The sequence below is a fragment of the Bacillus sp. TH25 genome (assembly GCF_016650935.1).
Classification (GTDB): domain Bacteria; phylum Bacillota; class Bacilli; order Bacillales; family Bacillaceae_G; genus Bacillus_A; species Bacillus_A mycoides.
Genome location: NZ_JAEKEU010000020.1, coordinates 1 through 46491, shown reverse-complemented (window position 1 = coordinate 46491; position 46491 = coordinate 1). Strand labels below are relative to the sequence as shown.

Sequence of the window (46491 nt, the reverse complement as noted above, 5' to 3'; positions counted from 1 at the left end):
TAGCTAAACAAAACAAAGAAGAGCAGGATTGCTAAATGAAGAATCCTACTCCCCGTTTTGTTTAGTCGCTTTAAGACTTAAACTAAAACGAAGGTAGGGAGAATTGATGGACGAGAGGATTATTCGTTATTTCTTCAGCGACATATAGCGTAGTTAGTTTTTTCGTAAACTAACTGAAAGCTACATGTGAGCTCGTAGTTAGTTTACAACACCAAAGGACTACTAACTACGGAAAGAAGGAATAACGATGAGGAACATCCAAAGTCGACAAATTATTAAAGAAGTTTTTATGGTTTTAATCGGTTCATTTATATTAGCAGCAGCGCTATATCACATTCACTTAATATGTACACCTTGTTTCTTTATTTCTGTATCCAAATGTCTACTATACTTTTCCACGAAGCTAAGTATACTATCAAATTCTTCCTCGGTTACTTGATCAAACACAACTTTATCCCGTTCTTCAAACTCTTTGTGCAGATCCTCATGTATTTTATAAATTACTTTCCCTTGTTCAGTAAGCCTAAAATAGATTTCTTTCTTATTATCCGACTTCTGATAACTTTCGATAAGGCCTTTTTTTATAAGTTTTTTAGTTATTCTACTTATGGCACCGCGAGTCATATAAAAGGACTCCGCAAGTTTTGTCACGTTAGAATCTACATTTTTTTCAATGTATTCGATACAATGTACTTCAGAAGAATTATAACCCTTAAGACTGTCTTCCATCTTATCCTTATTAAGCCAAACAATCTTATTATATAAGTCCCTGAAACCCACTATGACCTTTTCTTCTTTATTCATGTCCTGTCCTCCTCCCCGTTGGTGCATTAACAATATTATATTTATTTTTTGTTTCTATTCCAACTCTAATTAAAAAAGAGAGTCAAAAGCATGTTAAGCACCAAGAAACTCAATGTCACTTGAACAAGACTTTGTCTACAATCTGAAACACTTATCTCTTTTCATTCTATCTCCATCAACCGTTTCGCCTCAAAATACAACACTTGAATAAATTTCTTCGTATTAATTCGTATATGGCCAGAAGTTGCTACTTCATCCTTTGTCATTTCTGTCATTCGTTTTCTAACTGTTAACGCTTAGTGTTTATTTTGCTGGATTTGCTTTAGGTGTATTTTTTATTGGATGGTTATCAGATATAATTGGTCGTCGCCCAGCAATGTTATTTGGAATTGTAGTATATGGCGCTGGAAGTTTCTTATGCTATATTGCAAATTCTATTGAATTTTTATTGTTTAGTCGTTTTATTCAAGCATTTGGAGCAAGTGCTGGTTCAGTTGTGACACAAACGATTCTTCGTGAAAGTGTAGAGGGGCATAAACGTCATGTTATGTTTGCTCAAATTTCGGCAGTCATTGCTTTTACACCAGCGATAGGTCCACTAATTGGGGGCTTTCTTGATCAAATGTTTGGATTTAAAATAGTATTTTTAAGTTTAGTTGTTATGAGTGTTGGGATTTTGTTATATACGTTCGTTTCACTTCCGGAAACAAAAACGGACGCAATAACGGGTAAAATAAATGTATTTTCTGTATTAAAACGGTTGATTACAAATCCGAAAGTAGTAACATATGGGTTATTAATTGGAGGAGCGAATGGTGTTTTATTTAGCTATTATGCGGAAGCGCCGTTTATCTTTATTGAATACTTTCAGTTATCACCTAGTATGTACGGGTTTCTAGGAATTGTTGTCGCTTCCGCTTCTATTATTGGAGCGAAAGTTTCAAAGCGGTTACTTGCTACTTATAAACCAGAGAAAATTATATATATCGGTTCTCTTGTAATGGCAGGGGGAGCTATCCTCTTAACTGTTATTACTTTATTTGGATCAAATCCAAACATAATATATATGATTGGATTTTTAGTAGCGATGTTTATATTGCTATTAGGAATTGGGGTAGCATTACCTAACTGTTTAAGTTTAGCATTAGTAGATTTTCAAGATGTCATTGGTACAGCTGGAGCATTATTTAGCTTAGGGTACTATGTAATTGTAACGATGACAATTTTGGGAATGAGTCAGCTGCATACGGGCTCGTTAATAGTGATGCCACTTTATTTTCTTGTTATTGTAGTTATAATGATGGTGTTTACTAAGGTGTTTATTTTTGGTAAGAAAACTTCAAAATCGATTTAAATATGAAATCGTAAAAGAGTCTCATTTTTTAATGAGACTCTTTTATATTTTATGAACATAACTATAGGTATGAATATGTAATTAATATTAAAATATAACAAAGTTGTATAGTTATAGTTATTGGGGAGGGTGAAACTATGTTAATGAACCTAGTATGCGCTCTACTAATCATTTCCGGACTTATTATAGTTGTAAGAAAAAATTTCATTTTAAATCATTATCTATGTAATTTAATTACATTCTTTTGTGCTTATATGACATCACCTACCTACGTATTAGAGCAACTTTCATTAACAAAAACAATGTTTATACTATGTTTGTTGTTTATAACTTTTGTTCTTGTATACTCACATTTCGATATTAGAGGGCTAACTTTTAATGATTATACAGTATTTAATCTGCCTTCTAGACGAGTGAATATATTAGTGAAAGAAGGGCTTACTGAAGCGGACATAGAATTTACTTTGAATAAAAATAATATATATTTATCAGGATCTCCTGTGAAAATCCGAATATTACATAGACCGTTACATACAACTAATATTTTATTTAGGAAATGTCCAGAGAATATGAGGACAGAAATTAAAGGTATTATTGAGAAAAAGATAAAAGCTGAAGAAAAGAGTTTTCCGCTTTCAGGTGTAGTGTTGATTGTATTAAGTATAGTTATATTTTTCTTAAAATAGGAGATGGGAAAGAGAAAATTTATATGTAAGTATTGGGTAAACAAGAGAGGGAGAAGTTAGTAATATTATAGTTTTACTGATATATTAAATTCCCTGCATGATTTGTTAATCAAACATGCGGGGAATTATATTATGAACTATAAAGATTGAAGTACATGAGGTATGAAACCGAGGCGGATATTTTCTCCTCGGTTATTTATATTGTAATAATATTCACACTAGAATCATATTGAATAGATGTATTTTATTGTTAATTTAGTTAAAAATTAATCAAACTAATATATAATAATTTACTGAAAAAATAATTGAACTTTTCAGATAAATGAATTAATATGAAGTGAGCAATTTTAAGTTTTATAGAAAATAGGAAGATGAGGGGTTTTGGAAATTTTATAAGAGGCAAAATGAGATTTTAGGATAGCTTTAAAGTTAGTCTAAAATGACGTTTGTTTCATCATTTTCAGGGCCAAACAGGAATTAGGGACACCATCTTACTTTAAATGCGGCTATGAATCATCTAAGAGGGGGAAATGAAGTGGCAAACAAAGAATTGAAACGAGGTTTAGAAGCACGTCATATTCAAATGATTGCTTTAGGCGGAACAATTGGTGTTGGTTTGTTTATGGGGTCAGCCAGCACGATTAAATGGACAGGTCCGTCAGTAATGCTTGCATATGCAATCGCAGGTGTTTTCATCTTCTTCATTATGCGTGCCATGGGAGAAATGTTGTATATGGAGCCAAGCACAGGTTCATTTGCGACATTTGGTCACAAATATATTCATCCGTTAGCTGGTTATATGACAGCGTGGAGTAATTGGTTCCAGTGGGTTATTGTTGGGATGTCAGAGATTATCGCAGTTGGAGCGTATATGAAATATTGGTTCCCGGATTTACCGGCTTGGATACCTGGTATTATCGCGATGGTTATTCTTGGTGCGGCTAACTTAATTTCGGTTAAGTCATTTGGTGAATTTGAATTTTGGTTTGCGATGATTAAAATCGTTACGATTTTATTAATGATTATTGCCGGATTCGGCCTCATTTTCTTCGGAATTGGGAATGGAGGAGAAGCAATCGGCATATCTAATCTTTGGGCAAACGGCGGTTTCTTCACAGGTGGTTTTTCAGGATTTTTCTTTGCATTATCACTTGTAGTTGGGGCGTATCAAGGTGTGGAATTAATCGGGATTACTGCTGGTGAAGCGAAAGATCCGAAGAAGACACTTACTAGAGCAATTCAAAGTACAATTTGGCGTATTTTAATTTTCTATATTGGTGCTATTTTCGTTATTGTAACTGTTTATCCTTGGGATCAATTAAGTTCAATTGGTAGTCCGTTCGTAGCAACTTTTGCGAAGGTTGGTATTACGGCAGCGGCGGGACTTATTAACTTCGTTGTTATTACAGCCGCAATGTCTGGTTGTAACAGTGGTATTTATAGTGCTGGACGTATGCTTTATACACTAGGTGTAAATGGACAAGCACCGAAATACTTTACGAAGATCTCTAATAACGGTGTACCTTTATTCGGTACAGTTGGTGTAATTATCGGTTTAGCGGTTGGTGTTGTTTTAAGTTATATTGCACCGAAAAACTTATTCGTATATGTATATAGTGCGAGTGTACTTCCTGGTATGGTGCCATGGTTTGTCATTTTAATTAGTCAAATTCGTTTTAGAAAAGAAAAGGGAGCAGAGATGAAAGATCATCCATTCAAAATGCCATTTGCTCCTGTTACAAACTATTTAACAATTGCCTTTTTAATTATGGTATTAATCGGAATGTGGTTTAACGATGATACACGTATTTCACTAATTGTAGGTATTGTTTTCTTAGCTATCGTAACAATTAGTTTCTATGCTTTCGGAATAGGGAAACGAGCTCCGTTAGATGTTAAAAATGATCAAGAGGTTTCAAGTAAATAAAGGTAATACAAAAGTCCGATTTCTTATTTAGAAATCGGACTTTTGTTATTAAAATTTTTCCAATACAATCTTTCCAATTGTACGTCCACTTTCAAGTAATGCATGTGCTTTTTTAAGGTTTTCTGCATTAATTGGTGTTAACGTATCATTTAAAGTAGTTTGAAGAATACCTTCATCTAATAGCTCGCTTACTTTATTTAATAGTTCGTGCTGTGTACTCATATCACCAGTTTCATACATCGCTTTTGTAAACATAAACTCCCAAACGAATGTAGCACTTTTACTTTTTAAAATTCCCATCTCAAGAGGGTGTTCATTTTCTACGATAGAGCAAATTTTACCTTGTGGTTTAACGATGTCACCCATCGCGTGCCAATGCTGATCAGTATTGTTTAAGCAGAAGATATAATCTACATCTTTTAGCCCAAATTCTAATATTTGATCTTTTAAAGGTTGGTGATGATTAACTATATAATCGGCACCGAATTTTTCAACCCAGTGTATGGTTTCGCTGCGGGATGCAGTTGCGATTACGTTTAGTCCAGCCCATTTAGCTAACTGAATAGCAATCGAGCCAACACCACCAGCTCCGCCGATAATTAAAATGTTTTTAAATGAATTTTCATCTTTCTTATTATAATCAATCCCTAAACGTTCAAACAAACCTTCCCATGCGGTAATGGCTGTTAAAGGAAGTGCTGCAGATTCAGCATCACTTAACGTTTTTGGTTTTTTACCAACAATTCTTTCATCAACTAAATGGTATTCACTGTATGTACCTTGCCTTGTAATACTTCCAGCGTAAAACACTTCATCGCCCTCTTTAAATAACGTACAACCATCGCCAGTTTGCACGACAACACCACTAGCATCCCAGCCAAGTATTTTTGCTATATCTTCTTTTTTATCTTTCGGAGATCGAACTTTTGTATCAACTGGATTAACGGAAATAGCGTTAATCTTTACAAGTATATCTCTTCCTGTGGCAACAGGTCTTTCAACTTCAATATCAATTAAACTGTTTTCTTCTTCAATAGGTAAGTATTCATGTAAACCAATTGCTTTCATTTTTATTCCCTCCATTAAAGTAAGAGTCTTTTTCTCTTTTATTATAGTAGGTAAAGTGTCATTATGTAAAAAAGTTGAGTCCTTTCCATTTTGTTAAAGGCTTGTTTCAGCCTCATTTAGAACTTTTTAAATGGAGAGGAGCCATCGTTTTGATTTTATAAGCGTCGGATGAAAGGTATACTTATTTTTCCAGTGTACCTTGCAATGAACAATACCAAGTGTTATATTATACTTGTAGTTACTTATTATAAAACAGTACTAAACAATAAATAGTAGTAGATGCCAATTAGAATAGGGTGAATGAATATTGAATGTACAATTTAAAAAAGGAGTTTTAGAACTTTGTGTTCTTGTCTTACTTGATAAGCAAGACCGTTATGGGTATGAATTAGTTCGAAGTATTTCCAATCAAATTGAAATATCAGAAGGGTCTGTTTATCCTCTACTTCGTAGATTAACTAAAGAAGAATATTTTACAACGTATTTACAGGAGTCTTCAGAAGGGCCTTCAAGGAAGTATTATAAACTGACGGATAAAGGTAGAACGTATTTGTACCAACTTTTGGAGGAATGGAATGAGTTCTCACAAGGTGTCAATCAATTAATAAAAGAAGGTGTACGTAATGACGAAAGATAAATTTTTACAACAATTAAACGTATCTCTAAAAAGATTATCTGAAAAAGAACGTGCAGATATTTTAAAAGATTATGAAGAACATTTTACTTTCGGATTAGAGGAAGGAAAAACTGAAGAAGAAATTACAGCTTCATTAGGTTCGCCAGCTCAAATCGCCAAAGAGTTATTAGCAGGTTATCATATTGAGAAAGTAACAGCGAGTGCAACAACAGGAAATGTTTTTCGGGCAATTTGGGCAGTAATTGGATTAGGATTTTTCAATTTAGTAATCGTGCTTGGACCTGCAATTGCAGTAGCCGCATTGATTTTTTCGGGGTGGGCTCTAGGAATCTCATTTTTGTGTTTACCACTGCTTGTTATTGTTGATACCATTGTGCATCCAAATACATTCTTACTTTTTAACCTTTTCGTTTCTTTAGCACTTTGTGGACTTGGATATTTCATTGTAATCGCTATGTTATCTTTAACGAAGCTAGCAAAGAATGGATTTGTTCGTTATTTAAAGTTCAATATAGCACTAGTAAAAGGTGGTTTTAAGCATGATAAATAAAAAGAAACTTTCAATCATTGCAGGTATTATTTTCATTATTGGGATTGTGGGAAGTCTATTCACTTATCGTTCAATTGCCACAGTACCAATTTCAGAAGAAAAGGTCATTAACAATAATAATGTGTCAAGCGTCATTATCGATACGAATAACGTGCGTGTTAACATCAATCCTACAACAGAAAGTAACATGAAAGTAACATTAGATGGGGAAGTAAATCCTAACATAAAAAGAACATTAGCTACGGATGAAAAAGATTCAACGCTTCTCATTTCTTATAAAGAAAAACAACAGAGTTGGTTCAACTTCAACATTTCTGAAGTATTGGTCCCATTAACATTAAATGTCTATCTGCCTGAAAAACAATATGATTCATTAAAAATTTCCAATAACAATGGTTACGTTTCTGCAAAACAACAAAATACAACGCATTTTGATATCAATACAAGCAATGGGCGTGTTGAATTAAGAGAGATCAATTCGCAAAAAATTAATGTGGAAACAAATAATGGAAGTATGGACTTTAAAGATATAACGGCGCAAAATATTCATGTGAAATCGAATAATGGACGAATAATGCTAGATCATGTTGAAGGTGAACTAGAAGGGCAATCTAAAAACGGAAGTCTTTCTCTTAAAACAAATGAACTTGATCGAAATCTCAATTTTACGACTCACAATGGCAAGATTAATATTGAAACTGAAAAAGAACCAACTAATGTTCAATTTAATGTCTCTGTCGACAATGGAAAAGCGAATATCCTGAATAAATATAATGGAAATACCGTTATTGGGAAGGGAGAAAATCAAATTAAATTAAACACACATAACGGAAGTATTTCAGTGAAAAAGCATGGAAACTAAAGTAGCATATTACTCTTGAAAATTTTCGCTCATCACATATAAAGAGCATGCAAATCAATAATAAATAAGCAAAATAGCCGACTCCTTTTTTAAAACATGTAGGTAGTCGGTTATTTTATGTCCAAAATTCGTTTTAACGTCTTGGTTTCGACGACTCAATCATTTCTCTGAAAATATCAAATATATTCTGTCTTCAGAGAACGGTAGTGTTATTATAAGAAAAAGTGATACTTTTATCTTATATACTTAAAGGAGGATTGGATTTCTGCATAGGCTTTCCAGTATCACTGGATTTGGAATGAAAAGTTGTGAACAATTGAAAAGATAATAGTTGAAATAATGAAAGGTGAGAAGGAGTTTATTTCTCATAAGCGAAATATAGTATTGTTTTATCCTAAATTATTTGTAAAGGTGGATACATAATGACAGTAAAGAAGCTTTATTTCGTCCCAGCAGGTCGTTGTATGTTGGATCATTCGTCTGTTAACAGTACATTAACACCAGGAAAATTATTAGACTTACCGGTTTGGTGTTATCTTTTGGAGACTGAAGAAGGACCTATTTTAGTAGATACAGGTATGCCAGAAAGTGCGATTAATAATGAAGGCCTTTTTAACGGTACATTTGTTGAAGGACAGATTTTACCGAAAATGACTGAAGAAGATAGAATCGTGAATATTTTAAAACGTGTTGGTTATGAGCCGGAAGACCTTCTTTATATTATTAGTTCTCACTTACATTTTGATCATGCAGGAGGAAATGGTGCTTTTACAAATACACCGATTATTGTGCAGCGTGCTGAATACGAGGCGGCACAACATAGTGAAGAATATATGAAAGAATGTATCTTGCCAAATTTGAAATACAAGATCATTGAAGGGGATTATGAAGTCGTACCAGGAGTTCAATTATTGTATACACCAGGACATACTCCGGGGCATCAGTCACTATTCATTGAGACAGAGAACTCTGGCCCAGTGTTATTAACGATCGATGCATCGTATACGAAAGAAAATTTTGAAGATGAAGTGCCGTTCGCTGGATTTGATTCGGAATTAGCTTTATCTTCAATTAAACGTTTAAAAGAAGTTGTTAGGAAAGAGAACCCAATTGTTTTCTTTGGACATGATATAGAGCAGGAAAAGAGCTGTAAAGTGTTCCCTGAATATATATAAATAGAAAAAGTCATGGGCCTAGTAGCTCATGACTTTTTCTATTAAATAACCTTTTTAAATAAGTTATATACTTTTTTCGAATTACCTTCATTTAATTGATAATAAGTAAGGTCTACGTCATCAGGAGTGTTTTGATGGGCAATCATAACTTCACTACTGTTGTTATCTACTATCCAAATTAAATATTGTTTATAAGTTCCATCTTGGAAAGTAATCCACATGTTACAATCTACTAAATCAGAACCTTCTTCATCTAGCGTTAAATCGCCTTTTTTTGCTGTATCCATACTGTTAATGAATGTTTTTAATTCATCTGTTTTTGTAAGGAAGATAGATTTTTTTGTCTTAAGCGACTCTACATGTATATCTTTTATTTCCTGTTTTCCTAAAAAAACAGGAGGTGCATCTGGGTCTCTTTGAGTTGAAATAATAGTAGCTTTCTTCTTTGGTTTACTTGCTGTATAGAGATCTTGAATAGATTTTCCAGAGTTTAAAAACCATACGGTTCCAAAAATAATCAATGCGCTACCTAGCAGTAAAATGATTTTCTTAATAGAATATTCTCCTCTCTATGGCTTCATGTGAAGAGCTTTTCTATTAATATATGATAGGTAAGCGTAAAGTATTATAGTTGAACGTGGTTATGCTTCACGGTTTTTATAGGGCGATCAACGAGTAAATTGTAAGTAAGCCCTATTAATACGAGAATTCCACCGATAATTTTTCCGGTTGATAGTTCGTGTGACAGGAAGAAATCGATGATAGTCCCCGTAAACAATTGTCCGATAAAGATGAGTAACGTTAAATAAAATGCTGATATTTTAGGAGTAATATAGTTTGATAATGAGATGACGATAACGCCTACTAATCCGCCTAAGTATACAGCGATAGGTATGGATTGTAACGTATGACTAGAAATATACAACGAATCTGAACTGAAAATTAAAAATAACATGGAGAAAAATAATCCAGTAATATAATTGAAAAATGTGCCTTCCCAATTTCCAATTTCCTTTGCTAAATTCGCGTTAATAATTCTAGCAACAACGATAGAAACACCAGCTAAAATAGCGATACAAATATATAACATTTTTTTACCTCCATTAGTAAATTGTCATGACTATAATTCCAGAAGAGATGAATACTAATCCAATTAATTTTTTCTTATCAAACTTCGAAACTTTCATTCCTAATAAACCGAAATGATCAATAACTATGGAAGCGATGGATTGACCAAGTAAGCTTAATGCAATCGTAATAGAGGCACCAAGAGCAGAGAAACTTATATTATTAAAAAGAACAGTGAATACTCCAATTGCCCCAGCGCTATATAAAAAAAGTGGAATACCTTTATCAAAATGGATTTTATTTTTGTTAAGGATTAAAACGAAAATAACTGCTATTAAACCGACAAGATGAATGACAACACTCGCTGTATAATTACCGATTATTTCAGATAAAATCCCATTCAATGGGAGCATAATGGCAATAAGCACACCAATAAAGACAGAAAGAAAGTTATACAATGTAATATCCCCTTTTTATATTTCATATTTGTAATGACTGTATCATGCTGAAATTGTGTATTACTATGACATATGTCATAGTGAAAGAAGAAAATTTTGTTTACAATTGGGATGAGTTGTAAAGGTGGGGGCCTATGAAGAAAGTATGTAATTCTAATAAATTAGCAGAGTATATGAAACAAAATAATATTGATTCATTTTTTAGTAGTGATATGAAACCATATATGGAACTTATATTTTTTAAAAAGAATGAGTTCATTTGCAGAGAAAACGAAGAGATAGATTATTTATATTTCTTTGTTGAAGGAAAAGCGAAAGCGTTTAACACATTAAGTAACGGGAAATCTGTATTATTATGTTTTTATGACAGTTTGCAGTTGCTAGGAGATGTAGAGTTAATTCACTCTCAAAGAATCAATTCAAACGTACAAGTTATGGCAGACTCATATTGTGTTGGGCTACCTTTAGGGAAAGTGAGAAACCAATTATTTCATGATGCGAAATTTTTGAGATGTATTTGCGGTTCTTTAGCCCATAAATTAAATCGACTTTCAAAAAATAGTACAATTAATTTACTGTATCCACTTGAAAATCGACTTGCGAGTTACATGTTAGCAGCAGGGGAACGCGCTGTTCAGCACGGGAATCGAATTGTGTTTAGTGGGAATTTAACGGAAACAGCTGAATTGCTAGGGACGAGTTATCGGCATTTATTACGTACATTAAATGTTTTTTGTGATAAAGAAATTATAAAGAAAAGCAATGGTTGTTTTGAAGTGATGAATGTAGATGTTTTGCGGGAATTGGCGGCGGATGTTTATAAATAGGAGGGGATTATAAATGATTACACCTATATTTAGAATTTTTGATATTGAAAAGGCTCAGTTATTTTACTTTAATTTTTTAGGATTTAAACTGGATTGGGAACATCGGTATGAGGAAAATATGCCATTATATATGCGAATTTCGTTAAATGATACTGTAATACATCTATCTGAACATCATGGGGATGCTTCACCAGGCGGTGCAATTCGTGTGAAAATAGAGGATTTAAAAAGTTATTATGCTATTTTATCAAGTAAAGATTATGCGTATTCAAAACCTGATATAGAGAGAACACCTTGGGATACAATTGAATTAACTGTGATTGATCCGTTCTCAAATAGAATTACATTTTATGAGGAAAGGGTTTAGAAATTGAGGTGTTATAAATAATTTATCAAAGTAGGGGTTACAATGAAGAGAAAAATAGCGATGATTTCAGATATTCATGGGAATAGTCACGCTTTAAAGGTGGTATTAAAAGATATTCGAAATGATAATAAATTTAGGTGATAGTGTGTATGGGCCGTTAGATCCTTTGGGGACAATTGAAATATTAATGAGTAACGAGATGATACATATTAAGGGGAGTTTACTTTATAGTGAACTGCTCTTTTTTATTTTGGATAGATATTGAATTATAAAAAAAAAAATGTTATGATTATCGAAACGCATGAACACATGAACATGTATTCATGTGTTTGTGAGAAGGAGGAATTGGAATGAAAGATATAATTATCGTGGGAGCTGGTCAAGCTGGATTAACAATGGGATACTACTTGAAGCAGGAAGGATATAGTTTCTTATTACTTGAGGCGGGAAACCGAATTGGTGATTCTTGGAGAGACCGCTATGATTCTTTGCAGCTCTTCACACCAAGGGAATATAGTAGTTTACCAGGTATGATATTAAAAGGAGAAGGGAATGGATTTCCATGTAAAGATGAAATTGCAATTTATTTAGAAGAATATGCAAGGTATTTTCAATTGCCGGTACAATTACAGACTCAAGTTTTAAAAATAAGAAAAGAGAAAGAAATATTTGAATTACAGACTCCTACAGAAATTTTACAATCGAAAAAAGTTATTATCGCATCAGGTGGTTTTCAGCAACCATTCATCCCCTCATTTTCACAACATCTTTCATCACATATTTTTCAAATACATTCATCACAATATAAATCACCATTACAAATTCCAAAGGGAAAAGTACTTGTAGTAGGTGGTGGGAATTCAGGCATGCAAATAGCAGTAGAACTTGCAAAAACTCATGAAGTTACAATGGCTATAAGTCATCCGTTAACCTTTTTACCGTTATATCTTTTTAGAAAAAGCATTTTTAATTGGTTAGAAAAAATGGGTTTATTGTATGCCGAAATACATACAAAGACAGGAAGGTGGTTTCAGAAGCGAAAGGATCCCATTTTTGGTTTTGAAGGTAAGGAACTTATTCGTAGTGGAGCAATAAAACTACAGGGAAAAGTGGTAAGTGCATTAGGAAATAATATTATGTTTCAGAATGGTGGCACGTATAGTGCACAAAGTATTATATGGTCAACTGGTTTTGTTCAAGATTATAAATGGATTGAAATAGAAAAGGCAGTGAGTATGAATGGATTTCCTAATCATACAAAGGGAATGAGTCCAGTAAGAGGATTGTATTATATTGGACTGCCGTGGCAATCTCAAAGGGGTTCTGCGCTTATTTGTGGTGTAGGAAAGGATGCGGTGTATTTGCTTTCGGAAATCAAAAAATAGATCAGTAGCAACAGCTACTGATCATCCATATGTACATGAATTAGGAGAGGTCAAACATTTCAAACGTTTATTAGCTTTAGTATAATAGATTTTCATGGAATAAAAAACTGAAAATTATAATTTTTTGTTGAGAAAGTTTTTTGTATCGAAATATATAAAAAAACGGGGATTTCTATTGAAAGAAAATATGATATTTATATTTTAGTAAAGTATGATATAGTCTATATAAGATTAGTTTCCTTAAATTAGGTTTTTTGTATAGTAATTACATTCGCGGTTGGAAAGGGGAAAAAATTGTGAAGTTTGATGATCAACGTCTACTAGGAATACGATTAGGTTCTGTACTCATAACAGAAGAAAATCAATATTTAGTAATTAAGAAGAAAGATCATTATGCACTATTAAACATACATAATTTAGAATGCACACATGTCGAAGTGCAGTTAGAACATATTGAAGAACTGTTGCATGAGGATTTCCAAGAAAGTATAACGGAAATTATCGCACCAGAACATATTAAAATTGTGGTGAAAAATGTTATATAAAGAAAGAAGCTGGGAGAATCAGCTTCTTTCTTTGTTTTACTTCTTTAATTATAAGGATAACATTTTTAAAATCTCACCAATAATCCCATCCTTTTGATGAACACCTAAATCCGAGTTCGTCATAATAACAGCGCCATTACCTCGGTATGGATTACATACCATCATACATTGAAATCCAACACCCCAGCCAAGTGAATGAATTTGTAAGTCTTCATTAGAATACTCTAGAAAAACACCTAACCCAGTCCATTTGGTGCATCCTTGAGGAGAAATCATATCTTGTACTGTTTTTTGAGAAAGTTCCAGTTTGCTATTTCCTTGTAAGGAATGAATGAGTCCGAGTACTAAAGTTGATAAGTCAGTTGGTGTTGTCCAAATGCCTGAAGCAGCTGCGAATGGATAAAATGGGTACTTCTCATTTGTTACAGTTCCATCTTTATTATGCCCGCAAGCAAAAGCATCGGTTTTATCTATGTCTTCGGGAGAGAAGAGTGTACTATTTTTCATTTGTAGTGGCTGAAAAATAAATTCTTCAAGTAAAAGGTTGAACGATTTTCCAGTAATATCTTCAAGTAGTTGTTCGATAATACAAAAATTTGCGTCAGAGTAGTGGAATTGGCTTTCTGGTGCATAAGTTACTTCTATAGGTACTGGGCAATATAATGTTTTACCAGCAAGGAGCTCATCCATTTTAGGTAGTCCTTGTGCAAGTGTATAATGTTCAAAACTATTGGGAGGATCAATGATTCCAGATTGGTGACTTAATAAGTTTCGCAGTGTGACTTTTTTCTGTGAAGTAAATAGATTGGTAGGGATGTTCCAAGATGTGAGTCTATCATTTACGTCTTCATCTAAATGTACGATTCCTTGATCTGATAACGTTAGTACAAGCATTGAAGTGATGAATTTGCTAATAGAACAAGAATTGAATATGGAATTCGTAGTGACAGTTCTAGTTGTTCCAGATTCAAGTGTTCCGAAAGCAGTAGCTTCATCAAGTTTACCGTCACGTATAATGGCAAAGCTTAACCCTGAAACAGAATATTGGTTCATTTTCTCATAGATATTGTTACTTTTTAAGTTCATAGTGACTCCTTTCTTTTAAAAACAGAATATTAACTTTATTATACAGTAGTAAATAGAGAGAAAAGGAAAACACTTCATCTTTTATCGATGAAGTGTTTTCTTAGTGTAAGTTAATTCGAAGTAAATGCTTTAAAAAATTTATCTCTGTACATGTACATAAGCCATGAGGCTGTTATAAAGGAAATAAAGATTGGTTTGTTTTTAATTGGTGCATTGAAAACAAGCCAACCAACTATATCAAATAACAAATGTAGTGCAATTGAAAGAACTACAAATTGTAGTAACGTCTTAAAAAATCTTTTCATAAAGTGTCCCCCTAAAATAAAAGGTTTTATCCCGCATTAACGGGCAGTAAAACTCCCACCTCAAAATTCGACTGGGGCAAAGAAGTTAGGTGGGAGTCGGGCTGCCCGTAAACGCCCGATTGGTGAGGACTAATAATCAGTGGGGGACGAACAAAACCCCCACTGATTAAAGTTTCATTTTATCAACAATGTTGTATATTACTATTATACATTAAATGTGTATTGTGGTAAATTTTACATAAGTCACTTGAATAAAACAATGCTAGTGAGGAGGAACAGTCTTGGAATTTTGGATTGTCATACCGATAGCGGCCTTTGGATTTATGTATCTCGCTGAAAAATTAAATAAAATCGAAAAGAAAACAGATACGCGTTTAAAGAGGATGGAAGATAGATTACAATTAATTTCGAAAGAAATGGGAATTGTAGATAGAGAACCTGAAATTAATAAAGAATTACGCCAGCTTGTGGAAGAAGGAAAAACAGTTACAGCAATTAAGAGAGTAAGAGAGGCTTTTGGATTTTCATTGTTAGAAGCAAAGCAATATGTCGATAAATTATGAAAAAGATCATCCATTTGGATGATCTTTTTTTACTGAACCATACGTGTATTTATATATACGGCTATTATGACGTGTCCAATTACAATGATAGGAAATACGATTTTTGCATTAGGGGTAGTGAAGACACTACCAATTGTGGCGATAATACCGGCAATTAAATTATAAAAACCAACTATTTTTGATAACTTCACTTTGTCAGGTACACGGCGTTCATTGAATCCTGATAAGAGCCAAGTGCATTGTTTTACTCCGATGAAATAAGCTAATGCAAATGAAATGATTGCTAGTATGAATAATGATGGGGAAGCGAAGAGAGTCATTAAAAGCACCTCCGTTAAAGGGTTATAAATAAATTATAGTATGAATGTTATAATTTTTAAAAAAGTAATTGTAATTTTAAGTTTTAAAGCGTACAGAATTTTGTACGCTTTTTTATTAACTGCATGAAAAATATGTAAGTGAATATGGAACAAACTGTTAAGTTGAATTGTCTATTTTAGGTAATAACCATTTAATTTGAAAGAAAGGATTGATAAAAATGAAAAAGAATACATTATTAAAAGTAGGGTTATGTGTAAGTTTACTAGGAACAATTCAATTTGTTAGTGTAATATCTCCAGTACAAGCAGAACGAACGGTAGAGAAAAAAGTAATAAAAAATGAGACGGGAACTATTTCAATTTCTCAGTTAAACAAAAATGTATGGGTCCATACGGAGTTAGGTTATTTTAATGGAGTAGCAGTTCCTTCGAACGGTCTAGTTCTTACTACTTCTAAAGGGTTAGTGCTTGTCGATTCTTCTTGGGATGATAAGTTAACGAAGGAATTAATAGAGATGGTAGAAAAGAAATTTAAGAAGCGCGTAACGGATGTTATTATTACACATGCGCACGCTGATCGAATTGGCGGAATTAAAACGTTGAAAGAAAGAGGCATTAAAGCGCATAGTACAGCATTAACTGCGGAACTAGCAAAGAAAAATGGATATGAAGAGCCACTTGGAGACTTACAAACAATTACGAATATGAAGTTTGGAAATATAAAAGTAGAAACGTTCTATCCAGGGAAAGGGCATACAGAAGATAATATTGTCGTATGGTTACCGCAATACAACATTTTAGCTGGAGGCTGTTTAGTGAAATCTGCGGAAGCTAAAGATTTAGGGAATGTTGCTGATGCATATGTAAATGAATGGTCGATATCGATTGAGAATGTATTGAAACGATATGGAAATATGAACTTAGTAGTGCCTGGTCATGGAGAAGTAGGGGACAGAGGATTACTTTTACATACATTGGATTTGTTGAAATAAGAAACTGTGGGAATATAAAAGCGAGGAGAAACAATTTCCTCCTCGCTTTCTTCTAGCTATATTTAAATGCGAAGCTATCAATTACGCCTGCATAAGTTACTGAGATTTTAATTCCAAGTATACAAATACCAGTACCGTCATAATTGCTATAACAACGTAAGTAACATCAAGCATTATAAGTGTCTTTAAAGTTTCAGTCATCCTAATTCACCCCTGGTATGAAAATATAACATAATCTCTTATCAATCAGTTAAGAGATTATAAAGATAACAATGTACATGAAATTTCTTAAGTAGTTTCTATATAAATATATCATATAAATAATGTAAAAAATGTTAAGATGGTGTAAATGTATTGTAAATAAAGAGGTTTCCTATAAAATCTTTAATCAAAAAATTGATAGTTCTTCAAAATGAAAAAACGCTATTCTTTCTGTTGAATGATAGAAAGAATAGTGTTTTGGTATGCCTATTAGTTGCTAATATCACTAATAGTTCTCTAAATCAATGATTTAGCTATTTGAAAGCATCAACAAAGTTGGCCATTTTTCTGTATGTTTTTTTGATGTCAATAAAAATATTATGTCGACAATATGAACTGTCACAAATTTATATATATTATTGTGATTGATATCACATCCCTTTTCCTCAATGGGTATTATGCTTAATTTGTAACGAATGATTGGGAGAGGGTGGGATGATATGTTTTGTTATCAATGTGAACAAACGCCAACAGGTGGATGTAAAGTGATGGGTGTTTGCGGTAAGAATGAAACCATTGCAAGTTTACAAGATACGATTGTGTTTGGATTAAAAGGAATAGCGGCTTATCGTACGCATGCTGCGCAGCTAGGGTATACAGATGCAGTTGTAGATGCTACAACTCAAGAAGCGTTATATATGACATTAACAAATTCTAACTTTAATGAACAAGAACATATTGATATGGCTATGAAAGTAGGGAAATCGGCTTTACGAGTAATGGAGTTATTAGATGAGGCACATACGAATCACTTTGGTGTTCCGGAGCCTGTTCAAATTACGCAGAACCATGTAGAAGGTAAGGCAATTGTAGTTACTGGTCATAATTTATTTGCATTAGAAGAGTTATTAAAGCAAACAGAAGGAAAAGAAATTAATATTTATACGCATTCTGAAATGTTACCAGCACACGGATATCCAAAGCTGAAAAAATATAAACATTTAAAAGGAAACATTGGTAAGGCATGGTACGATCAACGACGACTTTTCGAAAAATTCACTGGTGCCATATTAGCTACAACGAACTGTGTTATGCCAATTAAAGGATCATACTCTGATCGCTTCTTTTCATATGATATTGCAGGCTTAGAGGGCGTACAAAAAATTGAAAATGACGATTTTACACCAGTGATTCAAAAAGCGCTAGAACTTCCAGAAGTACATATGGAGTCGGATGAACAGTTAGTAACAGGGTTTCATCATAATACAGTATTATCATTAGCTCCAGAAATTATTGAGGCAGTAAAGGAAGGGAAAATTAAGCGTTTCTTTGTTATCGCAGGTTGTGATGCACCAGGAAAAGGCGGGGAATACTATCGTGAATTAGCAACGTCACTTCCGCCAGAAACGGTTATTTTAACAACTTCCTGTGGGAAATTTCGCTTTAATGATGTAAATTATGGTGTTGTTCCCGGTACGGAGATTCCACGTTATATTGACTTAGGGCAATGTAATAACTCAATTTCGACAGTGAAAATAGCGGCCGCTTTAGCAGATGCTTTTCAATGTGAAGTGAATGAATTGCCAGTTAGTATTGTCCTATCATGGTTTGAACAAAAAGCGGTTGCCATTTTGCTTGGGCTATTTAGTCTTGGTATTCAAGATATTCGCATTGGTCCAAAGGCACCTGAATTTATTTCACCTGGTGTGCTTGATGTATTACAAGAAACATTCGGTTTAAAACTGATTACAACCGCAGCAGAAGACATGAATATGATGTTATCGTAACAAAAAGGATGTCCTATATGTAGAGTTGACTTTATAAAGAATTTGTATGTATTCGCAAGCTCATGTATTAGATGCACAGGTGCATTAGTAGAAGAACAAAAAAATGATCCGTCTTTTTAATAAGGAGAGCTAGCCACATTCATTAACTTCGGAATATTATAATGCCCCAAAACAAAAATGTGGAATTTTTGTTTTGGGGTATTTCCTTTTCTTAGCTGGATAGGTATGTGGTGAGATTTCTTAAGAAGAAAATAGGCAGTATCCAATAGATAATAGCGGATTTAAGAAAAAATTTAAAAATCGAGTTGACATTCTATCTACATAGTCATACAATGTAGTGGTAATGAGTAATACTGAATAGCGTAGTTTTTAAAAATATATTCAGTATCCAATAGGCAAAAGCGGATTTAAGAAAAAATTTAAAAATCGAGTTGACATTCTATCTACTTAGTCATACAATGTAGTTGTAATAAGTAATACTGAATAGTGAGGCTTCTCAAAAGCTATTCAGTAAAAATTAGCCTTAGTACTCTGTGATACTGAATATAAGTCAGACAGAATAGGGGGTAAAGGAGGATCAGAATATGGAAAATTTAACTGAAATGCTGAAAGGTTCGCTGGAAGGATGTGTTCTGGAAATCATTAGCCGCCGTGAAACTTATGGCTATGAGATTACCCGCCACCTTAATGAGCTTGGGTTTACTGAAGTCGTGGAAGGAACGGTCTATACCATCCTTGTGCGATTAGAGAAGAAAAAACTTGTGAATATTGAAAAGAAACCGTCAGACATGGGGCCGCCTCGCAAGTTTTATTCACTAAATGAGGATGGCCGTCAGGAGCTTGAATTATTTTGGAGAAAATGGGATTTTGTATCATCAAAAATTAACGTCTTGAAGTCAAACTAGCCTCATAAGATTAAATATTCGGCCGATATTTTGGGAGTTTCTTGTTCTGCTTTATAAAAAAGGAGGAAAAATAATATGTTGGAAATGTTCAAAAAATTAATTGGTGATAAAAAAGAGTACAAAATGATGATGGCACGGGTTGGAGCTCTGCCAGAGGACTATCAGTTTGTGTTTAAGAAAATTCAAAACTACATGTGGAATTTCTCAGCTGGTAACGGGATGGATATGCTACACATACAGTATGAACTAATCGATTTGTTTGAAGCCGGTGCGGCGGAAGGCAGACAAGTGCTTGAAATCACTGGGGAGGACGTGGCATCCTTTGCTGACGAACTAGTGGCAAATGCTAAAACTTATGTTTCCAAGTATCGTGAAGATTTGAATGAAAGTATTATGAAGCAATTGAGAAAAAAATAAATGCAACAGGTAATACCGACTGATTAGCTGGTTACAAATGTGAATTGCCGCCATCGCTATTCAGTTATATTTTTAAATCAGTACTAAGTAATACAGATTATCAGTAATACTAAATAGAGGAGTGTAGGCAGTCTAGCTTTACAAAACATTTTTTAAGGAGGAAAAAAGTATGACCAATACAGCGATTTCTGTAAAAGGATTAAAAAAATCCTTTAAAGATAAGGAAGTGTTAAAAGGGGTAGATTTTGAAGTGCAGCGTGGCGAAATTTTCGCACTGCTGGGCTCAAATGGAGCGGGCAAGACGACGATAGTCAATATCCTCTCGACGCTGATGAAGCAAGATGGCGGCGAAGTAGGTATTTGTGGTTTTGACGTTCAGCGTCAACCGGATCATGTTCGTCAAAGTATTAGTCTGACAGGGCAGTTTGCAGCTTTAGACGGAATGCTCACGGGGAGAGAAAACTTGATAATGATTGCCAATTTGCGTGGAGTTTCTAGTCCTGCTCAAGTCGCTGATAATTTGCTTGCAAGATTTAGCCTGACTGGTGCAGCCAACCAGAGGGCAGACCAGTATTCAGGTGGGATGAAGCGCCGGCTTGACATCGCGATGAGTTTGATTGGGGCGCCAGCAGTCATTTTTCTCGATGAACCGACGACAGGGCTTGACCCCGAAGCGCGGATTGAAGTGTGGGATACCGTCAAGGAACTTGCCGGCGGCGGCACAACCATCTTGCTCACGACCCAGTACCTCGAGGAAGCCGAACAACTGGCGGACCGTATCGCTATCTTGCATGGCGGAAAAATTATTACGACTGGTACTCTTACAGAACTTAAAGAGATGTTCCCGCCAACAAAAGTGGAGTATATCGAGAAGCAGCCGACATTGGAAGAAATTTTCCTTGCGATCATTGGCAAAAAGGAGGAGATGTAAATGAAGAGCAAAACAGGGGTATTATTAGGGCGCTTAATGCGCAACATTATGCGCAGTCCAGATACAATTATTACAGTAGCGATTACGCCGATTATGATGATGCTGTTGTTTGTCTACGTATTTGGCGGCGCCATAAAGACAGGAACGGATAACTACGTCAATTATTTATTGCCGGGAATCTTGCTGATGGCTATCGCATCCGGTGTCGCTTACACTTCCGTACGGTTGTTTACGGATGTAAAGAGCGGGCTGATGGCACGTTTCATTACTATGCCTATCAAGCGTTCGTCGGTATTATGGGCTCACGTATTAACATCACTTGTTGCTAATGTGCTTACTATCGTGGTGGTTATCCTTGTTGCGCTCTTAATGGGCTTCCGTTCCAGCGCTAATATTCTGGATTGGCTTGCGGTAGCTGGAATACTTGGGATGTTTACGCTGGCGCTGACATGGCTGGCTATCATTCCCGGGTTGACAGCGAAGTCTATGGAAGGGGCGACAGCCTACTCGTACCCACTAATTTTTCTGCCCTTTATTAGTTCGGCCTTTGTTCCTACCGAAACGATGCCAAAAATTGTTCGTGCGTTCGCTGAGAACCAGCCTGTAACTTCAATTGTGAATGCGATTCGTGCGCTCTTATATGAAGGGACTGTTGGCAACGATATTTGGATTGCACTTGCTTGGTGCGTTGGCATTATGGTTATCGCTTACTTCTTCGCCGGTAAAGCATTTAAACGTCAGTTAGGGTAACACCATCAGTTCGGTGCACTATGGTAACTAAACCTTCTGAAATAAAATATATGTTTGGAAAAGTGGATTAAAATCACATTAATCTTAGTTATTGCTATAATTGTTAGTATTCTTACTGGTTATGCAGTTGGTACGTAAGTAGGATCAAGCGTTGAGAAAAAGCAGACTGAGAGAGTTAAAGGGGAATGGATAATATTTTGACTGCAATTCTAATCGCCATATAATAAATGCAATTTTTATACATGAAAAGCCCACCTATTTCCGTAGGTGGGCTATATCTTTATTACACAATACGAAAGGATACTCTCTTTTTCTGAATATGCAATTATGCATATTTTGAAAAAACTACACTTGATAAATATTACATATAGTAAATGGAAACTTATGGTGTTATTCTTTTAAAAGGCGTAACATGTCAATCATTATAGAAGGTGCGCTGGTACTAAGTGAGAGAAGTTCTTTTTTCTGAAAAATGTATATTGATTCGTTATTAGTTATAAATATTCGGTTAGATGGTTTTATGTTTTCTTAATTTATTCCTTTATATCTACAATGATTATTTATTATAACAGTTTCCACGTTTAAAATAAGATGTTTCAGAAAAGGGGAATATAACTATCTTTATAATGAGTTCCCAATATAATCAACGTGTTAACAAAAAGGATATCTGTATTATTTTCCCCTTTTTGCTAACTAATACAGCTTCAAAAAATAGACACAATTGCTATATGCCAATTGTAATTTATTATCTATTCATAATTCTGTTTATTCTGTCTTTCTAAAAATAAAAAAAATTAGACTCGCAAATATAAACGTTATAATGAGGGCGTCGAGAGGTAACCGATTACCTACGGAGAAAATATCAAACATTTTAAAATTGGACAGACTGAAACGATTAATTGCAGAAAGGTGTGTGACTAGAAGGGGAATTTCTTCAAAATAGTTTAGTAGCAGCGGACATCGTACTAGCTGGTGTACACAATATCATCAACGAAGTATAGGGTTGGAGGATAAATGCCTCGCAAATTAAGAGAGACAGGTTTAGGTGGAATCGTTTACAGTATAGAGAATTTTGTAAGCGATTCATTTTTCAAAAATGGTCTATATTCTTAAGCCTAAAAAGAGACGCAAGAATAGGATACAAGGGGGATTTATTATATGAATGGGAATACTGCAAAAAAAATAGAATTTCAAGCTGAAAATACTGCAGTGAAAAATGAGAAATATCTAGATCCTAAAAAGTGGCATAAACAAGATACTACCTGGGCATTGAGCCTTTTTGGAACAGCAATTGGAGCAGGGGTGCTCTTTTTACCGATTAATGCAGGTTCAGGCGGTTTATTATCATTACTACTAATTACATTGCTTGCATATCCAGTTATGTATTACTCACATAGGGCACTTGCTAAAATGATTTACACTTCTAATTCTGCTGATGAGGGGATTACAGGCACAATAAGAGAGTATTTCGGAAATAAGGCAAGTATCATTTTTAACATCGTATATTTCGGCTCAATTTATACAATCGTATTGATGTATTCGGTTGCGCTTACAAATACCGCAAGTAGTTTTATCGTGCATCAATTGCACATGCCGGAGCCTCCAAGGGCCATTTTATCTCTTGTATTAGTGCTCGGCCTTATTGCTATACTAAATTTTGGTCAAGATATTACTGTGAAAATCATGAGTATGCTCGTATATCCTTTCATAGCTTCTCTACTTTTCATCGCAATATCTTTAATTCCACAGTGGAATACGTCAATGCTTAGCTTTTCAAGTGTTTCTACTGCTTCAACAGGAACAGGATATTTTGGAACGATATTAATGATTCTACCAATCATCGTATTCTCATTTAATCATTCACCTATGATTTCATCATTTGTTGTGAAACAGAAGGCTACGTATGGAATAGAAGCTACTGATGCTAAATGTGCACAAATACAAAAAGTTTGTTATATCATGACATTCGTTGTAGTTATGTTCTTCGTTTGGAGTAGTACACTGAGTTTGACTCCAGAGGATTTAAAAATGGCAAAAGAGCAAAACTTATCAATCCTTTCATATCTTGCTAATGAGCTTAATTCGCCTGTAATCACTATTGCAGCTCCAATCATTGCTTTTGTGGCTATTACAAAGTCTTTCCTTGGCCATTATATAGGAGCATTTGAGGTAATGCGTGACATGATTATTAAGTTCGGTAAAACACGTGGGAAAGTTATTGAAGAAAAAACAATTAAGACAATGATCCTTACTTTTGTTGTATTAACATGCTGGTTTGTCGCTTATACAAATCCAAGTATTCTTGGAATTATTGATTCTCTGAGCGGTCCATTAGTTGCTGCTATCTTATGTCTATTACCGATGTATGCGATTAGTAAAGTACCAGTACTAGCTAAATACAAAGGGAAAATGAGCAATGTATTTGTTATTGTTGTAGGTGTACTTACTGTTTTAGCAAGTATTAAGTCATTATTCTAAGTCATTATTGTTGGTTTTAGTTCAAAAATAGTGGAATATGAAAAAAGAATGAAAGATCTTATGGATAAGATAAATCCACACTCGAATTTTAACGAAGGTTAAACTCTAATATAAAAAGACATGAACAAAGATTAGTTCATGTCTTTTTTTTGTTCGCGTTATGACTAGAAGAGCGTTTAAAGCAGCGGCAGTAAATAAAATATTTTCTCTATTTGCTTGAAAATAGGGGTAACTGGCATCTAGTCAAACTCAATATTATTTTAGGTGTAACGGGTCACTGCTTATGGGCAGTATAAACATAATCTCTCTTTTAAACCTTCTAACACTTCTTCAGGCACTTCCCTAATTTTGATATCTTTACCTAGGAAAAGTAGCCAATTTGTTATCTCTGTTAATTCATCGAGATCGTTAACATTGATAAAAGTCTTTAGAATGGCTGTGGATTGGTAAGGATTTGTATAGGAAATAGAAATTTTTATAGGATGGTATTTTTTGAACTGGGTAATCGCTTTTGGACCGAGTTCAAGTACAAGGTTGATTGCTTCGTCCTTCTTACTTAGTTTTTCTGAAATTTTTTTCTTACTTAATCTATTTTTCGTCGTATAGGGTTCGACATTAATGAGATGATCGACAAGAAACATCTTCTTGTTTTCTTCTTTTATGTCAAAGCCTTCAATTATCCAATGGCTTTTTTCTTGATAAAGGTGTAGTAGATAAATTGGATAAGACTTGGTTTCCTCCTCTTCTTTTACGGTAATCAATAAATGGCTATCCAAAAGAAGGATTTGGATGAGTTTTTCTAACATAGGATGGGGGAGGTCAGAAAGCTCAAGTAGGTCAGGATTATGAGGGTTAGTCCCTTCAAAAAGCAAGAGTTGATTTAAAAGAACAAGGTCATCCTGCTGGATTTCTGAGATGAGTCCTAGTAGTTTTTCGGCTAAAGACTGACGACTCTTTAGATAGGGAAGTTGTTGATTTCTTGTGGCCATAAAGGCAATAAAAAGAGCTTTGACCTCATTATCAGTAAAGCGAACAACGGGCAGGATAGAGTTATGCATAACAAAATATCCCCCAGCCCTCCCAACTTCAGCGACAAGTGGCATTCCCATAGCTTCAATTTCTCTAATGTCTCTAATAGCTGTTGACCGAGAAATGTTAAATTCTCGTATGATTTCAGAAATTGTAAAGTGGGAGCGGTTGTTGATGTACCGCATGATGGTATTAATCCGTTCAACTTTTTTCATGTTGGTCTCCTAAACAGTATCATTTTTTGACATGATTTAAGGTTATTATAAACTCATCAAGAGAAAAGATAAATTACTTGATTAATTTAAAAGTGAGGAAGGTTTTGAATATGAAAAATTATACTTTAGAAGAAAAAGATAGCTTTATCGTGTTAGGTATTGGAACTGAACTTAAGAGCCACTATACAGACTTTGCGGGCATAAACAAGGAAAAGGCAGACTTTTGGCTGGCCGTCGAACAAGATGGAAGGTTGGACACTTTAAAAGCTTTAGCTACAAATGATTACATTTTTTCTGTGAGTGAAGCGGTGAATAACAAGATGATGTATTACGCTGGTGTCATGACAGAGGCAACGATACAAGAAGAATCTAGAGTTATCCAGTTTCCGAGGGGAGAATACCTAGTAGTTAAAGGGGAAGGTAACACAGCTGAGGAGCTAAGTAATAAGCTTACTGGCATTGCATTTGGTCAAGCATTAGCAGAAGTAAAAGATTTTTCCTATGTTGGTGGGCCAAATACAACAGTTGAGATGGGGCAGCGAAACGGCTTAGTATTTGGTGAAATATGGATTCCAGTTGTTAGGAAGTAAAGTGTTAAAAGGAGAGATGGAATTGTCCTGTATCGTTGATTTTAAAAATGTAACTAAAGCTGGCTTAGAGTCTTCACCTGTAGCAGAAGCGCTTGCTGGTTTACGCGCCCATGAAGCTCGTTACTTTATGAACAAATACAAGCATGAATTTACGGTTGTACCAGCTAATGAAAGCGGGGAGACTCTTGATTATGTGAATCGCATTTTGAAAGAAGAACGTGATATTGAGTTTGCGGCCATACCTTTAGAAACATCACGTTTTCAAGTAGAGAATATCAAATTTGCGTACGTCTTCTACGAGGATGGTCTTGCAGTCAACGTTATGTATACGTTGGATAACCCAAAGAAGCGGGCCGTTGGATTTAAGCTTTCTGAGGGAATGGAGATACCAAAGGGGTTAGAAGAGAAATTTAAGTTTGCTAGGCAGAAGTCTAAACTTGCTGGAACAATTCGGGGTTCGTTTTTTGTAATAAAAGGAGAATATAGTGCAAGTTGAAGAATCGATCATTTGTTATATTGAGTTATTTTTTAAAAGGCGCGATTAAGGCTAACAATCTTGAATTGTTAGCCTTTTTTTACATAAGTATAATATTCATAGTCTGCTACACACTACGTTCAGATAAAATAAAACGAAAGGAAATTACTGTAGGGTGGTGGTATGAGATTTTGAGTCGATGGGCATGTGGTGCTCCCCATACCCATCAACTTAAGAATTCAGAATTACCCCGAAATGAAAAAATGAGCATTTTTGTTACAAGTTAGCACAAAATTTCGTTCTGGGGGTACTATAAAATTGTAACTTGATGGAGATTTGACGTTATCCCTATAAAGGTATGGTTTTCGTACTTTTAAATACAATTATGTCACTTAAGTAATGTGAGCGTCGCTGCTATTACATTGTCCACAAATGAACGTTGGGGGCGAGATTTCATCATAACCGTTAGACCGATTAACGCTACAATCAGTGCCTGTGCCAAAGACTTTGCATCTGTGTTGAATTCCAGCTCACCTGATTGGATTCCTCGTTCGATCGTCTCCTGAAAAATGACGGCGAGGTACATTTGATGTTCTCTGGTCAAAATTTCAAATCTCTCATCATGAGGTGCTAGTTCAACCATTGTATTGATACAAAAACAACCTTTACTAAGATCCCCTGCGTATTCTTCATTGACGACATCGGCAAAGAAAATAGAAAATGCCTCTTTTACAGAGGAGTGACTTTGAAGCCTATTTCGTATATCAGAGGCCCGAGACATTGTATACCTGCGAAGTGCGGCTTCAAACAATTCTTTCTTATCTCCAAAAGTCGAATAAATACTAGGGCGTTGAATGCCCATTCTAGAAGTAAGATCACTTAATGAGGTAGCCTCATATCCCTTCTCCCAAAATAACTGCATTGCTGCATCTAAAACTTGATCCTCATCAAATTCACGAGTTCTTGCCATTAAGAATTCTCCTCCTCAAACTTTGATTTTATTAATTGTTTTAGGATAGGTGTGTAGGTAATTACAATTGTTGTTTTTATTACCAAACAGTATGTAATTATTATATAATTAGCCATTCTTCCTGTCAAATCAAGCTCCATTCATTTAATGCAATATTAACTTTAGTGCAAAAAAAATCGTTGACATCATGAATAAGGCTAAGTTATATTTACCAGTAATCATATTGTACTGAACGGTACGTTATGATCAAAAATCTAATGTGATTGGAGGTTAAGGTATGTTTAAAACAGAGACAAATATAGAAGATGATCCACTCTACACTAAGATAAGTCATAAATCTTCCATAACAAAACCTAATTTGAATCAACAGCCATCCATGTCTCACGCTTTGGCATTATTGTTTGCGACTGCCTGTGGAATGTCTGTTGCCAATATTTACTTTGCACAGCCGTTGCTTGATCAACTATCTAATGAGTTTAGTATTAACCATTCCGTTATTGGTATTGTTATTACCGTTACACAAATTTTTTATGGAGTGGGCTTACTGCTACTCGTACCGCTTGGAGATTTGCTAAACCAGCGACGTCTAATTGTCGGTCAGATGCTATTATCTACAACAGCTCTGGTTATAGTTGGTACTGCTTCCTCCAGCATGGTACTTTTCGCAGGTATGGCTTTGGTGGGTCTGCTTGCAGTTGTGACACAGACTCTCGTGGCGTTTGCAGCGACCATCGCTTCCCCTACAGAAAGAGGACGTGTCGTTGGCATTGTAACAAGTGGGATTGTTATTGGCATACTTCTTGCACGTACTTTTGCTGGTATATTAACAGATGTTGCGGGATGGCGTTCTGTATATCTATTTTCTGCTGCGCTCATGCTTTTGATGGTTTTTATGTTTATAAAGATGTTGCCCAATGTTGAGCGCGAGGTAAAATCGCTATCTTACCCTCAGTTGATTAGATCGGTGCTTGCTTTGTTTATTCAAGAACGAACGTTACGCGTTCGCTCTGTTCTAGCCATGCTGATTTTTGCTGATTTCAGCATTTTGTGGACTTCACTAGTACTGCCACTTAGTACACCTCCAATTGCTCTATCTCATAGTGCAATTGGCGCATTCGGTCTTGTAGGCGTGGCTGGAGCCTTAGCTGCGGCACGGGCAGGGAAATTGGCCGATCAAGGTTACGGACAACGAACGACAGGTATTGCTTTAGCTCTATTATTGATTTCATGGTTATTCATCAGTTATATAGAGCAGTCATTAATCGCGTTAGTGATAGGGATAGTTCTACTTGATTTGGCCGTACAGGCAATACATGTCACGAATCAAACCATGATCCTTCCATTGCATACAGAAGCACGGAGTCGACTTACTGCTGGATATATGGTGTTTTATTCTATCGGCAGTGCTGGTGGTTCAATTGCTTCGACTCAAATATACGCACACTTTGGCTGGGGAGGGGTTTCCTTACTCGGAGCCTCTGTCAGTGCTTTCGCTCTTCTTTTTTGGGCTATGACCAGACGAGTTAAGATTTCATGAAATAAACGTGTGTTAGTCAATATGAGAAACACGTTACTACCATAAAGGAAATGATTAATTTTTTTGACTTAAAATCTAATTGAACTAGGAGAGATGACAAATGGAAATAGGTATTACGTCTTTTGTAGAAACGAAACCAGATGTACATAGTGGTGAAGTGATAAGTCACGCACAGCGATTGCGTGAAGTTGTTGAAGAAATCGTTCTTGCTGATCAAGTAGGACTTGATGTGTTTGGTGTTGGTGAGCACCATAGGAAGGATTATGCAGCATCCTCTCCAGCGATGGTTCTATCAGCGGCGGCACCACAAACGAAAAAGATACGGCTCGCGAGTGCAGTAACTGTGCTTTCTTCAGCTGATCCTGTGCGCGTTTTTCAGGATTTTTCTACACTGGATGGCATTTCAAATGGACGCGCAGAGATTATGGCGGGTCGTGGTTCCTTTATCGAATCTTTTCCATTGTTTGGCTATAACTTGAAGGACTATGAAGAACTGTTTGAAGAACATTTGGACCTACTGCTCAAAATACGTCAGTCCGAAAAAGTGACTTGGGAAGGCGGACATCGACCAGCAATCAATAATTTAGGTGTGTATCCAAGACCTGTTCAAAATCCTTTACCGATATGGGTTGGTAGCGGTGGGAATCAGGAATCTGCTATCCGTGCCGGTTTTCTGGGATTACCACTTATGCTGGCGATTATTGGTGGTAGCCCAATGCACTTTGCACGAATTGTACAGCTATATAAGAAAGCAGCGGCTCACGCTGGTCATGATGTATCAAAGCTTCAGGTGGGATCTCATTCAATTGGATTTGTTGGAGAGAATACGGAATTAGCAGCAGATACATTTTTCCCTTCCACTCAGGCAGGCATGAATAAACTTGGTAAAGAGCGGGGGTGGCCTTATTATGATCGTTCCAGCTTTGATGCTGCACGAAGTTTTGAAGGGGCGTTGTATGTTGGTGATCCAGATACAGTCGCCGAAAAAATCATACATCTTCGTAAGCATGTAGGGATTACACGCTTTATGATGTATGTACCATTAAGTACCATGCCACATGATCAAGTCATGCGTGCCATAGAATTGCTTGGAACAGAAGTTGCCCCTCGTGTACGAGAGGAAATTTCCAAATGGGAAGCTGAAGGAGAACAGGAGACACATCTATTCCGTTAATCATTCCATAAGAATTGAATCAAGTCTCATTATTTACCTGGAGGAATTTATATGAAAATTGACAGTCGAGTATTACCAGAATTAAAACAGGCTTTCTCACAATTTCCAGGCTTTCAATTAGAGGAGAATTTAGAGTCGAGTCGAAGTCTCTTGTCGAATCCACATTTGGAAAAATCAGAACTTGTACACATGACCAAGCGAATGATTCCTCGCGCTGCCGGCGAGATGTTAGTTAAAGTTTACGAACCAGTTGAGAACAATCTTGATAAACTTCCAGCTATGCTGTGGATTCATGGTGGCGGATACGTAATGGGACACCCCGATATGGACGATGTTTTGTGTGAACGCTTTGTTCAGACTGCTAAATGTGTTGTTGTGTCTGTCGATTATCGACTTGCTCCCGAACATCCTTATCCAGCGGCTATCGAAGATTGTTATGCAGGCTTGGTTTGGATGACAAATGAGGCAGACTCGCTGGGCATTGATGTGAATCGAGTTGCGATCGCCGGTGCAAGTGGAGGCGGTGGACTAACAGCAGCGCTTGCGTTAATGGCTCGGGATAAAGGAGGTCCATCTATTATATTCCAGATGCCGCTGTATCCGATGCTTGACAACCGCAACATAACACCATCAAGCTATGAGATTACAGAAGACCACGCAACATGGAATAGAGCAAACAATTTGGCGGCTTGGAGTATGTACTTGGGCAAGGAGAAAGATTCCAACGAACTATCTCCCTATGCCGTACCTTCGAGAGCAGAAAACTTAGCAGGGCTACCGCCAACTTATACATGTGTAGGTCAACTCGATTTATTTCGAGATGAAACTATTGAATATGTAACACGACTTGCACAAGCAGGAGTAGACGTTGAATTTCACCTCTACCCCGGTTGCTTCCATTGTTTTGAAGTATTTGTGCCTGAAGCCGTAGTAAGTCAGCGTGCCAGTCAGAATTATTTTGATGCGATGGCACGGGCACTTCATCCATAATTTATCTTAGCTCAGTCATCAGGGTGTTCAACTGAAGGCATGAGTGATAGCTCTAGGTTTATTCGATGAGCAAAGATTACAGGACAAAGTACAAATAGTGCCACCATATACTTTGAATTTTGTCCCTTACTCATTGATTAAAAACAGGAAATACTTCAAAGTTGGAATAGTTAACCAAGGTTTCAAAATAGTGTGCTAGCAATTCAACTTTTTACTGGGGTTACGATGATAAGCACAATCAACACTTTGGAGCGTTTTTTTCGTAAGTCGAGTTACTTTTTTAATCGCATTCATACTAAACAGCAGCAGGAAAGGGTGCCAATTGAACATTGGCACCGTTTATAAGAAGCGATAGACTGCATCCTTAGCTGGATCTTCATTTCAAGCTCGGAAAAAATAGAATTAAGTTCTTTTGGTAGTTGATGATATTGGTTATTTTGAGCTATTGTAGTTAAGGCACCTCTTCTGTGGTAGTGATTTCTAGGTAATCTCACTATACCAAGGATTGAGGTGTTTTTCATTTTACTCAAGTTGTACAGTACACAATTGATAGACTCTAAATTCAATATAGCTAAATCTCCCCGCTTATTTTATAGGTGCGAAAGTTGAGTTATGTAATTCCCATCTTAATGAAGAATTATTGAAATATATTTCTCCATTAGAATGGGAACACATTAATATTCTAGGAAAATACCGATTTAGTATAAAAGAAATTGCATCAATAGACTCCCTACGATCACTACAAACAACTTAACAGTAAAAAGCCAATTATTCTCTTAGAGTACCGGAAATCGGCTTTTTCTTATGAAATTTTGCTTAGCGTACGAAATTCGCGTTTTGATGGTGCTACCCCATCGCCATCAACCTAAGATTTTTAATTACCCCCATAACGAAAATTTTATACACCGTTGACTACTGATAACGAAGACTCTGTAAGTGTATAGGTAACAGAAATAATTATTAAACGGCTATACGGGGTACCATCATGTTTGGTGACTCAAACTTGGGGACTTTTATTGTATATAATATTTTAATTAAGTTTGTGTCGTGTTCTTATTGATTAATTTAATGCCTATTAAAAAAATATATTAATAAGTCTCTTTGTTTTATCTTTGTTACCTGATTAATAAGATGCTTTTTCTTTTTATTACTAATTTATACACTATAAAAACGAAAATTCCGAAAATAAGAGTTGCAAAGGCTGGTAAAATCTTATCATTTGGCACGTATACGCTCCAAAAAGAATTAAGAAGCGCATGAAAAATTATACACATAAAAATACTTTTAGTTGCATTATAAATTATAGTTAGTAAGAAGGATACGGCAAATGTTGTAATTGTAAAAGAGAGAAAATCCCTTTGAGATTGGTTCGTGCCTGGAATGAACCATAACGGAAGGTGCCAACTAGCCCATATTATACTCACAATTACTGTACTAAAAAATGCCGAAAACCTTTTCTGAAGGGCAGGTTGTAAGAATCCTCTCCATCCAATTTCTTCAATTCCGCCACCAATAATCATTATTGGAAAATTAAGTAATGCCACGTATAATGGCTTTTGTGTCGTCGCTCCACCAAATAACGTTGGAAGATAACAGCTAATAAAAGATAGAACAATGATCAGAATATACCATGCAAGATGATGTTTAGGATTGACAATATTTTTGATAAAAGCTCTAAACTCCTCTTTTGTTCCATATTTTTTCTTTAGACTGATTTCAATTATCGCTGGCATGATACCACCGAAAACAAAAACTATCATCGCTAGTGGGGTACCTTGTGTGGTAATGTTCAATTTTATCAAGCCAATTAATAATCCCCAGAGTGTCCATGAAAATATGAAAGTACCTATTAAATATCGTTTAATATCATTATTCATCTACTTGCCCCCTTTGTTTTAATTAGAGCATAAATTTGGCAGGAAGAAAACTCTTTATGTAAGATTGTTCCAGTATTCCAAAGGAACATTCATACTCAATAAGTACATTTCTGAAGAATATAGAATTATTTGAAGCTTACTTAATCTTTACATTCAAATTTATCTCCTTCTTGAAGTAAACTGACCGCTAGTACAAGAAGAAAAACGGTGCAACTTTATTACAAATGGTCAAACTTTCTTTAATAAAATATAAAAATACCTGAGTAATTTAAGTCCTCAGTTTTGTGTCACCAGACACATCACATCGCCATAAATCTAAGGTTTTGCACTATCTATAAAGCAAAAAAGACGTTATCCTTTCTGTAGAATTATAGAAAAGGATGGCGTTTCTTTATGAATCTTTCAATTCTTGACGAACTTCAACCAATTGCTGAAGAATTACAACGACATATGTCTCCCCACGTTCTAGAACACCTAGCCAAAGAAAAAGGATTCGTTCAGCGAAAGAGTAAATATCAAGCACAGGAGTTAGTTGCTTTATGTGTATGGCTTAGTCAACAGGTCGCAAGTACATCACTCACCCAATTATGTAGCTGTCTTGAAGTATCTACAGGTGTTCTTATAAGCCCTGAAGGGCTTAACCAACGATTTAATGTTTCCGCAGTACAGTTTCTTGAACAAGTTCTAGCTAACCTTCTAACTCAAAGAATTCATTCAACACAAGAAATAATTCATCAATATACCACGACCTTTAAGCACATTCGGATTCTAGATTCTACAACATTTCAGCTTCCAGATAAGTTTTCTTCACATTATCAAGGTTCGGGTGGAAGTAGCCATACGGCAGGAGTTAAAATTCAATTGGAGTATGACCTATTGAGTGGAAAGTTCCTGCACGTTTATGTAGGAGAAGGAAAAGAAAATGATAAAACCTTTGGTTCAGCAAGCCTACAAACCATTCAACCAAAAGACTTGTATATAAGAGATTTAGGTTATTTCGACTTACATGACTTACAGAAGATCCATGATAAAGGCGCTTACTATGTCTCGCGTTTGAAATTAAATTCTCGAATCTATCGTAAGAATGATGAGCCAGAGTATTTTCAAAATGGGACTGTGAAGAAAGGGACACTCTATATTCAGTTAGATACGGAAGAACTCATGAATCAATTACTCCCTGGTCAAACAATGGAAATTTCAGAAGCATACATTGGACAGTATCAAAAATTACCAGCTCGTGTTATTATTCATCGATTAACAAGGAAACAAACAGAGAAAAGGTTGAAAGAACAAGCAAAAAAAGAAAAAAAGAAAGGCATTACCTACAAAGAACGAAGTAAACGGTTGAGTGGAATCAACGTATATATTACGAATCTTTCTGTAGAAAATGTTCCAACGGAACATATCCATGACTTGTATTCATTACGCTGGCAAATTGAAATTTTGTTTAAAACATGGAAATCTTTCTTTCAAATTCACAAGTGCAAAGAAATCAAGAAAGAACGCTTAGAATGCCATTTATATGGGCAACTCATTAGCGTTTTACTCTGTTCATCGACGATGTTTAAAATGCGTCAGTTACTCTTAGATAAGAAAAAGAAAGAGTTGAGCGAGTACAAATCCATTTATATGATTAAAAATTATTATCTATTGTTTTACCAAGGATTAAAAAAGAACATCCAAGAATTATTAAAAGTTTTTCTGCGTTTATTTTATCTTTTAGATAAAAATGGAAAAAAATCTCACCGTTACGAGAAGAAAACAGTCTTTGATATCTTGGGTGTTGTGTATGATTGTACGTTGTCACAGAATTTCAAAGTTGCATAATTTTTTTAAAAACATCTATTTAATAGGTTTATTTGTTATGCATATCTTTAATATAGTCGTAGAGATTTAAAGAAATAATACTCACATATATCCTCTTGGCACCCATAGCTTGATGGGCATGTGGTGCTACCCCATTATGTTGAAAAGGAAAAGAACATCTGTGGAACTAGTGGTGACAATAGAGTTGTTCCACAAATGAGACAGAAGAATAGTGTGCTCTATCTGGGAAAATTGGAATATTTATGATTATAGAAACTGTAGCTATTGAAAATAGAACAAATAAAAGCTAAATAACAATAATATAATCTCTTTTCTAGATATGCCTTTATCAAGAATCAAAAAACTTAATACCACTTAGTACAAAAGCATCAGAACTTGGGCTATAACCAACTAACTTTCTTGTTCCTTCAATATCAATTCGTTTAAACCTGTTGTTAGATACACCATGTAAAATTGAAAATGGAGGTAAGTTCTTTGCCGTCATCGACTTTAAGAGAAGGTCCATAAAATCTTCTGGGCTTAAGTATGCACTCATATCTCTAGCTGTTAGTGGTTTACCATATGGATTATAATCATCATATGCACCTATACGAATAGCAAGACTTTGTAACCCTTCTTCATAAGCAAAATAAGAAGCAACAGCCTCTGCAAAACACTTACTTACCCCGTACATATTTTTGGGTCTCGTGGGTGAATAAGCATGTGGTTGATAATCCAAAGGATAGCCTTCAATTGTTTGAGCACTGGAAGCAACTATCACTTTGGATACATTATTATCGCTAGCAGCTCTAAAAATATTATAGGTTCCCTTTATATGATTTTCTAATAAGGAGCCATAAAAATCAGCATTTGGCGAAGGATTACCTGCCAAGTGTATAACTATATCTATACCTTTCGTAAATTCTTGACAAGCAGCTAAATCAGAAACATCTAAATATATGATTTCGTGATTTGTATCTTTAAAAGTTTCTAAAGCAGATAAGTTAATATCTGCTAGCCGTAACTGGTAATTCCCTTGCTTATCTAGGAATCTTGTAACATCTTGGCCAATCTTACCTGCAGCACCTGTAACTAAAATTTTTTGCATTTCACTTCATCCTTCCATAAAAAATACATCCCTTGTCAAGGGTCATATAATAGAGCATGCACTTATTGTATGTTGGTAATGGCATTAAATAAAACGAAGAAATATAATGGAGACATGAATAAAATTCATGAGGAGGACCATAGTGACTTTAACAAAATATGAAATATTTAACAAAGTGGCAGAACTCAATAGTTTTACAAAAGCTGCAGAAGTGTTAGGTTTCACCCAATCTGCTGTAAGTCATGCAATTAGCAGTTTGGAAAAAGAGTTGTCCTTTCCTTTATTTATTCGTAATCACTCTACTTTAACATTGACCAAAAATGCAGAGGAGCTTTTAATTACCGTTCGGAAAATTTTATACTATAACAACATGCTGAAGCAGGAAGTAGCCGCTATCAATGGGTTCCAAAAAGGAACAGTAAGAGTGGGGGTTTTTTCTAGTATTTCTAAAAACTGGATTCCTGGTATTCTTAAAAAAATGGAGGAAAAGTTTCCAAATATTGAAATCGAATTACTGGAAGGAAACTATGCTGAGGTTGAGAATTGGTTACAAAACGGGAGATTAGATTGTGGATTTATTAATAATGATACTTACTTTGAATCCTTTGAAAAATCCTTTGAAATCGTACAATTGAAGAGGGATCGACTTTTATGTGTTGTATCTAACCAATCCCCATTATGTAAGGAAAACCAAGTATCAATGCAACAAATAGAAAATGTACCTTTTATTATGCCAACATATCAGTGTTATGATGATATTCAAAAAATATTTAGGGAGAATAAAGTTAGCCCCAATATTCGATTCGAAAATATGAATGAATACTCAGTGATCTCCATGGTGGAGAATAATCTAGGAATTAGTATATTGCCAGAAATGATTATACCGACATCAAAAATTTCTTTTGCAGCCATTCCACTTGAAAGTGATAGCTATCGAACTATTGGATTAGCTATAAGAAAACCAACCTCACTCGCGACTAAGAAATTTTCTGAGATTACTAAAAGGTGGGTATCATTTGAATCAATTTAATTTTGCCAAAATCTGAGTTATTTAAACTGATAGGGTTCTTCTTGAACGGAGCAGATTAGTTCAAGAAGAAATGAGAAAAAGTTATATATTATGTGTTGATGTAGAACTATAATATACAAAAATCAGGAGGTAATTATATGATAATATATAAATTATACGACAGAACACCCTAATAACTTTGACTAATTACTAAACCTATATGAATCTTTATGGTGGAATTCACTTAAATTAACAAGTAATGATTTGGAACGAATGTGCAATCAAAGTTGATACGCCATTTACGCATTTGATGAAAAATAATTAGTGGGTATGGGACGTGTTATTTCAGATGGTGTAATTACTGGAGTAGTTTGGGGAATATGCGTTCTACCAATCTATCTGTCCGAAGGAATCGCCGCCATGTACAAATAGCGCTGGGCAATTGAATCATTTTTCCGCTGGATTTAGCTGAATTTGAACGTTCCCGTATTGTTTGGCACAACATCCAATGCGTTGTTCAATCAGTTATTCACAGCTATAATTGCCTATGCTTTGCTGAAATTTCTTCGTGCACAAGGCCAAAAGACAAAATAAACGCTTGTCATTTGCAGGTTTCACACGCCTGTTTCTTTGTGAAGCCTTGTCAATTGAGTGACAAATTAGTTTGAAAGAAACACTTGAATTCTACAGGTCGATAAATCAAGAAACTGTATTACTTTGGTTAATCAACATACGTGTTAATTTATAGTATAATGATTGCTTGAAATAATGCGGTGGAAAACAGGGAAAAGAGGGAACCGATGCCTACTATACTAGTTGCTGACGACGATGCGAACATTCGCGAACTCGTCTGTTTATTTCTACGCAACGACGGATTCGCAACAGCTGAAGCAGCGGACGGCAAGGAAGCACTGGCCGTCTACATCTCAACGAATGTCGATCTTGTCGTACTTGACATTATGATGCCGATTATGGATGGTTGGACGTTAAGCAAGGAGCTCCGAAGAGCCAATCCTGATCTACCTTTACTGATGCTGACTGCGAGAGGAGAAACATGGGAGAAAGTGAAAGGTTTCGAACTTGGGACGGACGATTATTTAACCAAACCATTCGATCCGTTAGAGTTGACGGTTCGTGTTAGGGCACTACTCAAACGATACAAGATTGGCTCCACGCAGAAGATCCATTTCGGGAACGTCATCCTTGATCGACAGACCTATAAGGTGATGAACGGGACGGAGTCGCTTACGTTGCCGCTAAAGGAGTTCGAATTGCTGTATAAGCTCGCTGGAACACCCGGACAAGTCTATACGCGTGTGCAGTTGATCGATCAGATTTGGGGTATCGATTACGCCGGAGATGATCGAACGGTAGACGTACATATTAAACGGCTGCGTGAACGGTTCGCGACAACACCCGATTTTCGGATCGAAACGGTGCGCGGGCTTGGGTATCGGCTTGAGGTTTATGAATGATCAGATCCTTATATATACGTGTTGTCCTGACATTTTTAGTCTCCATCATCGGGGGCACGATCATTTCTTTTTTGGTGTCAACTTGGATATTCGAAGATAAATTGAACGAAAACGCTCAAATCAACTCACGTAACTTTGGCCAAGACATCGTCCGAATTTACAAGACCTTTCCGTTACGTGAAGCGGACTTGTTCGTAAGTGAAATGAAGCAGCTCGATTCTTATTATATTCGAATTTACGAAGCAACGGGTCAGTTCAAGTCTTACGGTAAACTTCACGGACACAAACCTGCGCCTGTGACGATGGAGCAACTAAAGAAAGTATTAGATGGAGGTGTTGTTCAGGACACTCCTAATGGTATTGCCACGGTCCTCTTAGGGTTGCCGTTGAAAACGGAAATGGGAACGAAAGCGATATTTTTGGAAGCGCTCGCCCCTCCTTCAGCCTCTTTTGTCACAAAGTGGGCATTGGTCTTTGCAACATGTTCGTTGATTGCAGGAAGCTTATTGATTCTAGTTGCCTCAGTATTCCTGGTAAGACCGATAAAAAAGCTGACAAAAGCGACCAGGCGGATAGCATCTGGAGATTTCAACGTCAAGTTGAATATTAAGCAAACGAGTGAGCTGGGTACTTTGGCTCGCAGCTTCGAAGAAATGATGCATGATCTGCAGCAACTTGAGCAGATGCGCAGGGAATTCGTAACGAACGTGTCGCACGAGGTTCAGTCTCCGCTCACTTCGATATCCGGTTATGCTCTAGTGCTTAAGCAAGTTGACCTTTCAGAATACGAACGAAGCCGTTATCTTGATATTATCATCGCTGAAGCGAAAAGGATGTCCAAAATGAGCGATAACCTGCTAAAGCTGAGTTTTCTTGAATCGCAGTCAAAGCAACTGCGGCTCGTCACGCTCAGCCTCGATGAACAAATCCGACGGATAATCGTGGCGCTCCAGCCACAATGGTCTGCTCGCGATATACATTTCGAGCTTGATTTACAGACAGTTAAAGTAACGGCTGATCATGACCTGTTAAATCAGGTATGGACGAATATCCTCAGAAATAGCATCAAATTTTCCGAGGATACCGGCGTGATTAACGTAAGCATCAAACAAGATATCAAAAACGTGACAATCCTAATATCCGACACTGGTATTGGTATTCACCTTGACGACCAGAAGCGTATATTCGAGCGTTTTTTTAAGGCCGATCGTTCCCACAGTCGTAAGTATGACGGAAGTGGTATGGGACTCGCTATCGTTAAACAGATCGTGTCGCTTCATCAAGGTGACATCCGAGTGAAAAGTGAACTTGGTCAAGGAACGACCTTCATTGTCACCTTGCCAATCACTACACCAACAGATTAGTTAGATTCATTCTCTATGCTACGACTCATATGCAAGCTTACTTGTATATAGAGCCGTAGCATTTTTTTTGGCAGTTCATATTCAGTTCATATTGTCGTCATGGTGAGTACATCTTCATTGGTTAAGTTTTCATTACAGGCACATGAAGGAAGGCAAACAGATCAGGACAGGAGAAGATGACAGTGACACAACAAGAGGAAAAGAAAACGCTGAGTGGAATGAAAATAAAGAAAGTGCGAAACATCTTACTTAAAATCATAGGAGCAATCGTTCTAGCCATTGTACTTTTTTTAGGTATTGTTTATATCGTAAATGTGATGAGTAGTCATTCGGAGCAAAAACGAATAGTGCCCTACGGGCAGCACGTATCTGTAGACGGGAAAAACATGAATGTGTTAATTCAAGGCGAGGGCGAGGAAACGATCGTGCTCCTGCCTGGTTATGGAACAGCTACTCCAGGGCTTGATTTTAAGCTTCTTATCGATGAATTATCTCCATTTTACAAAGTTGTTGCGGTAGAGCCTTTCGGTTATGGATTAAGTGATGAAACTGTAAAAGAGCGAACCACGGAGAATATGGTAAGTGAAGTTCATGAAGCTCTACAGCAGCTTAATATTAACAGATACATGCTCATGGGCCACTCCATTACAGGCATTTATGGAATTGATTATGTGAACAAATATCCAAACGAGGTGACTGCATTTGTCGGAATCGATAGCAGTGTTGCAACACAACCGGGTATGGATATTAATTTCCCATTAAAAACGTTTGCATATCTCAAAAAATCAGGTCTCTTAAGATTGGCTATGAAAATCAGTGCTGACCCCTATGCTGGACTGGCATTTGATGAAAAAACCGTAGAGCAAATGAAAATGATTTCGAATAAAAACATGTATAATGACACAACCTTGAATGAGATGGATCATATTTCGTCTAATTTTAAAGGGGCTCAAGGTTTAATCTTCCCTAAATATCTTCCACTTCTTCTCTTTGTACAAGCGAATAATGAAGATGTAGCAGGATGGATACCTCTGCATGAAGGGCAGATCAAGGACTCGGTACATGGAAAAGTAGTAACCATGGATGGATCACATTATTTACACCATACCAAATTCAAAGAAATCGCTGAAAACGTTAGACTATTTATGAGAGAAGTAAAGTAAGTGTTCAGAGAAGGGTTCATTCGTTATTTTATGCATTTGTCTACAGTTTGCAAGACCATCATTTCGATGGTCTTTTTTATGTCCAAACAGTTGTATATTTCCAAACCAAGATTATACTTTCGCCTGAAAGACATTGGGTTTCATTCTCATATTAACTAACGAGGCAGGTGTGCGGCCGAGCCTAGGTCGTATCATATAACGGGTGGGATTCTCGTCGAGTAAGAACTAGCCATTCGCTCGTAGCGAGTCTTGGAGGGCTAAAGGTAACTTTAGTCTTTAAGCGTAGACAGTTAGGTGGCGGATTTGCTTTACTGATCGTTCTATTCATCCTGTTAATTATTATAGGATGTAGTTGTTGGGGCGGCGGTAGCGGCGGATTCGGTTACTAAAAAAAGGGGTACTCATAAGGGTGTCTTTTTTCTCAATATAAGAACTCTAAGAATATGATATTATTTTAATGCAAATTCCCTTTTGTGCAATGAGATAGTAATGCCCAACAAAAAACCCACCTATTTCCGTAGGTGGGCCTTATCTTTATTACACAATATCAAAGTATACTCTCTTTTTCTCGTAAATTTTATGTAATTATACATATTTGTAAAAATTACATAAAATAAATATTACATGTAGTAAAATATAAATTGTGGACACGTTCTATAAAGCTGATTCTCCGATTAGAAGGCGTAACACATCTCAACCATATAGGTGTGGTGTGGCGTTGCGTTGCTTTAATCTAGCCAAACAAACGATCTCGATTCTCTTGTATTTGTACACTAACAATCTGTTGAAAATAAATGATTCTGTTTTATAGGACGTGTTTACTAAATGTCCAATACATATTATTAAATTAAAGTGGTTCAAGTCGGAGGAAGGCACCGGCACCTTAGGGTGTCTTTTTTTTATGTAATAATGCATAGAATATTAAATTTAACAGATATTATGATATACTCTCAAGGTGTGATACATAATTTCTTTAAATTGGAAAACTAAACCTTATCTACCCAATTGTGGGGACGCCTTATGGCGTCTTTTTTTTAGGACCTGCTCAATTCAGGCGTAAAAACATAAGGTAAAGTGAACCCGTTAAAATACATGGAATGAACCCTAGTTTCACCCTCTTATCTAAAGGAGGAAATATTATTATGGGATATGGTGGTAGTTGCGGCGAAGGCTGCGGTTTTGCTGGAGGATTTGCTTTACTTGTTGTATTATTTATTTTATTAATCATTATCGGATGCAGTTGCTTCTGCTAAAAAACTATTGGAAAAGACACTCTTATATGGGTGTCTTTTCTTTATGGGGTCTCACCACATCGCCATCAACTAAAAAAATATATAAAACCCCCAAAAAGGAATTTTATATATTTTCAATTTGAAGAGATCAATTTTCTCGTTTGAGGTATTTGTTTACCTTATCATGAGGACAATAAAGTGTTTTATACTATATTTTTTTGAAATATCAGTAAATTATTTGATGAATTAATAAGTTACTATTAATCTATAAATAGTAACAGTGCAGTAATCCAAAAGAAAAATGCTCAAATCGATAAATAGGGGAGGATTCTAGATGAAGGTAAATCAAAATATTGTTTTAAAAATTATTGGGTTAGAATTTTTATTAATGATTTTTTACACGCTTAACGGGGCCTATCAAATTATTACTAAGCCATCCAATCCAGTATTACAATTTATTGGACTTGTTCCTTTAGCAGTGGGAATTTTAATATATTTAATAATAAAGAACAAGTGGAAATTCTATTTCTTTGATATTAAGTTAAATAATTCAATGAAGAATACCATTTTATTAAATTCCCCATTAGTGCTTGTTCTATTAGTAATACTACTTGGTAATAAAGGATTAAACACAACATCGGTATCTGACTTATTTTTTATGTTTATCATGCAATTTTTTGTTGTTGCATTTATTGAGGAAATCTTTTTTCGTGGATTTATGCTCAAAATGTTGTTTTCAAAGGGGATAAAAAAATCAGTTTTGATTTCAAGTTTTTTGTTTGGTATCACCCATTTATTACAACTAATTGGTGGGCAGTCTATTGAAGATACCATTTTACAAATCATATATGCATTTTTAGTTGGACTTGTTCTGTCCTTACTTATCGTAAATAAGCAATCAATTATTATCACCATTACTTTCCACGCTTTTAATAATTTCTTTAATTTTATGGGGAATGTTCAAGCCTCGTCGCTTTTTGCATATATTATTATTGCAATTTTATTCTTCTACACCATATATTTATGGAAACGTGCTAATAAAAAAGAGTGTATTCGACAGGAAATAAATATAGCAGTTTGAGTTGTGATATTACCTTTTCAGTATAGAGGGCAGCCTGGTACCACAATACTAGCTTTAAAGGAGCTTGCTGCATGCTCATCAACTTAAGAGATTAATTGTTCCCCTAAAATGAAAAAATACGTTATTCTTTCTGTATAATCATAGGAAAGGATGGCGTTTTTTCATTCTAGGGGGCATTTCTTTTTATTAGCTTGATGGCGATGGGGTCCCGCCAACATAACGTGAATTTCGTACGCTAAGGAATTTTTTATTTAAAAAACTTGGTTTTCCGTACATTAAGAGTGTTCCATAAACGGTATTTGATGTTTGATATAAAACTTTGTTTTTGGTAATGAGTTTTTGAACTGAATTTTAAACATATTTCAGTCAGTTTTGATAGATATAAATAAAGTTCCTTAAACGACCGTTTTAGGGACTATTTGGACTGGTTAGTCAACATGTGATACCGCCAGCATTTCGAAAAAAAACACGCTAAGCAAATTAAATAAGAAATAAGCAGGTTTTTATCACGTTAAGAGTAAACCTATTTATGAAAAATAAAATTCTTGAAAAATGGAGAGCCAATACCATAAACCTGCATTATTAATGTAGAATTTTGATGTTGGTTCTTTATTTACTAAAATAGCAAGTTAGTGAATAAATTGCTCATATTTTTTCGAGAGGAGGTTAAGCAATGAGAGCGCCGTATCAAGTATTGATATTTCCTTATATAAAAACTGATGATTCCATTCAATATACCATTTTTAATCGAAGTGATTATGGTTATTGGCAAGGAATAGCTGGTGGTGGAGAAGATGGTGAGACTCCTATTGAATCAGCAAAACGGGAAGCATTTGAAGAGGCTGGTATTATAAGAGAATGTCCATATATAAAACTAGATTCTGTGTCTTCACTACCAGTAGAGGATGTAGTTGGTGAATTTCTTTGGGGAGAAGATGTTTATGTAATAAAAGAATTTTCTTTTGGAGTTAAAGTTCCTACAAAAAATATTAAATTATCTAAAGAACACTTCAAGTATAAATGGTTGTGCTTTGAGGAAGCCGTAACGCTTTTAAAATGGGATAGTAACAAAACAGCTTTGAGGGAATTAAACAAAAGGCTGTTAAAATAATTTAAGTGTTAGTTAACAAAGCCGATAATAGAAATCACACATTAAACATATATTTATACGCGTTGTTACTACACGCTAAGGAATAGTAATAAAAAGATGATGCCGATAAAACTATATAAAAACCAAAAGAATCCTAAGATGGGGAATGTTTTATGAAAATTAAGCATGGTAAACCTCCTTGGGTATATAAAGGATTATAATACATCGTTGGTCTATTTAGAATACTAACCATGAATTGGATGGCATTAGGCATGGTTAAACTAATAGAAATGATACATTAAACGTATTTAATGAGTCTGCTAGGTATAAAGATAATTGATAATCATATAATGATATGGAAGGGCCTTTTCTAACGTGTTAGTTACCTCAACGTATATGTATCTCTTGGCGCCTGGGCGAGGGTGCTTTTTTTATTGCACATTATAATATGGACAAGCATAATATTATGTAACAGGACGAGTTCTTCGTGTCCTATTCAATGCTCAGGATAAACCCCAATTCACATTGAGAGCACCAATAGCGAGGGTGCTCTCTTTTTATTAAATCTACATTTATTTTTATGCCTAATGAATTCGCTAAGTGGATACTATTTCATGTAAAAGGGTGATTTTATTTATATTCTGGATAGATTTCTTGCGGAATATGTAACTAGATCCGTATTTAAATTGAAATATGATACGATAGTTGTATATATACATTTAGATGGTAAGAGGGGATAAAAGTTGATGAAAAACCATATAAAAGTAAATGGAAAACTCCTTCAAACAAATATATACAATTTTAATTTTTTTGGAGGCGTTCTTCAATCAGTTTTGCTTTTTCATTCACTTTTGTTGTATATGTGAAATCACCGTAACAATATGGATATCTAAAATTTTGTTTATTTCCACCACAAGTGTATGTAGCTGGATTCTGATCAACTTTCAACTTAGAAAACTGTTTAGCTGTATCTTCCGAGTGTTGTTTAGCTTCTTGATTGGCAATAAAATCAATATAGCCTGGCCCCATATTATAGCTTTGAATAATTGTATCCATACTAACACCTTTTTCTTCCCCATATCTATACATTTGAACAAAGTGCTTTACCCCTTGTTTAATGCTCAAGTTTATCTCTTGGATTTCATTTGGCTTTAATCCAAGTGATTCGGAAGATTGCATAGGGTCGTTGCCCTCACCCCTACTCTCGTGGTACATAATTCCTAGTAAAATTGCTGTTTTTTCTCCCAAATTATATTTTTCTAATTCTGTTTTCATGATGGGCTCATATTGCAATAAACGTTCCTCGGTAGCAAACGCTTTATTTTTTTGAGTATTGGTTTTGTCATTAAAATATAGTATCCCGATTATTGTTCCTAACCCTAAAATACTAATAAAGAATAATATAATAGTTTGTATTTTTCTCTTATTCTTCAAATATTACTCCTCCTTTTACAAGAAACCCTATTTTCAATGGTGGCTGGTTATTAAAAAAATTCAATAATTCTCTATTTCCCAGCTTTTTTTAGATTCGAAAATTTTTTTCTAAATGCTAAGTTTAATAGAAAAATTTAAAGATAAGGTAAAGATAAGATAAAGATAAAATAAAGTCTATTTTTTAGGGTATCCATTATGTGTTCTAAAGGCTTCAGATTCAAGAGATATATTATCTACATAACCCATAAGAGAGAAGGAGGTAAGCAAAATGTCACTTGAAACAGACATAATTCTTTCTTTATTAGATATAAAACTGTGGATGGCCCATCATTCGGAAATTAGTCGCTTAAAAATAAAAAAAATTAAAATCAGAACCGTACCTCAATAAGTCTTCAAGTGTTAATAAAAGAAAACTATATAAGGT

The 46491-nt window shown here is 35.4% G+C and carries 44 protein-coding genes and 7 pseudogenes; 37 read left to right on the top strand and 14 right to left on the bottom strand.

All coding sequences use genetic code 11. The features are described from left to right. Positions 1-247: 247 nt before the first annotated feature. Positions 248-340, top strand: a pseudogene (locus JFT89_RS13225) (YitT family protein); the annotation flags it as partial. Here the strand turns inward: JFT89_RS13225 and JFT89_RS13220 are convergent. Both JFT89_RS13220 and JFT89_RS13215 read right to left on the bottom strand, forming a co-directional pair. Further along, positions 337-804, bottom strand: coding sequence for a MarR family transcriptional regulator (locus JFT89_RS13220; protein WP_201040144.1), 468 nt, complete (start codon positions 802-804; stop codon positions 337-339). The pseudogene JFT89_RS13225 and the gene JFT89_RS13220 sit on opposite strands and share 4 nt — an antisense overlap. Positions 805-965: 161 nt before the next feature. Next, a pseudogene (locus JFT89_RS13215) lies at positions 966-1091 on the bottom strand (transcriptional regulator); the annotation flags it as partial. 2 nt (positions 1092-1093) lie between these two features. On the opposite strand from JFT89_RS13215, the pseudogene JFT89_RS13210 reads away from it, so the two are divergent. The 3 genes and pseudogenes from JFT89_RS13210 to JFT89_RS13200 all read left to right on the top strand — a co-directional run. Then, positions 1094-2158 (top strand): annotated as a pseudogene (locus tag JFT89_RS13210) (multidrug effflux MFS transporter); the annotation flags it as partial. A gap of 137 nt (positions 2159-2295) precedes the next feature. After that, positions 2296-2844 carry a hypothetical protein gene (locus JFT89_RS13205; protein ID WP_201040143.1) on the top strand — a complete coding sequence of 183 codons (549 nt, stop codon included), beginning with the start codon at positions 2296-2298 and terminating at the stop codon, positions 2842-2844. A gap of 535 nt (positions 2845-3379) precedes the next feature. Next, positions 3380-4771: an amino acid permease gene (locus tag JFT89_RS13200; protein ID WP_002165326.1), complete on the top strand. Its 1392-nt coding sequence runs from the start codon at positions 3380-3382 to the stop codon at positions 4769-4771. Positions 4772-4819: 48 nt separating this feature from the next. Here JFT89_RS13200 and JFT89_RS13195 read toward each other — a convergent pair whose 3' ends face one another. Then, complete coding sequence (locus JFT89_RS13195; RefSeq protein WP_201040142.1) at positions 4820-5839, bottom strand: zinc-binding alcohol dehydrogenase family protein; 1020 nt, start codon at positions 5837-5839, stop codon at positions 4820-4822. Positions 5840-6146: 307 nt separating this feature from the next. Here JFT89_RS13195 and JFT89_RS13190 point away from each other — a divergent pair, with 307 nt between their 5' ends. The 4 genes from JFT89_RS13190 to aiiA all read left to right on the top strand — a co-directional run bounded on the left by JFT89_RS13190 (position 6147) and on the right by aiiA (position 9063). Beyond that, the gene (locus JFT89_RS13190) at positions 6147-6476 is read left to right on the top strand and encodes a PadR family transcriptional regulator (protein WP_002165328.1); all 330 of its coding nucleotides are present in this window, start codon (positions 6147-6149) and stop codon (positions 6474-6476) included. Next, on the top strand, positions 6463-7026 hold the full coding sequence (locus tag JFT89_RS13185; RefSeq protein ID WP_002066387.1) for an HAAS signaling domain-containing protein: 564 nt from the start codon (positions 6463-6465) through the stop codon (positions 7024-7026). The genes JFT89_RS13190 and JFT89_RS13185 overlap by 14 nt, the downstream gene beginning before the upstream one ends. Beyond that, on the top strand, positions 7016-7888 hold the full coding sequence (locus tag JFT89_RS13180; RefSeq protein ID WP_201040141.1) for a DUF4097 family beta strand repeat-containing protein: 873 nt from the start codon (positions 7016-7018) through the stop codon (positions 7886-7888). The genes JFT89_RS13185 and JFT89_RS13180 overlap by 11 nt, the downstream gene beginning before the upstream one ends. Positions 7889-8310: 422 nt before the next feature. After that, positions 8311-9063, top strand: coding sequence for a quorum-quenching N-acyl homoserine lactonase AiiA (aiiA, locus tag JFT89_RS13175; RefSeq protein ID WP_002066390.1), 753 nt, complete (start codon positions 8311-8313; stop codon positions 9061-9063). A 41-nt stretch (positions 9064-9104) separates the two neighbouring features. On the opposite strand, the gene JFT89_RS13170 is transcribed toward aiiA, so the two are convergent. The 3 genes from JFT89_RS13170 to JFT89_RS13160 all read right to left on the bottom strand — a co-directional run bounded on the left by JFT89_RS13170 (position 9105) and on the right by JFT89_RS13160 (position 10589). Next, positions 9105-9584, bottom strand: a complete 480-nt coding sequence (locus JFT89_RS13170) for a hypothetical protein (RefSeq protein ID WP_201040140.1) — start codon at positions 9582-9584, stop codon at positions 9105-9107. 104 nt (positions 9585-9688) lie between these two features. Continuing rightward, a complete protein-coding gene (locus JFT89_RS13165; protein WP_002014128.1) occupies positions 9689-10153 on the bottom strand; it encodes a DMT family transporter in 465 nt (154 codons plus the stop codon). 13 nt (positions 10154-10166) lie between these two features. Continuing rightward, positions 10167-10589, bottom strand: coding sequence for a DMT family transporter (locus tag JFT89_RS13160; RefSeq protein WP_002066391.1), 423 nt, complete (start codon positions 10587-10589; stop codon positions 10167-10169). Between the two features lie 134 nt (positions 10590-10723). Between JFT89_RS13160 and yeiL the strand changes: the two genes are divergently transcribed. The 5 genes and pseudogenes from yeiL (at position 10724) to JFT89_RS13140 (ending at position 13713) form a co-directional block, all read left to right on the top strand. Further along, complete coding sequence (yeiL, locus tag JFT89_RS13155) at positions 10724-11416, top strand: transcriptional regulator YeiL (RefSeq protein ID WP_201040139.1); 693 nt, start codon at positions 10724-10726, stop codon at positions 11414-11416. 13 nt (positions 11417-11429) lie between these two features. Next, positions 11430-11783: a glyoxalase superfamily protein gene (locus JFT89_RS13150; protein ID WP_201040138.1), complete on the top strand. Its 354-nt coding sequence runs from the start codon at positions 11430-11432 to the stop codon at positions 11781-11783. A 42-nt stretch (positions 11784-11825) separates the two neighbouring features. Beyond that, a pseudogene (locus tag JFT89_RS30660) lies at positions 11826-12003 on the top strand (metallophosphoesterase family protein); the annotation flags it as partial. Positions 12004-12133: 130 nt separating this feature from the next. Continuing rightward, a complete protein-coding gene (locus JFT89_RS13145) occupies positions 12134-13168 on the top strand; it encodes a flavin-containing monooxygenase (protein WP_201040137.1) in 1035 nt (344 codons plus the stop codon). A gap of 296 nt (positions 13169-13464) precedes the next feature. Further along, positions 13465-13713, top strand: coding sequence for a hypothetical protein (locus tag JFT89_RS13140; protein ID WP_002087603.1), 249 nt, complete (start codon positions 13465-13467; stop codon positions 13711-13713). 48 nt (positions 13714-13761) lie between these two features. On the opposite strand, the gene JFT89_RS13135 is transcribed toward JFT89_RS13140, so the two are convergent. After that, on the bottom strand, positions 13762-14799 hold the full coding sequence (locus tag JFT89_RS13135) for a serine hydrolase domain-containing protein (RefSeq protein ID WP_033707025.1): 1038 nt from the start codon (positions 14797-14799) through the stop codon (positions 13762-13764). 110 nt (positions 14800-14909) lie between these two features. Then, positions 14910-15104 carry a hypothetical protein gene (locus JFT89_RS13130; RefSeq protein WP_016095163.1) on the bottom strand — a complete coding sequence of 65 codons (195 nt, stop codon included), beginning with the start codon at positions 15102-15104 and terminating at the stop codon, positions 14910-14912. Positions 15105-15385: 281 nt separating this feature from the next. Here JFT89_RS13130 and JFT89_RS13125 point away from each other — a divergent pair, with 281 nt between their 5' ends. Continuing rightward, positions 15386-15667, top strand: coding sequence for a hypothetical protein (locus JFT89_RS13125; RefSeq protein WP_002128376.1), 282 nt, complete (start codon positions 15386-15388; stop codon positions 15665-15667). A gap of 29 nt (positions 15668-15696) precedes the next feature. Here JFT89_RS13125 and JFT89_RS13120 read toward each other — a convergent pair whose 3' ends face one another. Continuing rightward, positions 15697-15987: a DUF3784 domain-containing protein gene (locus JFT89_RS13120; protein ID WP_201040136.1), complete on the bottom strand. Its 291-nt coding sequence runs from the start codon at positions 15985-15987 to the stop codon at positions 15697-15699. A gap of 218 nt (positions 15988-16205) precedes the next feature. Between JFT89_RS13120 and bla2 the strand changes: the two genes are divergently transcribed. From bla2 to JFT89_RS13085, 8 genes and pseudogenes are all read left to right on the top strand, one after another. Then, positions 16206-16979, top strand: a complete 774-nt coding sequence (gene bla2, locus JFT89_RS13115) for a BcII family subclass B1 metallo-beta-lactamase (RefSeq protein WP_016095161.1) — start codon at positions 16206-16208, stop codon at positions 16977-16979. Positions 16980-17680: 701 nt separating this feature from the next. Next, on the top strand, positions 17681-18967 hold the full coding sequence (hcp, locus tag JFT89_RS13110) for a hydroxylamine reductase (RefSeq protein ID WP_016095160.1): 1287 nt from the start codon (positions 17681-17683) through the stop codon (positions 18965-18967). A 584-nt stretch (positions 18968-19551) separates the two neighbouring features. Continuing rightward, positions 19552-19872 carry a PadR family transcriptional regulator gene (locus JFT89_RS13105; RefSeq protein ID WP_002128372.1) on the top strand — a complete coding sequence of 107 codons (321 nt, stop codon included), beginning with the start codon at positions 19552-19554 and terminating at the stop codon, positions 19870-19872. A 75-nt stretch (positions 19873-19947) separates the two neighbouring features. Then, on the top strand, positions 19948-20289 hold the full coding sequence (locus JFT89_RS13100) for a DUF1048 domain-containing protein (protein WP_002014108.1): 342 nt from the start codon (positions 19948-19950) through the stop codon (positions 20287-20289). Positions 20290-20458: 169 nt separating this feature from the next. Next, positions 20459-21220 (top strand): ABC transporter ATP-binding protein, encoded by a 762-nt coding sequence (locus JFT89_RS13095; RefSeq protein ID WP_201040135.1) that lies wholly within the window; start codon positions 20459-20461, stop codon positions 21218-21220. Then, the gene (locus JFT89_RS13090) at positions 21221-21970 is read left to right on the top strand and encodes an ABC transporter permease (protein ID WP_002014105.1); all 750 of its coding nucleotides are present in this window, start codon (positions 21221-21223) and stop codon (positions 21968-21970) included. A 54-nt stretch (positions 21971-22024) separates the two neighbouring features. Next, a pseudogene (locus tag JFT89_RS30755) lies at positions 22025-22220 on the top strand (PRK06770 family protein); the annotation flags it as partial. 908 nt (positions 22221-23128) lie between these two features. After that, positions 23129-24448, top strand: coding sequence for an aromatic amino acid transport family protein (locus JFT89_RS13085; protein ID WP_002014103.1), 1320 nt, complete (start codon positions 23129-23131; stop codon positions 24446-24448). 281 nt (positions 24449-24729) lie between these two features. Here JFT89_RS13085 and JFT89_RS13080 read toward each other — a convergent pair whose 3' ends face one another. After that, entirely contained in the window at positions 24730-25692 is a 963-nt protein-coding gene (locus tag JFT89_RS13080) for a helix-turn-helix transcriptional regulator (protein ID WP_002066406.1), read from the bottom strand. Positions 25693-25802: 110 nt separating this feature from the next. Between JFT89_RS13080 and JFT89_RS13075 the strand changes: the two genes are divergently transcribed. Beyond that, entirely contained in the window at positions 25803-26282 is a 480-nt protein-coding gene (locus JFT89_RS13075) for a GyrI-like domain-containing protein (protein ID WP_201040134.1), read from the top strand. Next, positions 26269-26778, top strand: a complete 510-nt coding sequence (locus JFT89_RS13070; protein WP_201040145.1) for a phage tail protein — start codon at positions 26269-26271, stop codon at positions 26776-26778. The genes JFT89_RS13075 and JFT89_RS13070 overlap by 14 nt, the downstream gene beginning before the upstream one ends. A gap of 367 nt (positions 26779-27145) precedes the next feature. On the opposite strand, the gene JFT89_RS13065 is transcribed toward JFT89_RS13070, so the two are convergent. Further along, on the bottom strand, positions 27146-27727 hold the full coding sequence (locus JFT89_RS13065) for a TetR/AcrR family transcriptional regulator (protein WP_002066413.1): 582 nt from the start codon (positions 27725-27727) through the stop codon (positions 27146-27148). 277 nt (positions 27728-28004) lie between these two features. On the opposite strand from JFT89_RS13065, the gene JFT89_RS13060 reads away from it, so the two are divergent. The 3 genes from JFT89_RS13060 to JFT89_RS13050 all read left to right on the top strand — a co-directional run bounded on the left by JFT89_RS13060 (position 28005) and on the right by JFT89_RS13050 (position 31428). Then, complete coding sequence (locus JFT89_RS13060; RefSeq protein WP_201040133.1) at positions 28005-29264, top strand: MFS transporter; 1260 nt, start codon at positions 28005-28007, stop codon at positions 29262-29264. Between the two features lie 100 nt (positions 29265-29364). After that, positions 29365-30438, top strand: a complete 1074-nt coding sequence (locus JFT89_RS13055; protein WP_201040132.1) for an LLM class flavin-dependent oxidoreductase — start codon at positions 29365-29367, stop codon at positions 30436-30438. Between the two features lie 51 nt (positions 30439-30489). Continuing rightward, positions 30490-31428: an alpha/beta hydrolase gene (locus JFT89_RS13050; protein ID WP_016095153.1), complete on the top strand. Its 939-nt coding sequence runs from the start codon at positions 30490-30492 to the stop codon at positions 31426-31428. 1115 nt (positions 31429-32543) lie between these two features. Here JFT89_RS13050 and JFT89_RS13045 read toward each other — a convergent pair. Continuing rightward, positions 32544-33305, bottom strand: a complete 762-nt coding sequence (locus JFT89_RS13045; RefSeq protein WP_016094490.1) for a CPBP family intramembrane glutamic endopeptidase — start codon at positions 33303-33305, stop codon at positions 32544-32546. 393 nt (positions 33306-33698) lie between these two features. Between JFT89_RS13045 and JFT89_RS13040 the strand changes: the two genes are divergently transcribed. Next, a complete protein-coding gene (locus tag JFT89_RS13040) occupies positions 33699-35132 on the top strand; it encodes an IS4 family transposase (protein ID WP_016094489.1) in 1434 nt (477 codons plus the stop codon). Between the two features lie 328 nt (positions 35133-35460). On the opposite strand, the gene JFT89_RS13035 is transcribed toward JFT89_RS13040, so the two are convergent. Next, complete coding sequence (locus tag JFT89_RS13035; protein ID WP_002014092.1) at positions 35461-36219, bottom strand: NAD-dependent epimerase/dehydratase family protein; 759 nt, start codon at positions 36217-36219, stop codon at positions 35461-35463. A 142-nt stretch (positions 36220-36361) separates the two neighbouring features. Here JFT89_RS13035 and JFT89_RS13030 point away from each other — a divergent pair, with 142 nt between their 5' ends. The 9 genes and pseudogenes from JFT89_RS13030 to JFT89_RS12995 all read left to right on the top strand — a co-directional run bounded on the left by JFT89_RS13030 (position 36362) and on the right by JFT89_RS12995 (position 44654). Further along, positions 36362-37249: a LysR family transcriptional regulator gene (locus JFT89_RS13030; protein WP_002165339.1), complete on the top strand. Its 888-nt coding sequence runs from the start codon at positions 36362-36364 to the stop codon at positions 37247-37249. Positions 37250-37396: 147 nt separating this feature from the next. Next, positions 37397-37642, top strand: a pseudogene (locus tag JFT89_RS30265) (GNAT family N-acetyltransferase); the annotation flags it as partial. Between the two features lie 386 nt (positions 37643-38028). After that, positions 38029-38703, top strand: a complete 675-nt coding sequence (locus JFT89_RS13025; RefSeq protein ID WP_002185294.1) for a response regulator transcription factor — start codon at positions 38029-38031, stop codon at positions 38701-38703. Then, positions 38700-40067, top strand: a complete 1368-nt coding sequence (locus JFT89_RS13020; protein WP_016095151.1) for a sensor histidine kinase — start codon at positions 38700-38702, stop codon at positions 40065-40067. Before JFT89_RS13025 ends, JFT89_RS13020 begins: the two co-directional genes overlap by 4 nt. Positions 40068-40249: 182 nt before the next feature. Continuing rightward, positions 40250-41230 carry an alpha/beta hydrolase gene (locus JFT89_RS13015; protein ID WP_016095150.1) on the top strand — a complete coding sequence of 327 codons (981 nt, stop codon included), beginning with the start codon at positions 40250-40252 and terminating at the stop codon, positions 41228-41230. Between the two features lie 293 nt (positions 41231-41523). Next, positions 41524-41619 (top strand): annotated as a pseudogene (locus tag JFT89_RS13010) (YjcZ family sporulation protein); the annotation flags it as partial. 753 nt (positions 41620-42372) lie between these two features. Next, positions 42373-42483, top strand: a complete 111-nt coding sequence (locus JFT89_RS13005) for a YjcZ family sporulation protein (RefSeq protein ID WP_000540371.1) — start codon at positions 42373-42375, stop codon at positions 42481-42483. Positions 42484-42796: 313 nt separating this feature from the next. Then, complete coding sequence (locus JFT89_RS13000; protein ID WP_016095149.1) at positions 42797-43543, top strand: CPBP family intramembrane glutamic endopeptidase; 747 nt, start codon at positions 42797-42799, stop codon at positions 43541-43543. A gap of 673 nt (positions 43544-44216) precedes the next feature. Continuing rightward, on the top strand, positions 44217-44654 hold the full coding sequence (locus JFT89_RS12995; protein WP_016095148.1) for an NUDIX hydrolase: 438 nt from the start codon (positions 44217-44219) through the stop codon (positions 44652-44654). Between the two features lie 780 nt (positions 44655-45434). Here the strand turns inward: JFT89_RS12995 and JFT89_RS12990 are convergent. Then, positions 45435-46067 carry a lysozyme family protein gene (locus JFT89_RS12990; protein WP_002016752.1) on the bottom strand — a complete coding sequence of 211 codons (633 nt, stop codon included), beginning with the start codon at positions 46065-46067 and terminating at the stop codon, positions 45435-45437. Positions 46068-46491 lie beyond the last annotated feature (424 nt).

Excerpts from the sequence above, each read along its gene's own strand:
- JFT89_RS13220 (WP_201040144.1), bottom strand. The coding sequence starts at position 804 with ATGAATAAAGAAGAAAAGGTCATAGTGGGTTTCAGGGACTTATATAAT.
- JFT89_RS13205 (WP_201040143.1), top strand. The coding sequence starts at position 2,296 with ATGTTAATGAACCTAGTATGCGCTCTACTAATCATTTCCGGACTTATT.
- JFT89_RS13195 (WP_201040142.1), bottom strand. The coding sequence starts at position 5,839 with ATGAAAGCAATTGGTTTACATGAATACTTACCTATTGAAGAAGAAAAC.
- JFT89_RS13185 (WP_002066387.1), top strand. The coding sequence starts at position 6,463 with ATGACGAAAGATAAATTTTTACAACAATTAAACGTATCTCTAAAAAGA.
- JFT89_RS13180 (WP_201040141.1), top strand. The coding sequence starts at position 7,016 with ATGATAAATAAAAAGAAACTTTCAATCATTGCAGGTATTATTTTCATT.
- aiiA (WP_002066390.1), top strand. The coding sequence starts at position 8,311 with ATGACAGTAAAGAAGCTTTATTTCGTCCCAGCAGGTCGTTGTATGTTG.
- JFT89_RS13165 (WP_002014128.1), bottom strand. The coding sequence starts at position 10,153 with ATGTTATATATTTGTATCGCTATTTTAGCTGGTGTTTCTATCGTTGTT.
- yeiL (WP_201040139.1), top strand. The coding sequence starts at position 10,724 with ATGAAGAAAGTATGTAATTCTAATAAATTAGCAGAGTATATGAAACAA.
- JFT89_RS13150 (WP_201040138.1), top strand. The coding sequence starts at position 11,430 with ATGATTACACCTATATTTAGAATTTTTGATATTGAAAAGGCTCAGTTA.
- JFT89_RS13145 (WP_201040137.1), top strand. The coding sequence starts at position 12,134 with ATGAAAGATATAATTATCGTGGGAGCTGGTCAAGCTGGATTAACAATG.
- JFT89_RS13135 (WP_033707025.1), bottom strand. The coding sequence starts at position 14,799 with ATGAACTTAAAAAGTAACAATATCTATGAGAAAATGAACCAATATTCT.
- JFT89_RS13130 (WP_016095163.1), bottom strand. The coding sequence starts at position 15,104 with ATGAAAAGATTTTTTAAGACGTTACTACAATTTGTAGTTCTTTCAATT.
- JFT89_RS13120 (WP_201040136.1), bottom strand. The coding sequence starts at position 15,987 with ATGACTCTCTTCGCTTCCCCATCATTATTCATACTAGCAATCATTTCA.
- bla2 (WP_016095161.1), top strand. The coding sequence starts at position 16,206 with ATGAAAAAGAATACATTATTAAAAGTAGGGTTATGTGTAAGTTTACTA.
- hcp (WP_016095160.1), top strand. The coding sequence starts at position 17,681 with ATGTTTTGTTATCAATGTGAACAAACGCCAACAGGTGGATGTAAAGTG.
- JFT89_RS13105 (WP_002128372.1), top strand. The coding sequence starts at position 19,552 with ATGGAAAATTTAACTGAAATGCTGAAAGGTTCGCTGGAAGGATGTGTT.
- JFT89_RS13100 (WP_002014108.1), top strand. The coding sequence starts at position 19,948 with ATGTTGGAAATGTTCAAAAAATTAATTGGTGATAAAAAAGAGTACAAA.
- JFT89_RS13095 (WP_201040135.1), top strand. The coding sequence starts at position 20,459 with ATGACCAATACAGCGATTTCTGTAAAAGGATTAAAAAAATCCTTTAAA.
- JFT89_RS13090 (WP_002014105.1), top strand. The coding sequence starts at position 21,221 with ATGAAGAGCAAAACAGGGGTATTATTAGGGCGCTTAATGCGCAACATT.
- JFT89_RS13085 (WP_002014103.1), top strand. The coding sequence starts at position 23,129 with ATGAATGGGAATACTGCAAAAAAAATAGAATTTCAAGCTGAAAATACT.
- JFT89_RS13080 (WP_002066406.1), bottom strand. The coding sequence starts at position 25,692 with ATGAAAAAAGTTGAACGGATTAATACCATCATGCGGTACATCAACAAC.
- JFT89_RS13075 (WP_201040134.1), top strand. The coding sequence starts at position 25,803 with ATGAAAAATTATACTTTAGAAGAAAAAGATAGCTTTATCGTGTTAGGT.
- JFT89_RS13065 (WP_002066413.1), bottom strand. The coding sequence starts at position 27,727 with ATGGCAAGAACTCGTGAATTTGATGAGGATCAAGTTTTAGATGCAGCA.
- JFT89_RS13060 (WP_201040133.1), top strand. The coding sequence starts at position 28,005 with ATGTTTAAAACAGAGACAAATATAGAAGATGATCCACTCTACACTAAG.
- JFT89_RS13055 (WP_201040132.1), top strand. The coding sequence starts at position 29,365 with ATGGAAATAGGTATTACGTCTTTTGTAGAAACGAAACCAGATGTACAT.
- JFT89_RS13050 (WP_016095153.1), top strand. The coding sequence starts at position 30,490 with ATGAAAATTGACAGTCGAGTATTACCAGAATTAAAACAGGCTTTCTCA.
- JFT89_RS13045 (WP_016094490.1), bottom strand. The coding sequence starts at position 33,305 with ATGAATAATGATATTAAACGATATTTAATAGGTACTTTCATATTTTCA.
- JFT89_RS13040 (WP_016094489.1), top strand. The coding sequence starts at position 33,699 with ATGAATCTTTCAATTCTTGACGAACTTCAACCAATTGCTGAAGAATTA.
- JFT89_RS13035 (WP_002014092.1), bottom strand. The coding sequence starts at position 36,219 with ATGCAAAAAATTTTAGTTACAGGTGCTGCAGGTAAGATTGGCCAAGAT.
- JFT89_RS13025 (WP_002185294.1), top strand. The coding sequence starts at position 38,029 with ATGCCTACTATACTAGTTGCTGACGACGATGCGAACATTCGCGAACTC.
- JFT89_RS13020 (WP_016095151.1), top strand. The coding sequence starts at position 38,700 with ATGATCAGATCCTTATATATACGTGTTGTCCTGACATTTTTAGTCTCC.
- JFT89_RS13005 (WP_000540371.1), top strand. The coding sequence starts at position 42,373 with ATGGGATATGGTGGTAGTTGCGGCGAAGGCTGCGGTTTTGCTGGAGGA.
- JFT89_RS13000 (WP_016095149.1), top strand. The coding sequence starts at position 42,797 with ATGAAGGTAAATCAAAATATTGTTTTAAAAATTATTGGGTTAGAATTT.
- JFT89_RS12995 (WP_016095148.1), top strand. The coding sequence starts at position 44,217 with ATGAGAGCGCCGTATCAAGTATTGATATTTCCTTATATAAAAACTGAT.